Origin of the sequence: Sedimentibacter hydroxybenzoicus DSM 7310 (assembly GCF_013403245.1) — a bacterium.
Lineage (GTDB): Bacteria > Bacillota > Clostridia > Tissierellales > Sedimentibacteraceae > Sedimentibacter > Sedimentibacter hydroxybenzoicus.
The window spans coordinates 1-43,057 of the sequence record NZ_JACBNQ010000027.1 but is presented as its reverse complement, the minus strand read 5'-3'; the positions used below and the strand labels follow the sequence as shown (position 1 = coordinate 43,057).

Annotated in this window: 44 protein-coding genes; 34 read left to right on the top strand and 10 right to left on the bottom strand. The window is 34.8% G+C overall.

The window, feature by feature from the left end; all coding sequences use genetic code 11:
• Positions 1–243: 243 nt before the first annotated feature.
• From HZF24_RS16490 to HZF24_RS16455, 8 genes are all read left to right on the top strand, one after another.
• Positions 244–594: an ornithine aminomutase subunit alpha gene (locus HZF24_RS16490; protein ID WP_179239467.1), complete on the top strand. Its 351-nt coding sequence runs from the start codon at positions 244–246 to the stop codon at positions 592–594.
• A gap of 14 nt (positions 595–608) precedes the next feature.
• Complete coding sequence (gene oraE, locus HZF24_RS16485; protein ID WP_179239466.1) at positions 609–2,804, top strand: D-ornithine 4,5-aminomutase subunit OraE; 2,196 nt, start codon at positions 609–611, stop codon at positions 2,802–2,804.
• Positions 2,804–4,162: a GlmL-related ornithine degradation protein gene (locus HZF24_RS16480; RefSeq protein WP_179239465.1), complete on the top strand. Its 1,359-nt coding sequence runs from the start codon at positions 2,804–2,806 to the stop codon at positions 4,160–4,162. The genes oraE and HZF24_RS16480 overlap by 1 nt, the downstream gene beginning before the upstream one ends.
• 1 nt (position 4,163) lies before the next feature.
• On the top strand, positions 4,164–5,231 hold the full coding sequence (gene orr / locus HZF24_RS16475; RefSeq protein ID WP_179239464.1) for an ornithine racemase Orr: 1,068 nt from the start codon (positions 4,164–4,166) through the stop codon (positions 5,229–5,231).
• Positions 5,232–5,854: 623 nt separating this feature from the next.
• On the top strand, positions 5,855–6,151 hold the full coding sequence (locus HZF24_RS16470; protein WP_179239463.1) for a type II toxin-antitoxin system RelB/DinJ family antitoxin: 297 nt from the start codon (positions 5,855–5,857) through the stop codon (positions 6,149–6,151).
• Positions 6,145–6,468 carry a type II toxin-antitoxin system PemK/MazF family toxin gene (locus HZF24_RS16465; protein WP_179239462.1) on the top strand — a complete coding sequence of 108 codons (324 nt, stop codon included), beginning with the start codon at positions 6,145–6,147 and terminating at the stop codon, positions 6,466–6,468. Before HZF24_RS16470 ends, HZF24_RS16465 begins: the two co-directional genes overlap by 7 nt.
• Before the next feature lie 872 nt (positions 6,469–7,340).
• Positions 7,341–7,661, top strand: coding sequence for a hypothetical protein (locus HZF24_RS16460; protein WP_179239461.1), 321 nt, complete (start codon positions 7,341–7,343; stop codon positions 7,659–7,661).
• On the top strand, positions 7,658–7,849 hold the full coding sequence (locus HZF24_RS16455; RefSeq protein WP_179239460.1) for a helix-turn-helix transcriptional regulator: 192 nt from the start codon (positions 7,658–7,660) through the stop codon (positions 7,847–7,849). The genes HZF24_RS16460 and HZF24_RS16455 overlap by 4 nt, the downstream gene beginning before the upstream one ends.
• 177 nt (positions 7,850–8,026) lie before the next feature.
• Here HZF24_RS16455 and HZF24_RS16450 read toward each other — a convergent pair whose 3' ends face one another.
• The 3 genes from HZF24_RS16450 to HZF24_RS16440 form a co-directional block, all read right to left on the bottom strand.
• Entirely contained in the window at positions 8,027–9,283 is a 1,257-nt protein-coding gene (locus tag HZF24_RS16450) for a glycosyltransferase family 2 protein (RefSeq protein ID WP_218835324.1), read from the bottom strand.
• Positions 9,284–9,607: 324 nt separating this feature from the next.
• Positions 9,608–9,787, bottom strand: a complete 180-nt coding sequence (tatA, locus tag HZF24_RS16445; RefSeq protein ID WP_179239459.1) for a twin-arginine translocase TatA/TatE family subunit — start codon at positions 9,785–9,787, stop codon at positions 9,608–9,610.
• Positions 9,788–9,789: 2 nt separating this feature from the next.
• Entirely contained in the window at positions 9,790–10,491 is a 702-nt protein-coding gene (locus tag HZF24_RS16440; RefSeq protein ID WP_179239458.1) for a C-GCAxxG-C-C family protein, read from the bottom strand.
• Positions 10,492–10,899: 408 nt separating this feature from the next.
• Between HZF24_RS16440 and HZF24_RS16435 the strand changes: the two genes are divergently transcribed.
• The 3 genes from HZF24_RS16435 (at position 10,900) to HZF24_RS16425 (ending at position 13,312) form a co-directional block, all read left to right on the top strand.
• The gene (locus tag HZF24_RS16435; protein ID WP_179239457.1) at positions 10,900–12,147 is read left to right on the top strand and encodes a hemolysin family protein; all 1,248 of its coding nucleotides are present in this window, start codon (positions 10,900–10,902) and stop codon (positions 12,145–12,147) included.
• A 74-nt stretch (positions 12,148–12,221) separates the two neighbouring features.
• Positions 12,222–12,800, top strand: a complete 579-nt coding sequence (locus HZF24_RS16430; RefSeq protein ID WP_179239456.1) for a nucleoside recognition domain-containing protein — start codon at positions 12,222–12,224, stop codon at positions 12,798–12,800.
• On the top strand, positions 12,797–13,312 hold the full coding sequence (locus HZF24_RS16425) for a spore maturation protein (protein WP_179239455.1): 516 nt from the start codon (positions 12,797–12,799) through the stop codon (positions 13,310–13,312). The genes HZF24_RS16430 and HZF24_RS16425 overlap by 4 nt, the downstream gene beginning before the upstream one ends.
• 12 nt (positions 13,313–13,324) lie before the next feature.
• Here the strand turns inward: HZF24_RS16425 and HZF24_RS16420 are convergent, their stop codons facing one another.
• The 4 genes from HZF24_RS16420 to HZF24_RS16405 form a co-directional block, all read right to left on the bottom strand.
• A complete protein-coding gene (locus tag HZF24_RS16420; RefSeq protein ID WP_179239454.1) occupies positions 13,325–13,801 on the bottom strand; it encodes a DUF5317 domain-containing protein in 477 nt (158 codons plus the stop codon).
• Between the two features lie 94 nt (positions 13,802–13,895).
• Entirely contained in the window at positions 13,896–15,206 is a 1,311-nt protein-coding gene (locus HZF24_RS16415) for an HD-GYP domain-containing protein (protein WP_179239453.1), read from the bottom strand.
• A gap of 221 nt (positions 15,207–15,427) precedes the next feature.
• Complete coding sequence (locus HZF24_RS16410) at positions 15,428–16,051, bottom strand: hypothetical protein (protein WP_179239452.1); 624 nt, start codon at positions 16,049–16,051, stop codon at positions 15,428–15,430.
• Positions 16,052–16,258: 207 nt separating this feature from the next.
• Positions 16,259–16,978, bottom strand: a complete 720-nt coding sequence (locus HZF24_RS16405) for an N-acetylmuramoyl-L-alanine amidase (protein ID WP_179239451.1) — start codon at positions 16,976–16,978, stop codon at positions 16,259–16,261.
• A gap of 137 nt (positions 16,979–17,115) precedes the next feature.
• On the opposite strand from HZF24_RS16405, the gene cbiB reads away from it, so the two are divergent.
• The 4 genes from cbiB (at position 17,116) to HZF24_RS16385 (ending at position 21,735) form a co-directional block, all read left to right on the top strand.
• The gene (gene cbiB, locus HZF24_RS16400) at positions 17,116–18,054 is read left to right on the top strand and encodes an adenosylcobinamide-phosphate synthase CbiB (protein ID WP_179239450.1); all 939 of its coding nucleotides are present in this window, start codon (positions 17,116–17,118) and stop codon (positions 18,052–18,054) included.
• An 89-nt stretch (positions 18,055–18,143) separates the two neighbouring features.
• On the top strand, positions 18,144–19,211 hold the full coding sequence (gene cobD / locus HZF24_RS16395; RefSeq protein WP_179239449.1) for a threonine-phosphate decarboxylase CobD: 1,068 nt from the start codon (positions 18,144–18,146) through the stop codon (positions 19,209–19,211).
• On the top strand, positions 19,208–20,242 hold the full coding sequence (locus HZF24_RS16390) for an alkaline phosphatase family protein (protein WP_179239448.1): 1,035 nt from the start codon (positions 19,208–19,210) through the stop codon (positions 20,240–20,242). The genes cobD and HZF24_RS16390 overlap by 4 nt, the downstream gene beginning before the upstream one ends.
• An 11-nt stretch (positions 20,243–20,253) precedes the next feature.
• Positions 20,254–21,735: a cobyric acid synthase gene (locus HZF24_RS16385; protein WP_179239447.1), complete on the top strand. Its 1,482-nt coding sequence runs from the start codon at positions 20,254–20,256 to the stop codon at positions 21,733–21,735.
• A 2-nt stretch (positions 21,736–21,737) separates the two neighbouring features.
• On the opposite strand, the gene HZF24_RS16380 is transcribed toward HZF24_RS16385, so the two are convergent.
• Both HZF24_RS16380 and trkA read right to left on the bottom strand, forming a co-directional pair.
• The gene (locus HZF24_RS16380) at positions 21,738–23,183 is read right to left on the bottom strand and encodes a TrkH family potassium uptake protein (RefSeq protein WP_179239446.1); all 1,446 of its coding nucleotides are present in this window, start codon (positions 23,181–23,183) and stop codon (positions 21,738–21,740) included.
• A 46-nt stretch (positions 23,184–23,229) separates the two neighbouring features.
• Positions 23,230–24,588 carry a Trk system potassium transporter TrkA gene (gene trkA, locus HZF24_RS16375; protein ID WP_179239445.1) on the bottom strand — a complete coding sequence of 453 codons (1,359 nt, stop codon included), beginning with the start codon at positions 24,586–24,588 and terminating at the stop codon, positions 23,230–23,232.
• A gap of 308 nt (positions 24,589–24,896) precedes the next feature.
• Here trkA and HZF24_RS16370 point away from each other — a divergent pair, with 308 nt between their 5' ends.
• The 16 genes from HZF24_RS16370 to HZF24_RS16295 all read left to right on the top strand — a co-directional run bounded on the left by HZF24_RS16370 (position 24,897) and on the right by HZF24_RS16295 (position 40,308).
• Entirely contained in the window at positions 24,897–25,202 is a 306-nt protein-coding gene (locus HZF24_RS16370; RefSeq protein ID WP_179239444.1) for a (2Fe-2S)-binding protein, read from the top strand.
• Positions 25,199–26,281, top strand: a complete 1,083-nt coding sequence (locus HZF24_RS16365; RefSeq protein WP_179239443.1) for an NAD(P)/FAD-dependent oxidoreductase — start codon at positions 25,199–25,201, stop codon at positions 26,279–26,281. Before HZF24_RS16370 ends, HZF24_RS16365 begins: the two co-directional genes overlap by 4 nt.
• 12 nt (positions 26,282–26,293) lie before the next feature.
• Complete coding sequence (locus tag HZF24_RS16360; protein ID WP_179239442.1) at positions 26,294–26,785, top strand: 4Fe-4S ferredoxin; 492 nt, start codon at positions 26,294–26,296, stop codon at positions 26,783–26,785.
• The gene (locus tag HZF24_RS16355) at positions 26,785–27,066 is read left to right on the top strand and encodes a (2Fe-2S)-binding protein (protein ID WP_179239441.1); all 282 of its coding nucleotides are present in this window, start codon (positions 26,785–26,787) and stop codon (positions 27,064–27,066) included. Before HZF24_RS16360 ends, HZF24_RS16355 begins: the two co-directional genes overlap by 1 nt.
• On the top strand, positions 27,056–28,204 hold the full coding sequence (locus HZF24_RS16350) for an NAD(P)/FAD-dependent oxidoreductase (protein WP_179239440.1): 1,149 nt from the start codon (positions 27,056–27,058) through the stop codon (positions 28,202–28,204). Before HZF24_RS16355 ends, HZF24_RS16350 begins: the two co-directional genes overlap by 11 nt.
• A gap of 135 nt (positions 28,205–28,339) precedes the next feature.
• Complete coding sequence (locus HZF24_RS19385) at positions 28,340–29,437, top strand: M24 family metallopeptidase (RefSeq protein ID WP_179239439.1); 1,098 nt, start codon at positions 28,340–28,342, stop codon at positions 29,435–29,437.
• Positions 29,438–29,583: 146 nt separating this feature from the next.
• Positions 29,584–30,612, top strand: coding sequence for a dipeptidase (locus tag HZF24_RS16340; protein WP_179239438.1), 1,029 nt, complete (start codon positions 29,584–29,586; stop codon positions 30,610–30,612).
• A gap of 23 nt (positions 30,613–30,635) precedes the next feature.
• Positions 30,636–31,145: a signal peptidase I gene (lepB, locus tag HZF24_RS16335; protein WP_179239437.1), complete on the top strand. Its 510-nt coding sequence runs from the start codon at positions 30,636–30,638 to the stop codon at positions 31,143–31,145.
• Positions 31,146–31,170: 25 nt separating this feature from the next.
• Positions 31,171–32,607, top strand: coding sequence for an aminoacyl-histidine dipeptidase (locus HZF24_RS16330; protein ID WP_179239436.1), 1,437 nt, complete (start codon positions 31,171–31,173; stop codon positions 32,605–32,607).
• A gap of 374 nt (positions 32,608–32,981) precedes the next feature.
• Positions 32,982–33,896, top strand: coding sequence for an ABC transporter permease (locus HZF24_RS16325; RefSeq protein ID WP_281372308.1), 915 nt, complete (start codon positions 32,982–32,984; stop codon positions 33,894–33,896).
• Between the two features lie 20 nt (positions 33,897–33,916).
• Positions 33,917–34,996, top strand: a complete 1,080-nt coding sequence (locus tag HZF24_RS16320) for an ABC transporter permease (RefSeq protein ID WP_179239434.1) — start codon at positions 33,917–33,919, stop codon at positions 34,994–34,996.
• Between the two features lie 13 nt (positions 34,997–35,009).
• Positions 35,010–36,029 carry an ABC transporter ATP-binding protein gene (locus HZF24_RS16315; protein ID WP_179239433.1) on the top strand — a complete coding sequence of 340 codons (1,020 nt, stop codon included), beginning with the start codon at positions 35,010–35,012 and terminating at the stop codon, positions 36,027–36,029.
• A complete protein-coding gene (locus HZF24_RS16310) occupies positions 36,022–36,993 on the top strand; it encodes an ABC transporter ATP-binding protein (protein ID WP_179239432.1) in 972 nt (323 codons plus the stop codon). Before HZF24_RS16315 ends, HZF24_RS16310 begins: the two co-directional genes overlap by 8 nt.
• A gap of 169 nt (positions 36,994–37,162) precedes the next feature.
• Complete coding sequence (locus HZF24_RS16305; protein ID WP_179239431.1) at positions 37,163–38,989, top strand: peptide ABC transporter substrate-binding protein; 1,827 nt, start codon at positions 37,163–37,165, stop codon at positions 38,987–38,989.
• A gap of 228 nt (positions 38,990–39,217) precedes the next feature.
• A complete protein-coding gene (locus HZF24_RS16300) occupies positions 39,218–40,042 on the top strand; it encodes an HAD family hydrolase (RefSeq protein ID WP_179239430.1) in 825 nt (274 codons plus the stop codon).
• A 74-nt stretch (positions 40,043–40,116) separates the two neighbouring features.
• On the top strand, positions 40,117–40,308 hold the full coding sequence (locus HZF24_RS16295) for a DUF378 domain-containing protein (RefSeq protein ID WP_179239429.1): 192 nt from the start codon (positions 40,117–40,119) through the stop codon (positions 40,306–40,308).
• Between the two features lie 132 nt (positions 40,309–40,440).
• Here the strand turns inward: HZF24_RS16295 and HZF24_RS16290 are convergent, their stop codons facing one another.
• Entirely contained in the window at positions 40,441–40,647 is a 207-nt protein-coding gene (locus HZF24_RS16290; protein ID WP_179239428.1) for an asparagine synthase, read from the bottom strand.
• A 194-nt stretch (positions 40,648–40,841) separates the two neighbouring features.
• Between HZF24_RS16290 and HZF24_RS16285 the strand changes: the two genes are divergently transcribed.
• From HZF24_RS16285 to HZF24_RS16275, 3 genes are all read left to right on the top strand, one after another.
• Positions 40,842–41,771 (top strand): TIGR01212 family radical SAM protein, encoded by a 930-nt coding sequence (locus HZF24_RS16285; RefSeq protein WP_179239427.1) that lies wholly within the window; start codon positions 40,842–40,844, stop codon positions 41,769–41,771.
• A 106-nt stretch (positions 41,772–41,877) separates the two neighbouring features.
• Positions 41,878–42,306: a hypothetical protein gene (locus HZF24_RS16280; protein WP_179239426.1), complete on the top strand. Its 429-nt coding sequence runs from the start codon at positions 41,878–41,880 to the stop codon at positions 42,304–42,306.
• 137 nt (positions 42,307–42,443) lie between these two features.
• Positions 42,444–42,998: a DUF6648 family protein gene (locus HZF24_RS16275; protein ID WP_179239425.1), complete on the top strand. Its 555-nt coding sequence runs from the start codon at positions 42,444–42,446 to the stop codon at positions 42,996–42,998.
• Positions 42,999–43,057 lie beyond the last annotated feature (59 nt).

Genomic DNA, 43,057 nt, shown 5'->3' with positions numbered 1-43,057 from the left:
GCAATAACGACATACAATGTAACACCAAACGATGCCGATATAGAATTTTTGGCAGAAGAAACCAAGACAGATGTTGAGTATGTAAAGAATGTATTAAAATCCCTATAATAAACACATAATATTGCAAAAGGCGTTAGATTGGGGGACATTCCTCTACCTCAGAGACTATCCATGAATTAGAGGTGTGTCCCCATACCTTATAGCGCCTATTTGCAAATTTAATATTTCAGGAGGAGCATAAAAATGAAAAGAGCTGATGATTTTGAGCAAAGAAGAGTTCACTTGGCAAATCTTTCAGACGAAGAATTATATGATAGATTTTGGAACTTAGCAGAACAAGTGGTTGACCCTTTATTAGAATTAGGAAAAAAGAATACAACTCCGTCAGTTGAAAGAAGTATTCTTTTAAGAATGGGATTCTCAAGTTTAGAAGTTAAACCAATCATTGAAGGTGTGATGAACAAAGGTTTAATGGGCAAGGGTGCAGGAAATGTTGTATGGAGATTGTCTAAGAAATTAGGCTGCTCAGTACGCGAAGCAGGACTTGAACTTGCAAACGGAAGACATTGGGAAGACGTTGACTCATTATTTTAAGGAGGGTATGAAAGATGAAGCTTGATCCAAACAAGAAGATAGATATAAAAGAGTTATTAAAAGATTTAGATAAATATGAACCAAGAAGACGTGGATGGCATTGGAGAGATGAAAGAAACGAAGACAGAACAGTTGGTGATTTTGAATATCACGAAGCTTCAAAGTCGTTAACAAATTCTGTTCCGTTACCCGGCAGCAGAGGATTCGGATACATAGACCCTCAGCCGGATTGTGTAATCACAACAGAAATTGCTTCAGGCAGATTTGAAGATGATATAAGAAGAATGCGTATGGCAGCATGGCATGGCGCAGACCACATAATGGTTATAAGAACCGCAGGTCAATCACACATTGACTCTCTGTTAGAAGGTACAAACCAAGGTATCGGAGGTATAATGGTTACAAGGAAGCAAGTAAGGGCTTCCAGAAAAGCTTGCGATATGATAGAAGATGAAGTTGGTCGTCCGATTAATTTTCACTCATATATTTCAGGAGTTGCAGGTCCTGACATAGCCGTTATGTTTGCTGAAGAAGGCGTTAACGGAGCTCACCAAGACCCTCAATACAATGTATTGTACAGAAATGTTAATATGGTCAGGAGCTTTGTTGATGCATGTGAGGCAAAAAAAATAATGGCATGGTCCGGAATGCTTCAGATAGACGGAGCTCACAATGCCAATGCTACTGCAATGAAAGCATGGAAGGTTATGCCTGAATTAATGGTTCAGCATGCTATTAACTCCATATTCTCAAGAAAAGTAGGTATTAAGCCTGAAAATATAGCACTTTCAACAGTTCCGCCTACAGCTCCGCCGGCACCGTGTATGAGATTAGACTTACCTTATGCGGTTGCTCTTCGTGATTTGTTCAGAGAGTATAAAATGAGAGCACAACAAAATACTAAGTATATGGAATCAGATACCCGTGAAGCAGCTGTTACTCATACGCTTAATATGATGATTTCGCGACTTACCAGTGCTGATATTCAGTCAACAATCACTCCTGATGAAGGAAGAAATGTGCCTTGGCATTACAACAACATAGCAGGTGTTATGACTGCTAAACAATCTCTTACAGGTATGGACGGTCTAAGAGAAATGGTTAAGCTTGACAGAGAAGGTTCTTTAGGAAAGGAAGTCAGGGAGCTTAAGGAAAGAGCAATACTGTTTATGGAAGAAATGCTTGAAGTAGGCGGTTTCTTCAAAGCCGTTGAACAAGGCTTCTTTGTAGACAGCGGTAAATATCCGGAAAGAAACGGAGACGGTATTGCAAGAGAAATCGAAGGCGGTATCGGATACGGCTTCATATACGAAAGAGATGAAGATTACTTTGCTCCTGTTTCAGTTCACTATGGATACAACAACATTCCTGCGGAATTTAAAAAAGCAAGTGATGCAATAGGCGGAGATACATTTGAGGATCGTTCGAAGATTCAATATATAGATGAATTGGATGAAAACGACAATGTCAATGTAAGGTTGGAAGAAACTAAAAAATACTATGACACTAATCTTGTTAAGCCGGAAGTAGAATGGAGAGCAGACGGAACGGTGCTGTTGTCAATCTTCTTACCGTTAGATGAAAGAACTGCGGAATTTGCTGCTATCAAATGCGGTGAAAAAATGGGTTTAGAGGATGTAACTGTGGTTCATAAGCAATGCATGCATCCGTCAGAAGGTACTTACTGCGAAATCAAGGGAAGAGTTAATTTTGATATTGATGTTAATGAATTAGTAATCCCTGAAAAAATCGAAGTATTGTCTGAAGCAGAAATAAGAGAAGATATCCAAAATAAACCTATGTTTGTTGTTGCGGCAACTGTTGGAGAAGACGAGCATTCAGTTGGTTTAAAAGAAACCTTGGACATCAAACATGGTGGTATTGAAGGTTTTGGAATTAAATACGAATATCTTGGAACCTCATGCCCTGTTGAAAAATTAGTTGATGCGGCTATTGAAACTAATGCAGATGCAATTTTGGTCAGCACAATTATAACTCATGATGATGTTCATGTTAAAAACATGAAGAAAATTCATGATTTATGTGTGGAAAAAGGTATCAGAGATAAAATTATGATAATTTGCGGAGGTACTCAGGTATCTAATGAAATAGCATTGGAGGCAGGTCTTGATGCAGGTTTCGGAAGAGGAAGCCACGGTATAGATGCGGCGAGCTTCTTAGTAAAAAGAAGAAGGGAATTAAATAAATAATGAAAATTAATGTATTGGTAGCTGAAATAGGCAGCACCACTACAGTAGTAAATGCCTTTAACGGTATTGGCACATCCTGTCCTGCGTTTGTAGGACAGGGGCAAGCTCCTACGTCTGTGCTTCAAGGAGATGTTACTGTTGGACTCAAGGGAGCCATAGATGACCTGAAGAATAACTTGCGTACAGATGAATTAACATGGGATGATATGTTGGCTACAAGTAGTGCTGCAGGCGGTTTGAAAATGACCGTTCATGGTCTTGTTTACGATATGACTGTAAGAGCAGCTAAGGAAGCTGCTTTAGGAGCCGGAGGAATCATAAAAATGATAACCTCAGGCAAGATGAGAAGAACGGATTTAAAAAAGATTCAGGAAATTATGCCTAATATAATACTTGTTGCAGGCGGTGTAGATTACGGCGAAAGGGATACCGCACTTCATAATTTGGAAATGATACTTTCAATGGGTTTAAATATCCCTATAATTTATGCAGGCAATATTGAAAACCAGGAAGAAGTAAGGCTGATGTGTGAGGAAGCCGACAATCAGGTTTATATAGTAGAAAATGTATATCCGAAAATAGATACATTGGTTGTAGAGCCCACACGTAAGATTATTCAGGATGCTTTCGAGGAGCATATAATTCATGCTGCAGGTATGTCTAAGGTGAGAGAGCTTGTTAAAGGTCCCATAATTCCCACACCGGGTGCGGTAATGGAGGCAGCCAAGGTATTGAAGGAAGATTTAGGAGATTTGATTATATTTGATGTGGGAGGCGCAACCACTGATGTTCATTCCGTAACTCAGGGCTCTGAGGAAGTAAATTTAATTTTATTAAGTCCCGAGCCGGAAGCTAAAAGAACTGTTGAAGGAGATCTTGGTGTCTATGTCAATGTAAATCATGTTGTTGAAAAAATAGGAATTGATAATCTGAGAAAGGAATTTCCCGACGCAGACGAAATTTTAGCAGACTATAGACCAATTCCGGCTTCAGAAAGAGAAAAAGAGTTTGTAGAACGAATTACGACAGAAGCGGTTTTAACATCCTTAGAAAGGCATGCAGGTCACCTGAGATATTTCTATACTGCTTCAGGAAAAAAAACTGTGGCTGAAGGTAAGGATTTAACAGCTGTTAAATACATCATCGGTACAGGCGGGGCATTAACAAGACTGCCCAACAAAAAGAAAATCTTGGAAAAAATCAAAACCCATGGTAAGGAAAAGGAATTATATCCCTCCGAAACTGCCGTAGTCTTGATAGATGAAGATTATATATTGTCATCATTAGGGGTTTTATCGAAAAGCTATCACGATGACGCTTTATTATTAATGAAAAAAAGCTTAAGAATAGGAGAATAAAATGTATCCTAAATTAGTGATTGATTTAAATAAAGTAAAAAACAACCTTAATAAAACAATTGAAATGGTAAAAGGCTCGGGATGCTCCTTGATGATAGTTACAAAAGGCTACTGTGCCGACATGGAAATATACAAGCTGCTTGAAGAGTCAGACATTGATTATCTTGCAGATTCAAGGATACAAAATCTGAAAAAATATGAAGGCACAACAAAGGAAAGAGTTCTTTTGCGCCTGCCTATGATTTCAGAAGCCGATGATGTGGTGCGTTATGCTGACATATCCCTGAATTCCGAAATAGAAACTATCAAAAAATTAAATGATGCTGCAGGCAGATTAAATAAGAAGCATAAAATACTTCTTATGATAGATCTGGGTGATTTAAGAGAAGGTATTTTCTTTGAAAACGAAGATGAAATTTATCATTCGGTTGAAGAAATACTTAAGCTTGAAAATATTGAACTGTTCGGATTAGGTGTCAACCTGACCTGTTACGGAGCGGTAATACCTAAAAAAGAAAATCTCTCAATACTTGTTGATATTGCGCATAAAATTGAAACGAAGTTCAATATTAAGCTACAAATGATTTCGGGCGGAAATTCGAGCTCTGTTTATTTAATAGGTAAAAACGAACTATCGGAAGGAATTAACAACCTCAGGGTTGGCGAAGCATTTTTACTGGGAGATGAAACCGCATACAGTCAGATGCTTGAAGGCTTCTATGATGATGCATTTACTTTGGAAGCAGAAATAATAGAATTAAAAGAAAAACAATCCTTGCCTGTTGGAGAAACAGGAGTAGATGCTTTCGGCAACAGACCGGTTTATGAAGATTTAGGTGTAATTAAAAGGGCCATAATAGCAGTAGGAAGACAGGACGTAGATCCTGACCACCTGCATCCTATAGACCCAAGTATATCAATTTTAGGTGCAAGCTCCGATCACCTGATTGTAAATGCTGATAAAACAGAAAGCAATTACAAGGTGGGGGACATTGTGAAATTTAAAGTAGAGTATTCATCACTTCTAAGAGCATCAACGAGCTCCTACGTGGAAAAGGAATACAAGTAAAAGCATTTAGGGGACGGTGTCAGAAGAGGTACCGTTTGCTATTCTTAGATCGTATGACCAATATTCATAATATATATATTAAAAATACCAGTGCAAAAGTATTGGTATTTTTTTGTGTACCCAGCATGGGAGACAGCTTGACGGTGAAAGTCCGTTATGGGTCTTGGTAGTAGGAAGGGTGTCAAGGATGTGCAAACGGTGATTTTTGCTTCTGCTACCAAATCGTGCAATGCATATATATGTGAATCGTGTATAAATATTTTTCGAGATTCCATTTTATTACAAGTGTGCAAATTTCAATATATACATAAATTTATGATGCGAAAAAGTATACCAGTCAGAGAGAAAACCCCTAAAAAAATTCCAGTTTGGATTTTTTGAAAACTGTATAAATTAATACAAATTATGCAGTTGCTCCCTGCGTTCTGAAGACATATCTATATTCAAAGGTACTATGAGTCTTATATTATTATATTGCGGAAGTAAGACAAGTGTTACACCTGAGAAGGATATGTTTTTTATAAGATTAAAACATAAATAGAAATATTCAAATGCATAAATTTATTGACAATGCACATAATATTATATATAATTTATATAATAAAAGAAAGAAGGTGTATATAATGGCACAGCAAATAAATGTAAATATTCGTATGGATAAAGAGGTTAAGGAAAAAGCGGATGCTTTATTTAATGCATTAGGATTTAATTTTACAACAGCAATAAATACTTTTGTTAAGCAAGCACTGCGAGAGCAGGCAATACCATTTCAGCCAAAAATTGAACGAAAATCATTGGACAGATATATTGAAGAGTATTATGAAAAAGATATTGAAACTATACTTAAGGAAGCAAGTCAAAGTGATGAAAAACCAACTGAAATAGATTGGGGTAAGCCGGTAGGTGAAGAAGTATGGTAAATCAAGGTGATATAATTTTTGTTGATTTCGACCCTCAAAGCGGTCACGAACAAAAGGGTCGGAGACCGGCATTGGTTGTTAGTAATAACACATTTAACAGATTTTCAAGTATGTACATGGTATGCCCAATAACACGTACTGACAAAAAGCACATTTTTCATATATTACTGGATGACAGAACAAAAACAACAGGAGTGATACTCTGTGATCAAGCTCGTATTTTAGATGTAAAGGCACGGAATTATGAGTTTGTAGAACGCATTCCGCATGATATACTTGATAAAGCTAAGAACTTACTCATTAGTTTCATTGAATAGCAAAAAGGAATTAAAAAGCTTTTGGTTCCTTAGCTTGTAAATATACCAAAAGACACTTTTTTAATATAACGGAGGAAGTTATGATAATTTATGGAGGAAACCCATGGAGGAAACCCAGAGGGGACAAACCCAGAGGGGACGGTTCTTTTTGTCTCAAAGCGTTCTGGGGACGGACCTTTTTGTGGCTGCAGCACGAAAAGGTCCGTCCCCTAAACGTTCCCCTAAACGTTAAAAGTAAAAAATATAAAGGAGTGTATTTATGAGATTAAAAAAAGTTATATCTATGTTTTTGGTTTTAATGTTAATGCTTAATACAATTAATAATTATGGATACTCGTAACATATCTTTATTATTTGGGTTTATATTACCGCATTTAATTTGGTTTATAAGATATATTCCAATGTATAAAGAATTTGAGAACAAAATATTTATTATGTATATATACACAAGTTTGTTAAGTATATTTTTATCTCTGAATCAATTTATTGTTAACATTCTTAATTTGGATATTTGGGTATTTTTATTATTACAAATATCGTTACTACCTTTTTTAAGATATTTTGACAAAGATTTAAGAAACATATACAAAAACAAAGATTTAAATAATATATACAAAAACAAATGAGGCAAGGGGACGTTTTGTTCGACATTAAATAAAGTTCATATAATTTTTTATAAAGTATGCCAAACAAAACGTCCCTTTGGCGAGTCATTCCAAGTCCTGTATTAGTATATTGCAAAAGTAAGACAAGTGTTACACTTAATTTCTAATAAAATACGAGGTAAATATTAATGTAAAAAACTCTTGACATTAAATACAAAAGTCCCTATACTGAAAATGTAAAAACATTTTGACATTGGAGGCTTTGTTATGCGTTATATCGGCATTTTTGTTTTATTAGTATCTGTTTTTATGTTTATTGTTAGTTTGCGAGCAATTTTTTTTGCATTCTTAAAAAGGAAAGATGAACGTTCAAAATGGATTGTAAAGAAATCTATGGCAGATTCCTTTATTGCAATTACTGTTCTGCAAACTTTATCTCTGATCATTAAATGGATTCTTCAGGATACTTACCAGGTGTGGTGGAATAGTTTCAAAGAAGGAATATATATTGAGCCGGTACTTCTCAGCTATATCATACTTGGAATTATTTTAATAATTAATACAAGGAAATATGGTGGCTCACTATGATAAACCATATTAAAGAACTCCGGACAGCAAAAAAAATAAAACAAGACGAGCTTGCTGTTATGTGCAATGTTACAAGACAAACAATAAACGCAATAGAAAACAACAAATATGATCCAACCTTAACTCTTGCATTTTCTTTGGCTAAAGCACTGCAAACTACTGTTGATTCCTTATTTGAACCAAATTGAGGGGACTACCCAAAGGGGACGGTTCTTTTTGGCTCAAAGCGTTCTGGGGAAAGCGTTCTGGGGACGGACCTTTTTATGGCTGCAGTCACAAAAAGGTCCGTCCCCGAAATGCGTCCGTCCCCTAAATGTTAGTAAAAAGGAGTTAAGGAACCTTTGACTTTCCTTAAATCCTTTTTTTTATTGTCTTACTTCTTCTATTGACTTGGCGATGCTGTGGGTAATCGGCTTCCACTCGATTTTCCTGAACAATGCAACGATTGAAATAGGAATGTAGGTGAAAATAAATATTGGGAATGTAAACATATATTTAATTTTATTCCATGAAGTTGAATTAATTTGTTTCCATTCTGAAATTGTTGTTACTAACCCTATTGCAAATAGTACTGAATAGGAATTAACAAAGGACATTAAAATCGAAGATGATGTTTCTCTGATAATTTCAGGAGATGTTCCGATATTAATTATACCTATTGTTAAAAATGCCGTATTTATACCTACACTCAGCAGCGACAAAAATAATGCCGGAGAAATTGTAACCAACATATCATAGCAATAGAAGCTTCTCTTAATGAATGCGCATTTGAACAAATCCTTGCCGTATTTTGCAAATACCTGATAAAATCCTTTTGCCCAACGCAATCTCTGATGCCATGATTGCTCAAATAAGTAAGGTTGTTCGTCATACAATACTGCCGAACCGCAATAACCGATTTTTTCGCCATGTATTGCATTGTCAACCGAAAATTCTATGTCTTCTGTCAATAAATGATGCTTCCAACCATTGTTTTTTCTGATAATTTCATCACTTACCATAAATCCTGTACCTGAAATTGCACATCCGGTATTCAATATCATTCTTGAATTGTTTAAATATTTGGCTTCTCTTAAAAACCATAACGAATAACCGGCCGACAGCCAATTCGTATCATAATTTTTTGAATTTCTGTAGCTCGTAACTATTTTGTATCCATTATCAAATACCTTGTTCATTTCAGATATATAGTTTTCGTCCAATAAATTATCAGCATCAAATATAAAATATCCTTCATATTTTTCATTGCTGTTTATTAAAGCTTTAAACGCGTAATCTAAAGCGTAACCCTTTCCTACATATTGTCGGTTAAATCTTTCAAAAACATAAGCTCCGGATTCTTTTGCTACTTGTGCTGTATTGTCTGTGCAATTGTCTGCTACAACATAAATATCTATTAATTCTGACGGATATTTTTGCTTTTTTATACTGCTGATCAGCTGACTGATTACAGCACTTTCGTTTCTTGCAGCAATAACAACTGCGTATCTATGATTTACCTTAGCAGTTAATACCTTACTTTTTCTGAATAAACCTACTATAATATAATAAAATTGATAAAAATAAAATCCAGTAAATAATATAAATATGATTAAGTTAAATATACTAATAAACGATAACAAATTAATACCTCCAAATTTTGTACTCTACGAATAGTAAGTATAGCATTTTCATACGATAAAACAATTAATAATTTCTTAACAATCGCTTAATTTTCAAGTAATAAATCGATTGTATAAGCATCCGTTTTTCTAAAAAGGTACAATTATTATTTCTTTATTACATATTTTTATGCTTTTTCAAATTTCCTTAATATACCAATAAAGATTTGAATGGATATTGGAAGCAGATGAGTTAAATTTTTCAATTTTGTGGCAATTGCTTATACTGTAAATGCAATAAAAGAACCTTGTAAAGTGTATTTTTTGCTTTACAAGGTTCTTTTACTAAATATTTTTTTCTTTTAATTCATCTTTATCATCTTTAGTAGCTTTATTCATTTGAGATTTGAATTCGTTTATCGCAGAACCCATGGATTTTCCTATCTCAGGCAATTTTGAAGGTCCAAATATAACAAGTGCAATAAGTAACAGAAGTATAAGTTCTCCGGGTCCTATTCTCCCCATTACTAAACTCCAAAGTATTCATTCAACAGTTCAACTGTTTTGGCTGCGACATCAGCAGTTACACCTGCACATCGGGCTTTTCTTTCAGGGTCGCCCATCGCATATCCTGTTTTTTCCATAAATTTACCGACTGAATCGACACAGTTTACAGAACCGGAAACTGTTGTTTCGTTTTTAATTTCAGGTTGATATATAGGAAGCTCTGCCTTATTGTACCATGCAAATAAATCCGCTGTTAATTTTTTTGCATCATCTTTAGGGCATAGAAGACCTATAGTAAAGACAGCACCTCCAAGAGAACCACAAAGGGAGCCGATTCCGTATCCGGTTGCTCCATTAACGAATGTATCAACAGGAATCTGATTAAAAGGATAGCCTGCATTGTCTGCAAGTTCACCTATTAATGCATCCGCTACTCCGACACAGCAGCCTCCCTTGTTGAAATAGCTTGCATATGCTCTTTCTTGAACAGTGGGAATATCAAGCTTTTGATAAACAAAAGGGTGTGAAGCGGCATCAGTGCTTAACTCCTTATACTCGTAGCTTAGAACTTGTTTAGAAGGAATTTCAGAAGGTTTATCATCTGCGCATGCTGTAAGTATAGAAGGTACAAGGCCTACTACAGCTAATCCGGCTGTAGTTTTGCCGGCGGTCTTCAATAAATCTCTTCTTGAAAAAGTTTTTTCTTTAAAATTCGCGTTCATTTCAATCTCCTAATAATTTATATTTTTATTTGTAAAAATTTTAACAGTCAAAGATAAATATCCCTACTTAATACTTATTTGCTGGAAAAGTATTAAAGATGTCTACCTACATGTTAAAATCAAATAATTTAATATAATTTTATATGCATTTATGACATATGTCAACGGAATGAACTATTGTATTTTTCTATTTTACCAGCTGCAACTATAAGCGTATGTTAAAATATAGCATAAATAGATATTTTATTTGTGATAAACATAATACATGTTCCTTATAAATTGATTAGTTGCGGTATAAGTAAATTGTGAATTGTTCAAAAATGCTAAAAATAGAAAATAAATTGACTATTTTTCACGTATATATTATACTGTTTGTATACTATAATTAATTGGGAGTGAATTACAAAGATGGACGATGACGTCATAAGTCAAGTCATAATATTAATTTTATTGATTTTATTTTCTGCGATACTTTCAGCTTCAGAGGCTGCATTTGTTAATTTTAACAAATCAAGATTGAAGAATATATCCGGTAATGGTAATAAAAATTTAGTTTTGGAACTAGATGATAATTACGAGAATTTAATGTCAACAATTCTGATTACAGGAACTATATTAAAAATTACTGCTGTATCATTGGAAATATATATTCTGTCAAATTATTTAAGTGTTTTTTCAGCAACTTTAGTAGCTGTTCTAACGATTCTATTTATTGTGGAAATTCCGGCTAAAGGATTGGCTAAATTTTCACCGGAAAAGCATGCTGTTTTTTTGGCACCTATTTTAAAGCTTTTAGTGTTTTTGTGTACACCTGTTAATTTTACACTTACTTCTTTAAAGTCAGTTTTTTATAAAATTTTAAAAACAGAAATTCAACCTTTCATGACTGAAGATGAGCTTATAACAATGATTGATGAAGTTGAAAATGAAGGTGTCATCAATAAAAATGAAAGTGATTTAATAAGATCGGCAATCGAATTCAGTGAAACAGTCGTTGAAGATATCTATACACCGAGAATTGATATCGTAGGTATAGATGAAGATGAAAGCTTGGAAGAAATAAGAGAGAAATTCCTGATAAGCGGATATTCGAGATTACCGGTGTTTCAAGGTGATATGGACAACATAGTCGGAGTGCTGCACGAAAAGGATTTCTATCAGGCACTAAACAGGAAAGAAAAAGATATTAGAAAGCTTGTTTCCAAGATACTATACGTTACACCTAATAAGAAAATTTCAGAGCTGTTAAAAGAGCTTCAGTTGTCTAAGGCGCATATGGCCGTTGTAATAGACGAATATGGCGGAACCGAAGGGCTCGTAACCATGGAAGATATAATAGAAGAATTAGTAGGAGAAATTTGGGATGAGCACGACGAAGTATTCGAATGGTTCAAAAAAATAGGAGAAGATAAATTCCTTATTTCATGTAATGCAGATATTGACGACATGTTTGAGCTGTTTGGCATTGAACCTGATGAGGAGCTTGACGTTACAACCGTTAATGGTTGGATAACAATGCTGTTCGAAGAAATACCGGAGGCAGGAGGAAGGATAGTATACAAGGATTTGGATATTACCGTAACCAAGGCCGAAGCAAAAAGAGTATTGGAAATTCAGGTTGAAAAAATAGATAATGAGTTAAATCTGACAAAGTAATTAAAAGATATATTTATGATATTAAAGACATATTATTTAATAATATGTCTTTGTTGTATTTAGGGGGGAATTTATTGAAAAGCGTTTGGATTTTTCTTATAGGACTGGGCTTTATATTTTCGTTTGCTAACGGAAAACCGGAAACTGCTGCAAATGTCCTTTTTTTCGATTTGCAGCAATCAGTGGAATTGATAATCAAATTAATACCCGTCATGGCTTTTTGGACCGGATTAATGTCAATAGTTGAAAAATCAGGAATATTGAATAAGCTGGCCGCAGTTATAAAGCCGGCAATTAGATTTTTGTTTAAAGAAGTAGCTAACAATACAAAGGCAGTAAATGCAATTATTATGACTATTGCAGCTAATATTCTTGGCATAGGCAATTCCGCAACTGCATTTGGTTTAAAGGCTATGCATGAAATGCAGCTTGTAAACAAGGATAAATCAACAGCCAATAATGCCATGTGTATGTTTTTAATAATTAATGTATCTTCAATTCAGCTCATTCCTTTGAATGTAATAAAGTTAAGAGCAGATGCAGGAGCAAGCTCGCCCGGAGATATTTTGGTTCCAACCATAATTGCTACTACATTTTCTACTGCTATAGCGATTATTTTTGCAAAATATTTTGAAAGGAAAGAAGTGAAATGAGATTATCTGATTTGATATTGCCGGTTGTTATAGGTGGAATTTTGTTTTACGGAATTATTAAAAAGGTCGATATATATGCTGCATTTATTGACGGGGCCATGGAAGGAGCAAAAGCAGCACTTAAAATATTTCCCTATATATTGGCTGTAATTTTTGCTATAAATATGTTTATCCATTCCGGAGCCGAAGATTTTATAGTAAGAATATTAACACCAATAACCAATCTGTTAGGATTCCCGCCGGAACTGTTATCCTTATCAATAGTTAAACCATTGTCGGGAGGAGGATCTTTGGGAGTTTTTCAATCAATACTCGATAATTACGGACCGGACTCCTATATAGGAAGAAGTGCATCTGTGTTGATGGGTTCATCAGAAACCATTTTTTACACCACCGCCGTATACTTCGGAGCAGTTGGTATAAAGAATATAAGGCATACAATTAAGGTTGGCTTAATAGCTCATGTAGGGTCAATTTTTGCAGCACTTATGGTGTGTCGGTTTTTTATGTAAAGATTTACGGGATTATTTCTGCTTTACAGAAGAGTATGCATTTTGCCAAAAAACAAATACACCCAGTAATAAGAATATATCACCGATGCTGATTGTTTTTGGAAAAGGGTAGGGAGGAGGCAATGTAATAATGTCCGAGAATATTTTAAACTTGGTGTCTTCTGTGAGCAGGGAATGAATTAAATCCTGTCCTGACTGAAGATACATTTTTTTTGCTTCAACGTCAGTCAATATCTCAGAAACGTACACCGGCATTTTAAAGTCATTAAATATAATAGCTGTAAAATTCAGCAATGTTCCGAAAAACATAAGCTTCATGAACGGCTTTTCGAAGTTAATAATTGAAACAATGAATAATCCAAAGTAGATTGTCCAATGCATTGACAATATTCTGAGTAAATTACTATCGGTATATCGCTTAAATAAAAATTGAGCAGTAATTTCAATTACTGCCATGATTAACAATACTGTATAGCCTTTAATTTCCATTTTCAAGTTATTAACTTTAAATTTATTATTTCGTATTATTATCAAAACAATTGATAAAAAAGAGAATAATATAATTTCGGGAATCATGCCGCACCTATTCTGATAAATTATTGAATGCCTTTCTTAAGGCAATAATTGCATCGTCAACTATATCAGGATTAAATTGAGTACCTGCATTTACTTTTACCTCATTAAGTGCATCCTCTAAGCTTAAAGCATGCCTGTAAGGCCTGTCCGTAGTCATTGCGTCAAAGGAATCTGCAATTATAAGTATGGATGTTTCCAACGGTATACTGTTGTGATTCAATCCGTCCGGATATCCCTTACCGTCGTTTCTTTCGTGGTGATGCTTGATTATATCTGAAAGATTGGACAAATAGCTCATATCGGATATAATAGTAGCTCCTATTTCGGGATGAGCTTTTATAGAATCAAATTCTTCCTTTTCTAATTTGCCGTTTTTATTCAGTATATTTTTATCCACTCCTATTTTTCCTATGTCATGCAGAAGTGCTGCGCTTTTTATCATATCTATCTTGTTCTGGGGCAATCCCAATTGCTTTGCAATTGCCTCCGAATAAATACTGACACGCAAGGAATGACCGCTCGTATAGGGGTCGTTTGCTTCTATAGCTCTTACCAATACATTCATTGTTTCAAAATAGTTTTTCCTCATATCCAGATACAGTTTAAAAGTATATCGCGCAAGCAATAGCGGAATAAAGAATAACAATAATCCTCCGAAACCGTAAGTGTGGTATGCAAATGCAAGAACTATACCTAATAATCCAACCAATAGTACATTTACCATCATCGAGAAAAAATTACCTTTCCAGATAGAAAGCAATTTTTCTTTCAACAAAATTGACATTAGTTGTGACATAAAAAATGTATTTAAAAGTATATAAACTGTTAGTGCCGCAGCTCCTGCAACGGGGTTAAAAAATTCAAAACCAATATTAATATTGCGATTTAAGTATTCATATGCTAATCCAGCTGCTCCAGAACTTATAATAAGTTGTGTAATGTTAAATATTGTCTTATAAATTGGATTGTTAAATATATGAACTCTTCCTTTTCCATCAACATATGGAAATCTAAATGCTACACCAAACGCTGCAATAATTGCAGCGCAGAAAGGATTTGTTAATATTATTGCGGAATAATATAATGCAAAGCTTACTGAAATCCCGCCTATCTTAGGTAATAGTATTAGATAAGTCTCTGCTATCGCAGAAAGCACTGAAAAAACTATAATCAAATTATAATTGTCTATTGCATATTCATTAAAAAGGAAATACATTAATGATATTGCAATTAATGTAAGTAATATAATATATAAATATAATTTCATCCCTATAGCAGGTTTGTTTTCTTTTTTTATAGTTTCTTTTTCTTTAACCATATATAACCTCTTTATAATGAAGGGCTGACAAATAGTACTTTTTATACCCAGGTAAAGCTTGCACCTGCAGCTAAAACTAATGCTACTAATGATGATATTATAGCCATTAACTTTTTCATGAGAACCCTCCTACAGATTGTCTCTGCTCGGTCGCTATTAGAACAGGAAGGTTTCGCTACGCTAATTTTTATTTTGTTTTATGCTTTTCTTAGTCAGCCCCATCATTCTTTTATAAATAAACAGATTTTTCTGTTTATAGCATTAAGAGTAGCTTTAATAGTGGAGTCGATTTTGTTGTTATGTATTATTGAAGAGCCTATAAGCAGGATTTCTCTGCCCCTATCATAATAAGTAATTGAAGAAAGCAATACATCTTGTCCTGATATTCTGGCAGTTTGAATGTCATCCACAATAAAGCATTCAAGTTCAATGGCCTTTTTGATTGCATTTAAAGTTGCTAAAGCGGCAACCATGAGGGTGTTTTTTTCAGATCTCAGACCCTCTGCTTCTCCCACGAATTCTTTTTCGTCCCACGTAAATTTAGCAATAATTTTAATTTTTTCACCGTATGTTTCGTTTGTATGTCCTACGTACAAAAGGCGAAAATCAGAATTAATTGATATATTTTTGTTAACTTGTGCAACACTTATAATTTTATAATCAATATCGAGGTTAAAATGAGAAAGCAGGGCTGTCCTTATATCCCTCACAATTTGCTTCGAATGTCTGCTGCTGTCAGACAGGACGTGTATTTCTGTAATATTATTATTTGAATCAGTAATTATTTTACATGATAGAACAGATTTGATATTGGCTAAGAAATATTCAACTTCTTCAAAATTCATATAAGTCCTCCAAACGTTAAACTACATATAATTTGATTATAATACAATATAATTATTTATTCAACAAAAATTATCAAATAATTGAATTATTAATATATTTTTCAATATTTGCAATAAGAAACCAGCACCAAATCTTTGATTTGATGCTGGTCGCTTACATATAATATAATATTAACTTAAATAAGATTAATACCTGTAATTCAAGAGCTATAATTCATTAAAATACTTAATAAGTCCCGTAAATATTGACCATGCAATTTTTTCCTGATATTCGTCTGAGATTAATTTTTTCTCTTCTTCATTGTTTGATAAAAATCCGCATTCCACTAAAACAACCGGAATGTTCGTATCATCCATAATTTTTATATCTTTTTTAACCTGAGGAACCCTATTGTTTCCGGGGTCCAATATGCTTTTTAAAGAATCCTGCAAAATATCCGATGCCATTTTACCTAACTGACTGTTGTTTTGATAAAATACATGAGCACCATAATATTGTTTTTGGGGGAATGAATTTATATGAATTGAAACCACCAGGTCAGCATTAGAATTATTTATCATTTCAACACGATTTTGCAGATCTTCATTTTTCTTTTCCCTGATTGTTTTTGACTTTAAGGAATACAACCCCTCATCCTCGAATCTGGTCATATCTACTTCAAATCCGGATGCTTCTAAAAAGCTCATAAGTTTTTCTGAAATTGCTAAATTTAAAGGAGCTTCTGTTGCTCCTGTATCTCCGCTTGTTCCTTGATCCACACCGCCATGCCCCGGGTCAATCAGAATCTTTATACGGTCAACCTGTTCCGCTCCCGTAGCATCTATGGTTTCGGATGTTTTATATAAATCAGAAAATAATGACATCAGTAAAGTTATTATTAAGGCGATTGAAAATACTAGATTGGTTCTTTTGAATATCTTTTCCATATTTCCCCCATAATTGTTTTCTTAATAAAGCTTATGATAGCAGGTTTTGAATATTACAAAAATATACTGAATTGACAAGCAACCGCTAATTAAGATATAATTTTTTTGCGTTTAATTAAATCAAAAGGGGGAATTGTATGTTAACATTAATTATTGGATATTTACTGGATTTAATTTTTGGTGATCCTCAAGGGTTTCCCCATCCTATCAGATTAATCGGTAAGTTGATTTACAGGGTTGAAAAATATTTAAGAGATAAATGTAAAAGTAATGATGATGAGAGAAAAGCGGGTGTTGTACTTTGGTTAACAGTAGTTATAATTTCATTTTTGATACCATTCATAATACTTTTATTTGTATATAAGTTTAGTTATATTCTTGGCATTATTGTTGAAAGTGTAATGATTTACTTTATATTGGCTGCAAAAAGCTTAAGAGTTGAAAGTATGAAGGTTTATACGGGGTTAGTGAACAATAATATAATTGAGGCAAGAAGGTATTTGTCATACATAGTTGGCAGAGATACTGAAAATCTGGATGCTTCATCCATATCAAGAGCTGCGGTTGAAACAGTTGCGGAAAATACTTCAGACGGCGTAATTGCACCCATGCTGTTTGTTATACTCGGTGGAGCGCCCCTTGGCTTTATGTATAAAGCAATAAATACACTTGACTCAATGGTGGGTTATAAAAATGAAAAGTATATTAATATGGGTAGATTTTCTGCTATAGCTGATGATGTTGCAAACTATATTCCGGCAAGGATATCCGCGTATTTAATGATACTTGCTTCTATGATTCTGAAAATGGATTATAAGTCGGCGTGCAAAATTTATAAACGAGACAGATATAATCATAACAGTCCCAATTCGGCACACACGGAAGCGGTTTGTGCAGGAAGCTTGAATATTATGCTTGGCGGTGACAGCTTCTATGGCGGAGTTCCGGTACATAAACCTACTATTGGTGACAACATCAGAGAGATAGAAACAGAAGATATAAGAAGGGCAAATAATTTGATGTATGTAACATCAGCAATGTGCCTGATTTTAGGTAGTATTATTCTGTCTTTATGAGATATCTCAGGCAGCAGGCATCGGTATGACAGTCTATGTCATCCGTTGCAGCGATGGATATCCATAGTTATTTGTAAGGAGGTACAAGTATGGAAAAGCACGGAGCCGATATTTTTACAGCGGCACAAATATCGGGTATCGATGAAAACAATATAATAGATTTCTCCTCAAACATCAACCCCCTTGGCATACCGGCAAGAGTTGAAAAAGCAATAATGGGTTCGGTTAAATATTCAGACAGATATCCGGATATTCATTACAGAGGTCTGATTGAAGGCATATCTCTGTATGAAAATGTACCGGCAAGCTATATATTTCCGTCTAATGGTGCAGCCGAGGGGATATTTAGAATTGCTCTTTGTCTGAAGCCTGATTACGCTTTGTTAACTGCCCCGACGTTCAGCGAATATGAATCCGCATTAGAAACTGTTGACTGCAGCATAAAATACTACAATTTAAATGAAAATGAAAATTTCAAAATAACCAGCGGTATATTTTATGAAATAAATGCGGTTGATATAGTTTTTATATGCAATCCAAACAATCCTACAGGGCAAATTACCGACAATAATTTGCTTGAAAAAATAATAGCACAGTGCAAATTGTCTGATAAGGTTGTAGTTATAGATGAATGCTTCATGGACTTTGTTGAGGATAAAGAAAAATTCAGTGTAAGTCATTTGCTAAAGAAATATGACAACCTTATAATTTTAAAGGCATTTACAAAAATATTTGCGATACCTGGCATACGTCTCGGATACTGTATGTCTTCCAATGAAAAAATCATAGATAATTTAAAAAAGGCAGGTCCGCCATGGAATGTTTCCGCCCCTGCGCAGGAGGCGGCTTTAGCTGCCGTTAAGGAAAAGGACTACGTATCACAATCAACTGAATATATCAAAAATCAAAGAAAGTATTTGGTTGAAGAAATTAAAAAGCTTAACATAAACATTTATGACTCATATGCAAATTATATATTGTTTAAAATCAGCGATAATATTGATTTAAAAGAAGAATTCCTCAAAAAAGGAATTTTAATAAGAAGCTGCGCTAATTACAAGAATTTATCCGATAAATATTACAGGATTGCAGTTAAAAGGGAAAAAGAGAACGAATTATTTATTGAAATTTTAAAAGAAATTATGGTAGGCGGATGAAGCAAATATTAGTTATTTTAGACGGCTTAAGTGAAGAAAATGTGAAAGACCTGGGATTTATGACACCACTTCAATATGCATCCACTCCGACTATTGATGAGTTTATAGGTCAGGGAAAATATGAGAAAAAATCATTTTGTGTTTCTGACAGGAAACCCGACAGCTTAAGCTGCATACTTTCCATACTTGGAGTTAAGGAAGAGCTTATTCCCCAAAACAGAGCTTATTTAGAAGCTTTGGCTGCTAATATTGACATAGATGATGACGAAATTGCTTTAAGGTGCAACTTAGTTAAAATTAACAATGATAAATTAGAATCCTTTAACGGTGGAGATTTAAATCATAATGAAATAAAAGATGCAGTGGGAAGAGTGAGAGTAAGTAAGAAAATCAGATTTCACCACATAAGCGGATATAGAAATATTATTGTTGTTAAAAAAAGCGATGAAATATTATTCGTCAATAACTATCCGCCTCATGAATACATGGGCGAAAATATTAATGTTCTTTTAGAGGAAATAATTAAAATTGATGCTTTAAGGGATTTCGTAAACAACAACAGATTTTTTATCGATGGCGATGAATATATATTTTACCCATGGGGAGCTTCTGAAAAGACAGAGTTACCGTCCTTTTATGAACTTCATAAAAGGACATGCTCATGTATATGCGGAGCTGAAATTGTTAAGGGTATTGCTAAGCTTATGGACATCAGAGTGCCTGAACTAAGGCATGCAACGGCTGATGTGGACACTGATTTGAATGAAAAAGCAGAAGCAGCTCTCAATGAAATTAAAAATCATGATACTGTAATAGTTCACATAAATGGAACAGATGAAATATCTCATAGGAAGGATGTACTTGGCAAAGTAAAATTCATAGAAAGAATAGACAGAGAATTTTTAAGTGTGATATATGAAAATGTGGAAGAAAACACAGCAATAACCGTTTTATCCGATCACCGGACAAGTTCTGTAACAGGTAAACATGAAAATGGATTTGTGGATGTAATAACAGTAATAAAAAAATGATGGAGGCAATCATGGCGAAAGTAATAATGGTACAAGGAACAACCTCTAATGCGGGCAAAAGTTTAATAACTGCAGCTTTTTGCAGAATATTTAAACAAGACGGATACAAGGTTGCACCATTTAAATCACAAAATATGGCTTTAAATTCTTATATAACAAAAGACGGGCTTGAAATGGGAAGGGCTCAGGTTATGCAGGCAGAAGCATCAGGCATAGAGCCTGACATAAGGATGAATCCCATACTGCTTAAACCAACCGGTGAAAAGGGCTCGCAGGTTGTGTTAAACGGTAAGGTTTTTAAGGATATGACCGCAGGTGAATATTACAGCTACAAAGCGGATATGATCCCGCACATTATGAAATCTTATAATTCGTTGTCAGAAGAGTACGACGTCATAGTTATAGAAGGAGCGGGAAGCCCTGCGGAAATAAATTTAAGAGAACAGGATATTGTCAATATGGGCATGGCGGAAATGGCAGATGCACCTGTTGTGATTGTAGGAGATATAGACAGAGGAGGAGTATTTGCTTCATTGGCAGGAACCATGCTTTTGTTTAATAATGAAGAAAAGAAAAGAGTAAAGGGCTTCATTATAAATAAATTCAGGGGGGATGTAGACTTGCTGACTCCCGGACTGAAAATGCTTGAAGATATAACTGACGTAAAAGTATTGGGAGTTGTTCCTTACTTAAATGTGGATATAGATGATGAAGACAGCTTGTCTGAAAGATTGACGAGCAGCAATAATTATAATTTAATAGATATAGCCGTAGTTAAGCTGCCACGCATATCTAATTTTACGGATTTCAATATTTTTTCTATGATTGAAGGTGTGTCTGTAAGGTACGTATCAAGAGTAAAAGATTTAGGTAATCCGGATATGATAATTATACCCGGTACTAAAAATACTATCGAAGATTTAAAGTGGCTTAAGCAGAGCGGCTTAGAAACAAAGATTATAAGGTATGCCGGGTCGGGTAATCCGGTTTTTGGTATTTGCGGCGGTTATCAAATGCTTGGTACAGAAATAAACGATCCCGAAAATGTTGAGGGCGGCGGCTCCGTTAACGGCTTAGGACTCTTAAATACAGTAACGGATTTTTCAACCGAAAAAACAACAGTTCAAACTACGGGTAAGTTCAATAATATAAAAGGATTTTACAGTGAACTGTCCGGGATTGAAATAAAGGGTTATGAAATTCATATGGGTCAATCGGTTATAAATGAAGGCGAAGCGCTCACTGCCATTGACGGTAAAAATGACGGGTGTGTTGACAATAATGTTGCCGGAAGCTATGTCCACGGTATTTTTGACAGTTTTTCAGTGGCAAGTACGTTGGTAAATATTTTGGCCAAAAACAAAGGCATTGAAATAGAAGAATTAAAAAATTTTGATATACAAAAATATAAGGAAAGCCAATATAATATATTGGCTGATTGTGTCAGGAAAGCTGTTGATATGAATGAAATTTACAAAATTTTAGGCTGTTGATATCAGTGTTTTTTCCAGTTTGCGGGCGATAATAAAATCAGAATAGGTATTAGTTCCAATCTTCCTAATATCATGCAGGCTGACAAAACGATTTTGCTGAAGTTTGAAAAATTTGCAAAATTACCCATAGGTCCTACCAATGAAAAACCGGGACCTATATTACTGACCATTGCCAATACTGATGAAAAAGTAGTCATGAAGTCAAAATTATCAAGTGACACTAAAATTATGGCAATTATAATAATCATTACATAGGATGTAAAGAAAATTAAAATACTTTTTAGCGTATCATCGTTTATGGATTTGTTATTTATTTTTATTGTTTGCACAGAGCTTGGATGAATGGTACGCTTAATTTCATAAAGTATTGATTTAAACAATATCAAAACTCTTATTGACTTCATTCCTCCTGCTGTTGAACCGGCACATGAACCGAAAAGCATCAGTGTCATTAAAATTGATTTAGAAAACATTGGCCAAAGATTAAAATCTGTGGTTGCGTATCCGGTCGTGGACACTAAGGATGAAACTGTAAATGCAGAATGCCGTATTGCTTCAGCATAATTAAATTGGAATTTCGGTAATACGTTTAGAAATATAAGCATAATTCCTAAAAAAGAATAAAAACAATAAAGACGAAATTCTTCATTTTTAAGTATGTTCTTCCAATCCCTTCTTAAAATTGAGAAAAAAAGCGTGAAATTTATACCGAACAAAAACATTCCTATGGTTATTATCCAATCTACATATGGATTGTTATAATAGCCTATACTTAAAGCTTTGTTGGAAAAGCCGCCCGTTCCCGCCGTACCGAATGCGTGTATAAATGAATCAAATACGGGCATTCCGGCTATAATCAAAAGAATTACTATAATTGCAGTCATAACGGCATAAATTATATATAGTATTTTTGAGGATTCTGAAAGCTTGGGAACTAATTTTCCGGGAGCAGGACCGGAGCTTTCAGCACGCATTAGGAATACAGTACGTCCTCCTATTGAGGGAATAAGCGCTAAAGTAAAAACTAATACACCCATACCGCCAATCCAATGAGTGAAGCTTCTCCAGAACAATAAAGCTCTCGGCATGCTTTCTATATTTTGCAATATACTTGCACCTGTCGTTGTAAATCCGGATATTGTTTCAAATAAAGCGTCAATATAGGATGGGATTGAACCACTAATATAAAAAGGCAGTGCGCCCATTATCGACATGACTAACCAGCAAATTGCAACGGTTGCATATCCTTCTCTTTTTCTCATATCATTAACATCACTTTTTATATTCTTTAAAATTAAACCGATTGCGCCTGAAACTATGATTGAAATGAGAAATCCGTTTATATCATAACTGTTATCATAAATTGCAATGATTAATGAAGGAAGCATTAAAATTGACTCCCAAAATAATACAGTGCCTGTTGTTTTAAGTAAAACATTAAAATTCATTAGTTTTCTCCGTTAAAAGTTGCTATTTCAAATGATTTTAAATCAGTCATATTTCTAATATTTCGTTGAGGTCCGTAATAAATCCTGTCTTGGTCACAACTATTACCTTATCTCCCTCTTTTATAAAATCATCACCGTAAGGTATTATAATTTTTTTGTTGCGCACCAGTGCCGCAATCAATACATCACTTTTCAAATTTAAATCTTTTAATTTAATATTAAGTAAATCAGGCGAATTTTTAGCCGTAAATTCGGCGACCTCTGCTTCGTCATCCAAAATTTTATAAAGCTTTTCAACAGCTATTCCCTGAGAATTGACCAATGCTCTTACATATCTTAAAATGTTGTTTGATGTTGAAAATTTTGGACTTATAATACTGTCCAAACCAAGCTTTTTAATTATCGGAATATAATTATGGCGATTAATTTTGAGAATTACCTTAGGGACACCACATTGGTGAGCGTATAGCGAAGAAATTAAATTCTCTTCATCCATATCAGTCAGTGTAACTATTGCATCGGCAGTTTGAATATTTTCATTATCCAAAACCTCCTGGTCAGTTCCGTCACCGCAAATAATCAATGTATCATTTAAAATTTCACTCAACAAAAGGCATCTTTCTTTACTTAATTCAATTATTTTCACATGCATACCTATGTCTTCCAACATCCAGGATAAATAAATAGCGATTCTGCTGCCCCCGATTATAATTACGTTTTTTGCTTTTTGAGAACTTCTTCCTAGAAATGAAAAAAAATGTGAAATATCTTTCTTTTCGCCTATTACGTAGACCAAATCATTTTCTTTAAACGAGAAGTTACCTTTAGGTATTGTAATTTCTTTGTCTCTTTTTACACCACAGAACAGAACCTTAGAAGGAAGCTGCTTAGTTAGATCCATTAATTTTATGTTTAGTATTGTATCTGATTCCAAAACCCTGAATTCTACCATTTCAAGCATATTGTTGGCGAATGTTTCCACATTGGCTGCTGAAGTAAATTGAAGCATCCTTGTGATTTCATTGGCTGATTCCATCTCAGGATTAATCACCATATCAAGTTCAAGCTCCTGCTTGAGCATTTTATATTCATTTGAATAATCAGTATTCCTGATACGTGCAACCGTATGCTTAGCTCCTAATTTTTTACCTATAACACAGCAAATCATATTTAATTCATCTCCGTTAGTCACTGCAATAAGCAAATCAGTTTCATCAACGCCTGCCTCTTTGAGTATTTCAACGCTTGCTCCGTTGCCCTTTATACACATTATATCCAGGGTTTCATCTGCATGATTTAATACATCCGTATCATCATCAATCAATACTATATCATGGTCTTCTGTTACAAGATGCTGGGCTAATGTATATCCTACCTTTCCACCGCCAACAATTATGATTTTCATATATCCTCCAATCCTTAAGATATAAAATAATCTTAGGAAGTATTTTTCTTTTAAAACATAGTGTATTATACCACATAGCATATAAAAATCAAGAAATTTTAATAATTATTGCAATTGTTACGTCAATAAACCGACATGTCAATAAATCGACACACCGTCGATAATTTGACAGTGTTTGATGCATGTCACCCGGAACGCAGTTTGGAATTTATTCAAATTATGAGATTTTTCATTTCGTTCAGAACGACATGTAAGTTTGGCATATTAATTGCTTAAATATTAGAAATCTTTAAAATGGGAGTGATATGATGAGAATTGAAGAACATCCTATATTGGAATTTAAGAAAGATAAGAAAATTAATTTTACATTTAACGGTGAAAAAATTGAAGGCTATGAAGGTGAAACCATAGCAGCAGCACTCCATGCTTCAGGAGTTAAGGTTCTTGGCAAGAGTTTGTTTTTACACAGGCCAAGAGGTTTCTACTGTGCAATAGGAAATTGTTCATCATGCCTTATGACTGTTAACGGTGTTGCAAACGTAAAAACATGTGTAACCGATCTTGAAGAAGGAATGATAGTTGAAACTCAGGAAGGCAAGGGAGTGATAGTATGAGACAGGCAGAATTATTAATTATAGGTGGAGGTCCTGCCGGTTTATGTGCGGCAATCAGTGCAGCTAAAAGTGGTGCAAAGGTTTTAATAATAGAAAGAAATAAATATTTAGGCGGTCAATTAGTAAAACAAACACATATGTTCTTCGGCTCAGAAAAACAATATGCATCTACCCGTGGAATCGATATTACCGAGATTTTATTGAATGAGCTTGATAAGTACAAGGAAAACGTTGAGATATTAGCGGATACAACAGTGGTGGGAATGTATGAAGACGGTATTATAACTGCCCTTTATAAAGAAGATGATTTCTTTAAAATTTCGGCTAAAGCTGTGGTTGTGGCAACGGGAGCTTTTGAAAAATCATTGGCTTTTCCTAATAACGACCTTCCGGGAATTTACGGGGCAGGTGCTGTTCAGACATTGATGAACGTTCATGGTGTTAAGCCGGGAAACAAAGTTCTGATGGTCGGAGCAGGAAATATAGGATTAATTGTAAGCTATCAATTAATGCAGGCAGGCGTTGAGGTAGTTGCAATATTGGATGCCGCTTCCAAGATAGGAGGTTACCTGGTACATGCCTCAAAAATAAGAAGAATGGGTGTGCCGATTTTGACATCATACACGGTAAAAGAAGCTATAGGCAAGGATTTTATTGAAAAAGCAGTAATATGTCAAGTTGATGATAAATTCCAGCCCATAGAAGGAACCGAAAAAGAATTTGATGTTGACGTTATGTGTATTTCGGTAGGATTGACTCCGCTTAATGAGCTTCTTGCCATGAGGGGATGTCAAATGAAATATGTTCCTCAGCTTAGCGGATTTGTCCCTTTAAGAAATGAAAATTACGAAACTACAATTGAAAATATATTTGCAGCAGGAGATACAACAGGTGTTGAGGAAGCAAGTGCGGCCATGGTAGAAGGATATCTGGCTGGCCTTTGTGCTGCAGCAAAAATAGGATATAAGACAGACGATTTTGATGAAAGAAAAAATGACTTCGTAAAACAATTAGATGCGCTTCGTTCAGGACCTGTGGGTAAACATATATTGTCAGGTATTGAACAAATAGTAGTATAGCAGGAGGATATGATGTTCGAGAAAACTGGAATACCAAGCAAAGAAATGGTAATGGGTAAATTCCCTTCTATAGAAAGAATTAACAAAGGACCGGTTGCAGTTATAGAATGCTATAAGGAAATACCCTGTAACCCATGTGAAACTGCATGTAAATTTGATGCAATAAATATAGGTGAAGATATAAATACCATACCGGCGGTTACCTCAGATAATTGTACCGGTTGTGCAATTTGCCTGACAAAATGTCCCGGACTTGCAATTATGATAGTTGATGGTTCTAAATCTGAAACTACTGTCTTAATAAAAATACCATATGAATTTTTACCGTTGCCGAAGGTTGGGGACACAGTTATGGGATTAGACAGAGAAGGACGGCACATAACTGATGTGAAGATTGTTGGCGTATTAAATCCTAAATCATTTGACAGAACTCCTATTGTTACTGTGGAAGCAGGCAGAAAATATTTATATGATTTAAGAAATATTAAAGTGGAGGCAAAGTGATGAATGAAAATACAATAATCTGCAGATGCTCCGATGTTACATTGAAACAAGTCAGGGATCTGATTAACGACGGTTATGTAACCTATGATGAAATAAAAAGAATAACCCGTATAGGAATGGGACCATGTCAGGGAAAAACGTGTGGACAGCTTGTGATGAGAGAAATTGCAAATATGACAGGTCAAAATATAAAGGACATAAAATTTCAAACTACAAGACCTCCGGTTGTAGGAGTAAAATTGGGTTTAATAGCAAAGGAGGGGAAAAAAGATGAAGAATAAAGCGGAAGTTGTTATTATAGGTGCCGGCATATCAGGCTGCTCAATAGCTTATAATCTGGCTAAAAAGGGTGTAAAGGATATTGTTGTTATAGATAAAAGCTATATTTGCAGCGGTTCAACAGGCAGGTGCGGAGCCGGAGTAAGGATGCAGTGGGGAACAGAAATGAACTGCAAAATTGCAAAGAAAAGTATAGAATTTTATGAGCATGCCAATGAAATTCTGGAATATGAAAGAGATGTAGAATTTAAACAAGAGGGATACTTGCTTGTTGCAGACACTGAAAAGGAATTAATTCAATTTAAAAAGAATATAGAGCTACAGAATAGTTTGGGCATTCCTTCTAAAATGTTAACGCTGCAGGAGGCCAGAGAAATTGTACCATATCTGAACACGGATGTGTTAAAGGGTGCTGCCTTTTGTAAAAAAGACGGATTTTTAAATCCTTTTAAAACTACGGATGCATTTTACAGAGCGGCCAAAAGATTAGGCGTAGAGTTTTATACATTTACCGAAGCAACCGACGTTAAAGTTGAAAACAATAAGGTAGTGGGAGTTGAAACAAATAAAGGTTATATTTCAACAAACATCGTAGTAAACGCAACAAACGGACATTCTAAAAGGCTGAGTGACATGGTTGGATTGGATATACCCGTTTATTCAGAGAGACATCAGATTCTTGTTACGGAGCCGGTTGAGCCTATGCAGGGTCCGATGGTTATGTCTTTCGGTCTTAATTTTTATATACAGCAATCACCTGAGGGCTCATTTATAATGGGCAGAGGTGACGAAAATGAACCAAGAGATTTGAGAGTTACTTCAAGTTGGCATTTTGCCGAAGAAATGGCTAAAACAATTGAAAAGGTTCTGCCTCCTATCATGCAATTAAGGATGGTAAGACAGTGGGCAGGACTATATAATATGACTCCTGATAAGCAACCGATTTATGGCAAAGCGGAAAATGTCGAAGGCTTTTATCTTGCTGTCGGCTACAGCGGTCATGGATTTATGTTTGGACCAATAACGGGAGTTGTTATGTCTGAAATGATTTTAGGAGAAAAACCCACTATAGATGTAAGTATGTTAAATTTAAACAGATTTAAAACCGGCAATTTGATTTTAGAACCATCTGTGGTATAATATAACAATGGATATGCAATAGATGGGTGATGGATAAGCGGTGGATGGGCAGTTGATTTGAATAAATCAATTGCTAATCAATCGCAAGTCTATTGCTAATCAATTTATAATCAATCGTACAAAGGGAGGTTTAAAGTGAGAAAAAAGTATTTTGACAGGTTAGTAAAGATTTTGCAAGACAGAAATATTGATGCAATACTTATAGCCCCATCAGAGGAAATGGAATTTATAATGGACCATAACACACATTTGTGTGAAAGATTCCAGGCATTAATAATTAAAAAGGACGGAACGTATTTTTATATTTGTAATCTGCTGACTTCAGATGAGGTACAGGCAGTGTTAGGACCGGATATAAAAGTTTACGGATGGTTTGACGGGGACGTATTTACTGATACGGTTAAGAAGGCTTTCGAAGAAAATGACCTCATAGGAAAAACAATTGCGGTTAACTCAACAGAAAGAGCATTTATTGTCCTTCAGATAATGGACGCCTTGGATGTTAAATTTGTTAACGGAAAACCGCTGCTTGAAGAAATGCGTATGATAAAGGATGAAAATGAGCTTAATGATTTAAGAATGGCAGCACGTATAACGGATGAATCCTATGAAGAACTGTTAAAATTCATAAAACCGGGTATAAAGGAAGCCGATATCGCAAGAAAGATGAAAGAAATTTTCAAAGCAAAGGGTGCTGATGAGGGATTTACCATGGTATGCTCGGGACCTAATTCATCCTATCCTCATTACAACTCAGATCAAAGGGTTATACAGGAAAAAGATATAATAATTTTAGACTGGGGATGCAAGTACAACGGCATGTGTTCGGATATGTCAAGAACAGTGTTCGTAGGAGATATTTCCGAGGAAGAAAGAAAGATTTATGAAATAGTGCTTAAATCTCAAGAAGCAGGAGAAAAAGCTGCCGTTAAAGGAGCGTACATACCTGATGTTGATAAAGCGGCAAGAGACGTTATTATAGATGCAGGGTATGAAAAGTACTTCTTCACTCGTCTCGGACACGGTATAGGATATTCAGTTCATGAAGCTCCCGACATAAAGAAAAGCAATGAAAGATATCTTGAAGCAGGAATGGTATTCAGTGTTGAACCGGGTATCTACATAGCAGGTAAATTTGGTATGAGAATAGAGAATATCGTGGCTGTAACCGAAAACGGTAACGAGGTTTTAAATAAGGCTTCTAAGGATATTCAAATAATTAAAAATAAATAAAAAACTTTTCTATGTCATCCCGAACGCAGTGAAGGATATTCTAAGGATTTGTGCAAAGCACAAATCCTTTATTTATTAATAAAGCTTGTAAATTTTTCATATATTATTTATAATTAGCTTATATATTAATGCAGAAGGAGAAATAGATGGACTTTAAAAATGCTGCTATAAACTTGCATAAGAACAATGTAGTTATAGACACTCATTTAGATTTAGCCGGAGAAATATATAACAGGTATTTAGCCGGAGAAAAAGAAGTGATTAAAAACAGATACCTTGAAAGTTTCAGAAAGGGTGGCTTTAACATCATCGTATCATCTTTATTTATGGATGATATATTTTTGCCTGAAATGGGATTAAGAGTTGCATTAGGACAAATCAATGCTTTGATGGAAGATATAGAAACATGTGACGGAGAGGTTGTTTTAATTAAATCAAAAGAACAACTGAACCATTGTATAAGAGAAAATAAAATAGGAATTATACTATCATTTGAAGGTTTAGATCCAATAGGTAATGATATAGGACTTTTAAGAATATTTTACGAATTAGGAGTGAGAGCTGCCGGATTAGTGTGGTCAAGAAGAAATTATGTTGCGGACGGCTGCAGCTTCAATCCTGTGGAGGAAGGTCAAAGAGGCGGTCTTTCAAGGTTTGGAGTTAAGGTTGTAAAAAGAATGGAAGAATTAAATATGCTTATAGATGTGAGCCATTTAAATGATGAAGGATTTTGGGATATAGTGAAATTTACCGATAAACCTTTTATTGCTTCTCATTCTAATGCAAGGACATTACATGGAAGAATGCGTAATCTTACGGATGAACAAATAAAAGCAATTGCAGAAAGAAATGGTGTAATAGGAATAAATGCATATAAAAATATTGCCGGTGTAGGTGAGGGAGAGGATCCTATTAAAAAACTGGCTGATCATATAGAGTACATGGTTAAATTGGTTGGAGCTTCTCACGTGGGATATGGATTTGACTTATGCAACAGCTATTATGAAAGTGAAATGAAATTCAAATTTGAACCTTTTAACAGTGACAGCTTAAGCTCTCATGCTGATGCAGTGCTGCTGACTGAAGAAATTTTAAAAAGAGGTATATCGGAAGATGATGCGAAATTAATTATAGGCGGAAATTTTTTGCGTGTTTTCAATGATGTACTGCAATAACTAAATGAAATGGATGTGAAGCAATGAAATATTTTGTCAAGGAATGGGTTGTACCCGTTGTTGTTGCTTTGGCTATCGTATTGTTATTGAATAAATATATTTTCATTTTAGTAACAGTACCTACCGGCTCTATGGAAACAGCAATAATGCCCGGGGATAGATTATATGTTAATGAATTATTCGATATAAATGATGCTAAAAGAGGAGATATATTGGTTTTCAAATCTGACGAATTAGAAGAAAAACGTCTTGTTAAAAGGTTGATTGGCTTTCCCGGAGAAACTGTGGAAGTAAAAAAAGACGGCAGTGTTTATATAAACGGAGAAAAGTTAGATGAGCCATATGTAACTAATGCTGAAGGCATATCAAAAATATTTAATATTCCTGAAAAACATTATTTATTTTTTGGTGATAACAGACCTCTTTCTTTTGATGCACGTTATTGGGAAAAACCATATATAGAAGAAAGTAAAATAATCGGAAATGTAATTTTTAGATTTTTCCCATTAAACAGAATAGGGAAAGTAGATTAAAATTCGTGTAATATGGAGGGTGAAAATGGAAAGAGTGTTAGGAGGCTTGAAGCCTGAAAAAGTGTTTTATTATTTTGAAGAAATTTCTAAGATACCAAGATGTTCCGGTTATGAAAAAGAGATTTCTGACTATTTGTATAACTTAAGTATATCTAAGGGATGGGAAGTTATACAGGATGATTATTTAAATATAATCATTAAAAAACCTGCAACGGAGGGCTATGAAAATGCGCCTGTCGTTATGCTGCAGGGTCATATGGACATGGTATGTGAAAAAAACGAAGGGGTTCAGCATGATTTTAGTAAAGACCCTATAAAACTAAGAATAAAAGAGGGATGTATTTATGCAACCGAAACTACCTTAGGTGCGGATAACGGCATTGCCGTTGCTTATGCATTGTCCATTTTGGATTCAGACGAATTGTCGCACCCGGCACTTGAAGTTTTAATAACTTCGGATGAAGAAAAGGGTATGACAGGTGCCGATAAGGTGGATGGAAGTATTTTTAAAGCCAAGTATCTCCTGAACTTAGACAGCGAAGAAGAAGGAGTATTTACATGCGGCTGTGCAGGCGGATGCGGAATTGAATTTAAAATCCCGGTAAAATATCAGGAAGTAAGAAAAAATTGCTGCAAGCTCAGTGTAAAAGGTTTATCGGGAGGACACTCAGGTACGGATATTCATAAAGAAAAAGGGAATGCAAATAAAATATTAGGCAGAATCCTTTATGATTTATATGATTATATAGATTTGATAAATATAACAGGCGGTTCAAAGGGTAATGCTATACCCAGAGAAGCCAATGCTTATATTGCGATGAACGATGGTGAAAAGGTTAAAGATAAAGTTAAGCTGTGGAATGAAATTTTGAAAAACGAATATATGACAACGGATTCTAATATTACTGTTATGCTTGAAAATATAAATGCAGAAGCAGAGGTATTAGAAAGAGATGTGTTTAAAAAAGTTGTTTCTGCTATAAATCTGATTCCCAACGGACCATTATCAAGAAGTACGGTTATTAACCTCATAATAAGCTCTAATAATCTTGGAGTTATTACTCAGGACGAAAAATATATAACGCTTCATAATCAAGCAAGAAGCTCGGTAAAATCCCTGATGACAGAGGATCTGACTTTTGTAATGGAACAAATAGGTGAAAGCCTGGGAATAGAATGCTTTATTTCCGGATATTATCCCGGCTGGGAATTTAAAGAAAAATCGGAAATAAGAAACATCTGCATAAAAAGCTATAAAGACATATATGGAAAGGAACCAAAAGTTGAGGCAATACACGCAGGACTGGAATGCGGATTGTTAATGGAGAAAATCCAGGGTTTAGATGCTATATCCTTAGGGCCTGATGCTTTTGATGCTCATTCACCAAACGAACATGTAGACATAAAATCGGTAGAAAATGTATATAATTTATTGATAAGCATCCTTGAAAAAATCAAATAAACTGGTTTTTATTTGTTCGTGTATTATTTACAAAATACGTTTTTTGAATGCAGAAAAATGTTTGCATTTTTGTGAAAAATGAGAAAATATGTATATAGATACAATTGTTTTCGGTGCAAATGTGTTCTAAAATATGGCAACTTTAACACTTGAATGCGTTTGCATTGTTCAGATAAACGCTTTCTATTACATTAATATTCATTGTAAGCATATTAATAAAAAATATTGAAATATGAATTTTGTTGTGTTATAATGGTTTACGCATTAATTGTAAGAAAATATTCAAAATGCGATGATGAATAATCATATACAGCAAAGGGAAATTTTCGTAGCAATTTTGTAATTAATTTGGAGGTATTATAATGAGTTCTAAATTGGCATTATATATTTGTAAAAGGCTAGTCCTTGCGGTTATTACCATATTCTTAATAATAACCATTACATTTTTTGCAATGCACAGTATTCCCGGAAACCCTTTCTTGAAAGAAAAAGCTCCGAGCGCTGCTGTTACGGCAGCATTAGAGGCAAAATACGGATTAGACAAGCCGTTAAGCCAGCAGTACACAACATATTTGAAAGATGTTTTAAAATTTGACTTTGGTCCGTCGATTAAGCAAAGAGGCAGAAATGTTTCCACAATAATTATGAATGGATTTAAAGTAAGTGCCAAGCTTGGAGGAACAGCGGCAGGTTCTGCGATTGTTCTCGGTCTGATATTTGGTTCAATCGCGGCGGTTTTTCATAATAAAGTAATTGATAAAGTAATAATGTTCATTTCTACGGCAATGGTTGCCATGCCCTCGTTTATTATAGCAACGCTGGTGCTTTTGATATTTTGTGTGAATTTAAAGCTTTTTCCGGCTAACGGTAATGAACCGGGGGGATTGGTACTGCCTATAATTTCTCTTGCCTTATATCCGATGTCGTATATCATCAGATTGACAAGGTCAAGTATGCTTGATGTTCTTGGTCAGGATTATATAAGGACTGCGAGAGCCAAAGGTGTGAAACCGCCCAAGGTTTTATTCAAACATGCTCTTCGTAATGCGGTAATACCTGTAGTTACGTATGCAGGTCCTATGATTGCGTATATAATAACAGGAAGTCTGGTAGTCGAAAAAATATTAGCCGTACCCGGACTTGGAAAGGAATTCATTTCAAGTATTGTTAACCGTGATTACACGATGATAATGGGAACAACGATATTTTTGGCGGCACTTATAGTTATTATGATGCTTATAACAGACATCCTTTACAAGGTGTTCGACCCAAGAATTGATTTGTCATAGGAATAGGAGGCAAATGACATATGAATAATCAAGATACTATGCCAAAAAAGAATTTGCTCAGCTTTCAACTGAATCTGAAAGATTTTGAAAAAGCGACCGACGATGAAAAGCTTCAGCAGGTGAGAATGAGCGAAAGCACCACATTCTTCAAGGATGGCATGAGGAGATTAAGAAAAAATAAAATTGCGATGGCTTCATTGTCCATCATTATATTAATTGCGTTGATAGTTACCTTTGTACCTATGGTGTACCCTTATACGTATGAACAGCAGCTGGGGGTAGCGCAGGGAAAAAGAATAGATAAAACTTATAATAATCTGGCTCCGTTTGAATATGGTGAAACAGAGCTTGAAAGGATTGCAAACGGTGAAAAAATATTTCCGCATATTTTCGGAACTGATGCATCCGGACGAGATTATGCAATCAGAGTAATATACGGCGGAAGAATTTCCTTGTTAGTTGGATTTTTTGCTGCTATAATAGTTTTAATTATAGGTATTGTTTACGGTTCCATAGCCGGTTATTTTGGCGGACGGGTGGACCTGTTTATGATGAGAATCGTAGATATTATTTACTCATTACCGGATATGCTTATGATAATTTTATTCTCTGTTGTACTGAAGCAGACATTAACTCCTGCTATTGAAGGTACGACATTGGCTAAAATGGGTACTGACATGATAAGTATATTCATAGTGTTTGCCATATTATACTGGGTTGGAATGGCAAGATTAGTTCGTGGACAGATATTGTCCATAAAGCAGCAGGAATATGTATTGGCAGCAAGATCACTGGGAGCAAAGCCAAGAAGAATTATACAAAAGCATCTGCTTCCTAATTGTATGAGTGTAATAATTATATCGACAGCTTTACAGATACCTTCTGCTATATTTACGGAAAGCTATTTAAGTTTCCTCGGTCTCGGTGTATCCATACCGATGCCAAGCTTGGGTTCATTAGCTTCGGATGCACTGGCGGGTATTTACACTTACCCATACAGACTGATAATACCGGCCATAAGCATATGGTTGATAGTTTTATCTTTTAACCTTTTAGGCGATGGCTTGAGAGACGCCTTTGACCCAAAATTGAAGAAGTAGAGGAGGAATAGAAATGAGTTTATTATCAGTAAAAGATTTGTACACTTCATTTTTCACCTCTTCGGGAGAGGTTAAAGCAGTTAATGGAGTGTCATTCGAGTTAGAAGAAGGAAAGGTACTTGGAATAGTTGGAGAATCAGGTTCGGGAAAGAGCGTTACGGCATACTCCATACTTCAGATACTGACTAATCCAGGAAGAATTGTAGGCGGAAGCATAAAGCTTAAGGGACAGGAATTAGTCGGCTCAAGCAAAGAGATTATGCAGGACGTAAGAGGCAATAAAATAAGTATTATTTTCCAGGATCCTATGACGAGCTTAAATCCTGTTTTCACTATAGGAGATCAGTTAATGGAAGCTATCATGCTTCATACGAAAAGAAATAAAGAACAGGCCAAGGCAAGAGCAATTGAAATGTTGAAGCTTGTAGGCGTAAACGAACCTGAAAAAAGAATCACTCAGTATCCCCATGAATTTTCCGGAGGTATGAGACAAAGAGTTATGATTGCTATGGCTTTGGCGTGCGAGCCGGATATTTTGATAGCAGACGAGCCTACCACAGCTCTTGACGTTACAATTCAGGCACAAATACTTGATTTAATGAAAGACTTGCAAAAACAGCTAGGAATGGCTATAATTCTTATTACACACGATTTAGGTGTAGTTGCGGATATGTGTGATGAAATAATAGTAATGTATGCCGGAGAAATTGCCGAAAGAGGTACTTCCGACGATATATTCTACAATCCTAAGCATGAGTATACCAAGGGATTGTTAAAATCGATTCCTAATGCACAAAGCAAGGAAAGACTTCATCCTATTGGAGGGAATCCGGTAGATTTATTAAATATGCCTGACGGATGCCCATTTACACCGAGATGCGACAATGCAATGAAAGTCTGTCTTCGCAAAAATCCCGGTGAAATTAAAATCAGCGACACACATTTTTCAAGCTGTTGGATGAATATCAAGGGTGGAATAGAAAACCAGACATTAACCATAAAGGAAGTAGAGGAGATGTATAATCATGAATAAAGAAAAAAATAATCTTCTTGAGGTCAAAAATTTAAAGCAATACTTTGATATTCCGACAGGTATGTTAACAAACAAGCCGCTTAAAGCAGTTGATGATATATCATTTAACATTAAAAAGGGCGAAACATTGGGGTTAGTTGGTGAATCCGGATGTGGTAAGACTACAGTAGGAAGAACTATACTGCAATTGTATAAGCCTACAGCAGGAGAAATAATATTCAACGGACAAAAAATCGGAAGTCCGAAATCAATAGATTATCTAAGAAGAAATGCGCAAATGGTGTTTCAGGATCCGTATTCGTCCCTTAATCCGAGGATGACTATCGGTGATATAGTAGGAGAACCGTTGGATGTAATGAAGCTTTTCAAAACAAAAGCCGAGAGACAGAATAGAATTAATGAATTAATGAGTATAGTAGGACTGAACAGTGAGCATGCAACCCGTTATGCACATGAGTTTTCAGGGGGACAAAGACAAAGAATCGGTATTGCGAGAGCATTAGCGGTTGAGCCTGAATTCATTGTCTGCGATGAGCCCGTTTCTGCACTTGACGTTTCCATTCAGGCACAGATAATCAATACGTTTGAAGATTTACAAAACAAATTAGATTTAACTTATTTATTCATAGCCCATGACCTGTTGGTTGTAAAGCACATTTCGGACAGAATAGCTGTAATGTACTTGGGAAGAATGATGGAATTGGCACCGGCTGACGAATTGTACGATCATCCTCTGCATCCGTACACTATTTCCTTGTTGTCTGCAGTTCCTATTCCTGATCCTGAATATGCAAGAAACCATAAGAGGATACTTCTTGAAGGAGATGTTCCGAGTCCGCTTAATATGCCTTCGGGATGTCCGTTTAGAACAAGATGTAACAGGGCTACTCCCGAATGCAAGGAAGTAAGACCTGAATTAAGAGAGGTTGCACCGGGACATCATGTGGCATGCATAAACGTATAGGATATATATTTGCCCGGCATCAGATGCCGGAGCAAATTTTACATATTACAAGTTACAAGCTTATATAAAACTAATCAACTTAAAAATTTAAAAAGAATCAAAGCTTTACTCAATGTGATATTAATTTTAAAAATTAATATAAAATTTAAAATTTGGAGGGATTTTAATAATGAAAAAAATCGTATCTATTCTGTTGGTGCTATTGATGGTATTTTCTTTAGCAGCATGTGGAAATAACACTACACCGCCACCGGCAGAACCAAATGAACCAGGTGAATCAAACGAACAACCGGGTGAACAACCGGCAGGAATAGCTGAAAGTATGACACTACACGTTGGTGCATATCCGGATACTATTGACCCTGCACTTAACAGTGCGGTTGACGGGGCTACTTACATAATCCATGCATTCTCGGGATTAGTAGGCTACAAACAATTAGCGGATGAAACATTAGAGCTTTATGCAGATTTAGCTAAGGAATTACCTGAAGCTGTGGAAACTGCAGATGGCATGGTTTCGTACACTTATGAATTGAAAGATGGCCTGAAATGGAGTGATGGCTCAGATTTAACAGCTCAAGATTTCGTATATGCTTGGAACAGAGCAGTTGATCCTAATACAGCTGCCGACTATGAATATATGTTTGATGTTATTGATGGTTATCTTGACGTTATCGGAGGAGTTGAAGGAGCTAAATTAAATGTAACTGCATCTGAAGACGGCAAATCATTAACAGTTGTATTACCTGTTGATGTACCATATTTCCACGAATTATGTGCATTCCCGGCTTTTATGCCTGTTAAGGAATCAATAGTTGAAGGCAATGAAGATTGGGCTACAGTAGCTTCAACTTACGTTGGAAACGGACCATACAAGGTTGTTGAATTCTCACAAAGTGAATTAGTAATGCAGAAGAATGAATTCTATCACGATGCAGACTCTATAAAAACTAACGAACTTAGATTTGCATTTAATGATGATGATGGTTCAACACTGGCTAACTTCCAGAACGGATCTTACTTATTTATAGATCAGGTTCCTAACGAAGAAATCCAATCATTGCAAGCAAGTCATCCTGATGAATTCTATATCACAGGTCAGTTGGGAACTTACTTTGTTATATTTAACGTAAATGATCCTGCATTTGCAGCATTTGATGAAGCAGACAAAGCAACAATAAGAAAAGCTCTTGGTCTTATGATTGACAGGAACTACATAGTTGAAGAAATAGGTCAGGCAGGTCAAGTACCGGCTGCAGGCTTCGTTGCAATGGGATTAACAGAGCCTGACGGAACTGAATATATAGCAAACAACGGACCTAACAGAGACGGTTCGGGATATTACAGTGTAGATATCGATGATTATGAAGCAAATACGGCAGAAGCTATAGAATTATTGAAACAAGCAGCTGAATCTTCAGGTAAATTTACAGTTGGTGATGATGGAAAGGTTTCTGCAGGATTCCCGACAATCATATACATAACTAATAACGGAACAGGCCATGAAGCGATAGCTGTTAATTTACAAGCTACATTTGCAGAGTATGGAATCAATATGACTATTGATACGCAAGAATGGGCTACATTCCTTAATACAAGAAAGAATGGAGAATATTCAGTTGCAAGACATGGCTGGTTAGGTGACTACAATGATCCTATATCATTCCTTGATATGTGGATTACAACAAGTGGTAACAATGATTCTCAATTTGGCAGAGGCGAACATGCAAACTATGCAGGTTACAGCTACAAGGGAGAATCAGGCAAAACTTGGGCAGAGTCATATGATAAATTAATCACCGAAGTAAAAACATCTAAAGATCAGGTACAACGTTTTGACTTAATGCATCAGGCAGAAGATATTCTTATGTCTACAGGCGCTGTTTGCCCGATTTATTACTACACAGATATATTCATGATGAGCACAAAGCTTGAAGGTGCATTCCCAAGTCCATTAGGATTTAAATACTTTATGTATGCTTATGTACCACAATAATTTATTGAAAAAATGAAAAATAAATAGGCGGACTAATCTCATACACCTTGATGTAATATTCAGGTATGGGGCTAAGTCCCCTTTTTTATAGCCCTAACCATATTTTTCAGAGTTTTTTTCTGAAAAATAGAGGTAGGTCTTATACACAGAGTGCCAAATTTATACGAAGGTCAGTGAGTAAATAAATTTGTTGCACTCCCCTGTGTATTTAAAATCTATGAGGTGTTTATGAAATATAAAATGGTTGTTTCGGACTTGGACGGAACACTTCTTGATGATGAAAAACAGATAAACGATAAAACAGTATACATACTGAACGAATTATATAAAAAAGGTATCGAAATAGTAATAGCTACCGGCAGGAACCATTATATGGCTAAAAAGTTAATTGAGCCGATCAGTAATTTAAATCCCGTAATATTATCAAACAACGGGTCTGTAGTGAGACATAACGATATAGCTTTGAGCTATAATTATCTCAATCCATTATTTTTCGAAAAAATATATAAAGAAGGTCTTAGAAGGGGCTTAAACCCCTTTATACATGTGGATGAATATGACAACGGTTATGATATAATATACGAAAAAGAAGATTTTGAAAATGAATATTCAGGGTATATTAAAAAAGACTATAACAGAGCCAGGCTGATAAAGTTTGATCCTTTAAAAACCAACAAGATTTTATCGGTTTGTTATTTCGATGAATATAATAAACTCAGTGATTTCGGCACAGAAATGACTAATCCCAAGCATTACAATACAATTTTCAATAGGAACATAGGAAACTTAGCGCTGCTGGAATTTTTACATCTCGAAGGCTGTAAGTGGTCTTCTTTAAAGAAGTATGCAGCGCAAAAAAATATAGAACCTGAGGATATTATAGCTTTAGGTGATGATAATAATGATATAGAAATGTTGAAAAATGCGGGAATGGGAATTGCCATGGTCAATGGAACCGAAGAAATTAAAAAGGCAGCAAGAAGAATTTCTAAATTCGACAACAATAATTCAGGAGTATATTACGAGTTAAAAGAATTGTTTGATTTGAAATAAATATAAAAGCTTTGTACATATTTCTTTTTGTCATAAATATAATGTATTAATATAATGTTTATTTGGGAGGAAATATGAAAATAATAACTGCAATAGCTTCAATACTTATTATTATCGGTGCGTTAAACTGGGGTCTTTATGGAATATCAAAAATTGATATAGTAGAAAGTTTATTTGGCGGATGGAAAAACAAAATCGGAAGAATAGTTTACTTATTAATTGGAATTGCAGGACTATATTCGTTACTTTATGTAATATTCGCTTAGGTTGATGAAAAAGCCCTCTTGCAACCTTATCGCTGCGTTGATCAATCCTTACGTATTTATGACTTCGTCATTCTGAGAGCACAGCTCGAAGAATCTCATCATTTCAACGTGTATGAGATTCTTCGCTTATGCTTATCTAAATACTCTTGTTGCTTTCTCCATCATGTTGCTTCTTTGTATATTTTCAGTTAACATTTCTGCTGAGCCCATGGCAATATGCGCCAAACCAAATCCTATTATCCCGTTTTTATATGAATCTGGAATATTTGAATTTCTTAATGCAAATCCTGTTACCGTTACAACTGTACCTACAACTGTTGGAATCATTCCGTTTCTCATTTATACCTCCGTGTAATTATTAATATATTTGTTAATATATTATCTGCAAAATATTTTAAATAATATGATTAATTTATTGGCAATAAAGATAAAATTTATAACATTGATTATTGAAAAAAATTTGTTTATAATTAGAATATGTAATTCCGAGTCTTAGCGAGGAATCTCAGGAATAAATATCTGGTAGGAATAATATGGCTGAATTATACAATGAATATTCAAATTATTTAAAAGAAAAATATGGCGAAAAGGTTTATAAACTTCCGATCAATATACCATGCACCTGTCCAAACAGAGATGGTTCAATAGGTTATGGAGGCTGTACTTTTTGTGCCGACATCGGAACAGGTTTTGAGAGTTTAGACAATTCATTAGATGTTAAAGAACAAATAAAAATAAACATGGATTATATCAAAAAAAAGTACAAAGCAAAGAAATTCATAGCTTATTTTCAAAATTATACAAATACATATCTTGAGTTAGAGGTATTTAAAAGCTATATTAAAGAGTCTATAGTTGATGATATCGTTGAAATATCAATTTCTACTCGTCCGGACTGCATTTCCGAGGATTATCTTATATTTCTTGATTCCGTGAAAAAAGAACATAATGTCAATATATCAATAGAGCTTGGACTCCAAACAGTAAATTACCATACTTTGATATCAATAAACAGAGGACATACACTCTCTGAATTTATTGATGCAGTGTTAAGAATAAAAAAATACAATTTCGAAATTTGTGCCCATGTTATTTTAAATTTACCGGGCGATGACATAGTCGATACAATTGAAACAGCTAAAGTACTGACAGTATTAAAGATTGATCAGGTAAAAATCCATTCACTTTATATAATGGAAAATACCGTTATGGGAATATTATATAAAAATAAGGAAATAACTGTAATAACAAAGGATGAATACGTGGAACGGGTTATTACTTTTCTTGAATATTTACAAGATGATATAACGGTTCAAAGATTAGTTGGCAGAGCCCCTGAGGAAAATTCTTTATTTGTTAACTGGGGCATCAGCTGGTGGAAAATTAAGGACGATATATTGGATAAAATGAAGGAAAGAGGACGTTATCAAGGTTCTAAAGTTAAAACACAAGCGGACATGTAAATAAACTTGTAAAAAATAAAAATAAGTAGTGTAAACATTTTCTGTTTGTGGTACAATATAAATGTAATTAACTTTTATAAAATATAAGCGTAGGAGTGTGATTATTATGGTTCAATTAATTTGTGGACACAATGGTACCGGCAAAACGAGAAAAATGATTGACATGGCAAACAAGGCAATCGATAGTATACAGGGAAAGATGGTTTTCTTAGAAGCGAACAACAGACATATATTTGATTTGGATTATAAAATCAGATATATTAACACAAAGGAATTTGGACTGACAAACGCTGAGCAATTTCATGGGTTTGTATGTGGTTTAATTGCAACTGATTATGATGTAGAATATGTGTACATAGACGGACTGTATAAGATAGCACAGGCAGGTTTAGAACGTTTAGATGAAGTAGTTGACAGACTAGAATATTTATCAGAAAAATTCAATGTTAATTTTATAATGAGTGTAAATCATGACTATGAAGATATTCCGGAAGGGTTGAGAAATAAAATAATATTAGAGGCAGTAATGTCATAATAATAAATGTCAAATTGAGGACGGTTTTTCGTTGTTTAAACGAAAAATACGTCCCCTTTATTTAATGTTGCTAAATTTCGTACTTTCTGATAAAATTAATATGCAATATAGTATGGCAATTTAGAAAGAGTGATTTTATGAATTATTTCAAGCCAAACAAAACTATTTTCGATGATTTTTTTGAACATAGAGATTCATTGATAATTCAACATATGAATGGCGATATAAACAAGAAGGAATATTTGGAGCTAAATTATAGGTATATGATAGAAAGAAGCATTAAGCCGTTTCAGCGTATAGACAGCTTTGAAAAGGGAATGTACAACTATCAATACTATAATATGATGGCAAAATACCATAAAATGATTGCTCAGGAAATTAGGGACAAGGGCAAGCATATAAGCTACTATCAAAAGTATTTGGGGGAAGCTGATTACTATTACAATGAAAAGGATAAAACCACGTTTCGACTATTGAGATTTTTACATTTTGAAAATGTTGACGCATATTTTATTAAAATGGAATCATCTGCCCTTGAAGGAAAGCTGTATGAAATAGTGCTTGGAGATTATGAGTATGCAATCCTGCATTCAAAAAGTATATGGCTTTTAGATGTTTTAAAGAAAGAAAATGTATTTTCAGACAAAAAGAAAAAATCCGTAATAGATTATTATGTAAATTCAAGGTATTAAGACAAACCCAGAGGGGACGGTTCTTGCCGGACCAACATTTGTTGGTCCGGCAAGAACCG

Bases quoted from the DNA above. Each gene is read 5' to 3' on its own strand.
- HZF24_RS16490 (WP_179239467.1), top strand. From the start codon at position 244: ATGAAAAGAGCTGATGATTTTGAGCAAAGAAGAGTTCACTTGGCAAAT.
- oraE (WP_179239466.1), top strand. From the start codon at position 609: ATGAAGCTTGATCCAAACAAGAAGATAGATATAAAAGAGTTATTAAAA.
- HZF24_RS16480 (WP_179239465.1), top strand. From the start codon at position 2,804: ATGAAAATTAATGTATTGGTAGCTGAAATAGGCAGCACCACTACAGTA.
- orr (WP_179239464.1), top strand. From the start codon at position 4,164: ATGTATCCTAAATTAGTGATTGATTTAAATAAAGTAAAAAACAACCTT.
- HZF24_RS16470 (WP_179239463.1), top strand. From the start codon at position 5,855: ATGGCACAGCAAATAAATGTAAATATTCGTATGGATAAAGAGGTTAAG.
- HZF24_RS16465 (WP_179239462.1), top strand. From the start codon at position 6,145: ATGGTAAATCAAGGTGATATAATTTTTGTTGATTTCGACCCTCAAAGC.
- HZF24_RS16460 (WP_179239461.1), top strand. From the start codon at position 7,341: ATGCGTTATATCGGCATTTTTGTTTTATTAGTATCTGTTTTTATGTTT.
- HZF24_RS16455 (WP_179239460.1), top strand. From the start codon at position 7,658: ATGATAAACCATATTAAAGAACTCCGGACAGCAAAAAAAATAAAACAA.
- tatA (WP_179239459.1), bottom strand. From the start codon at position 9,787: ATGGGGAGAATAGGACCCGGAGAACTTATACTTCTGTTACTTATTGCA.
- HZF24_RS16440 (WP_179239458.1), bottom strand. From the start codon at position 10,491: ATGAACGCGAATTTTAAAGAAAAAACTTTTTCAAGAAGAGATTTATTG.
- HZF24_RS16435 (WP_179239457.1), top strand. From the start codon at position 10,900: ATGGACGATGACGTCATAAGTCAAGTCATAATATTAATTTTATTGATT.
- HZF24_RS16425 (WP_179239455.1), top strand. From the start codon at position 12,797: ATGAGATTATCTGATTTGATATTGCCGGTTGTTATAGGTGGAATTTTG.
- HZF24_RS16420 (WP_179239454.1), bottom strand. From the start codon at position 13,801: ATGGAAATTAAAGGCTATACAGTATTGTTAATCATGGCAGTAATTGAA.
- HZF24_RS16415 (WP_179239453.1), bottom strand. From the start codon at position 15,206: ATGGTTAAAGAAAAAGAAACTATAAAAAAAGAAAACAAACCTGCTATA.
- HZF24_RS16410 (WP_179239452.1), bottom strand. From the start codon at position 16,051: ATGAATTTTGAAGAAGTTGAATATTTCTTAGCCAATATCAAATCTGTT.
- HZF24_RS16405 (WP_179239451.1), bottom strand. From the start codon at position 16,978: ATGGAAAAGATATTCAAAAGAACCAATCTAGTATTTTCAATCGCCTTA.
- cbiB (WP_179239450.1), top strand. From the start codon at position 17,116: ATGTTAACATTAATTATTGGATATTTACTGGATTTAATTTTTGGTGAT.
- cobD (WP_179239449.1), top strand. From the start codon at position 18,144: ATGGAAAAGCACGGAGCCGATATTTTTACAGCGGCACAAATATCGGGT.
- HZF24_RS16390 (WP_179239448.1), top strand. From the start codon at position 19,208: ATGAAGCAAATATTAGTTATTTTAGACGGCTTAAGTGAAGAAAATGTG.
- HZF24_RS16385 (WP_179239447.1), top strand. From the start codon at position 20,254: ATGGCGAAAGTAATAATGGTACAAGGAACAACCTCTAATGCGGGCAAA.
- HZF24_RS16380 (WP_179239446.1), bottom strand. From the start codon at position 23,183: ATGAATTTTAATGTTTTACTTAAAACAACAGGCACTGTATTATTTTGG.
- trkA (WP_179239445.1), bottom strand. From the start codon at position 24,588: ATGAAAATCATAATTGTTGGCGGTGGAAAGGTAGGATATACATTAGCC.
- HZF24_RS16370 (WP_179239444.1), top strand. From the start codon at position 24,897: ATGAGAATTGAAGAACATCCTATATTGGAATTTAAGAAAGATAAGAAA.
- HZF24_RS16365 (WP_179239443.1), top strand. From the start codon at position 25,199: ATGAGACAGGCAGAATTATTAATTATAGGTGGAGGTCCTGCCGGTTTA.
- HZF24_RS16360 (WP_179239442.1), top strand. From the start codon at position 26,294: ATGTTCGAGAAAACTGGAATACCAAGCAAAGAAATGGTAATGGGTAAA.
- HZF24_RS16355 (WP_179239441.1), top strand. From the start codon at position 26,785: ATGAATGAAAATACAATAATCTGCAGATGCTCCGATGTTACATTGAAA.
- HZF24_RS16350 (WP_179239440.1), top strand. From the start codon at position 27,056: ATGAAGAATAAAGCGGAAGTTGTTATTATAGGTGCCGGCATATCAGGC.
- HZF24_RS16340 (WP_179239438.1), top strand. From the start codon at position 29,584: ATGGACTTTAAAAATGCTGCTATAAACTTGCATAAGAACAATGTAGTT.
- lepB (WP_179239437.1), top strand. From the start codon at position 30,636: ATGAAATATTTTGTCAAGGAATGGGTTGTACCCGTTGTTGTTGCTTTG.
- HZF24_RS16330 (WP_179239436.1), top strand. From the start codon at position 31,171: ATGGAAAGAGTGTTAGGAGGCTTGAAGCCTGAAAAAGTGTTTTATTAT.
- HZF24_RS16320 (WP_179239434.1), top strand. From the start codon at position 33,917: ATGAATAATCAAGATACTATGCCAAAAAAGAATTTGCTCAGCTTTCAA.
- HZF24_RS16315 (WP_179239433.1), top strand. From the start codon at position 35,010: ATGAGTTTATTATCAGTAAAAGATTTGTACACTTCATTTTTCACCTCT.
- HZF24_RS16310 (WP_179239432.1), top strand. From the start codon at position 36,022: ATGAATAAAGAAAAAAATAATCTTCTTGAGGTCAAAAATTTAAAGCAA.
- HZF24_RS16305 (WP_179239431.1), top strand. From the start codon at position 37,163: ATGAAAAAAATCGTATCTATTCTGTTGGTGCTATTGATGGTATTTTCT.
- HZF24_RS16300 (WP_179239430.1), top strand. From the start codon at position 39,218: ATGAAATATAAAATGGTTGTTTCGGACTTGGACGGAACACTTCTTGAT.
- HZF24_RS16295 (WP_179239429.1), top strand. From the start codon at position 40,117: ATGAAAATAATAACTGCAATAGCTTCAATACTTATTATTATCGGTGCG.
- HZF24_RS16290 (WP_179239428.1), bottom strand. From the start codon at position 40,647: ATGAGAAACGGAATGATTCCAACAGTTGTAGGTACAGTTGTAACGGTA.
- HZF24_RS16285 (WP_179239427.1), top strand. From the start codon at position 40,842: ATGGCTGAATTATACAATGAATATTCAAATTATTTAAAAGAAAAATAT.
- HZF24_RS16280 (WP_179239426.1), top strand. From the start codon at position 41,878: ATGGTTCAATTAATTTGTGGACACAATGGTACCGGCAAAACGAGAAAA.
- HZF24_RS16275 (WP_179239425.1), top strand. From the start codon at position 42,444: ATGAATTATTTCAAGCCAAACAAAACTATTTTCGATGATTTTTTTGAA.